General features: G+C 45.4%; 57 protein-coding genes (2 of these 57 only partly in view). 46 read left to right on the forward strand and 11 right to left on the reverse strand.

Going from position 1 to position 57671, the window contains the following annotated elements; translation table 11 throughout:
• The 5 genes from MHH92_RS04910 to MHH92_RS04930 form a co-directional block, all read left to right on the forward strand.
• Positions 1-752 carry the 3' portion of an HpcH/HpaI aldolase family protein gene (locus MHH92_RS04910; RefSeq protein ID WP_340902358.1) on the forward strand. Its footprint begins 25 nt before the window's first position, so 752 of the gene's 777 nt are visible here — the last part of the coding sequence; the start codon falls outside the window, past its left edge; the stop codon is at positions 750-752.
• Positions 749-2182, forward strand: coding sequence for a type III PLP-dependent enzyme (locus tag MHH92_RS04915; protein ID WP_340902359.1), 1434 nt, complete (start codon positions 749-751; stop codon positions 2180-2182). The genes MHH92_RS04910 and MHH92_RS04915 overlap by 4 nt, the downstream gene beginning before the upstream one ends.
• A complete protein-coding gene (locus tag MHH92_RS04920; RefSeq protein WP_340902361.1) occupies positions 2142-3989 on the forward strand; it encodes an IucA/IucC family protein in 1848 nt (615 codons plus the stop codon). The genes MHH92_RS04915 and MHH92_RS04920 overlap by 41 nt, the downstream gene beginning before the upstream one ends.
• A gap of 210 nt (positions 3990-4199) precedes the next feature.
• On the forward strand, positions 4200-5207 hold the full coding sequence (locus tag MHH92_RS04925) for a restriction endonuclease (protein ID WP_101314654.1): 1008 nt from the start codon (positions 4200-4202) through the stop codon (positions 5205-5207).
• Positions 5208-5464: 257 nt separating this feature from the next.
• Entirely contained in the window at positions 5465-8947 is a 3483-nt protein-coding gene (locus MHH92_RS04930) for a glycoside hydrolase family 2 TIM barrel-domain containing protein (RefSeq protein WP_340902363.1), read from the forward strand.
• 113 nt (positions 8948-9060) lie between these two features.
• Here the strand turns inward: MHH92_RS04930 and MHH92_RS04935 are convergent, their stop codons facing one another.
• Complete coding sequence (locus MHH92_RS04935) at positions 9061-9510, reverse strand: hypothetical protein (protein WP_253505861.1); 450 nt, start codon at positions 9508-9510, stop codon at positions 9061-9063.
• A gap of 169 nt (positions 9511-9679) precedes the next feature.
• On the opposite strand from MHH92_RS04935, the gene MHH92_RS04940 reads away from it, so the two are divergent.
• Positions 9680-10153, forward strand: coding sequence for a DUF4362 domain-containing protein (locus MHH92_RS04940; protein WP_253505863.1), 474 nt, complete (start codon positions 9680-9682; stop codon positions 10151-10153).
• A 170-nt stretch (positions 10154-10323) separates the two neighbouring features.
• Here MHH92_RS04940 and MHH92_RS04945 read toward each other — a convergent pair whose 3' ends face one another.
• Positions 10324-10500, reverse strand: coding sequence for a hypothetical protein (locus MHH92_RS04945; protein WP_253505865.1), 177 nt, complete (start codon positions 10498-10500; stop codon positions 10324-10326).
• Between the two features lie 116 nt (positions 10501-10616).
• Here MHH92_RS04945 and MHH92_RS04950 point away from each other — a divergent pair, with 116 nt between their 5' ends.
• The 7 genes from MHH92_RS04950 (at position 10617) to MHH92_RS04980 (ending at position 18925) form a co-directional block, all read left to right on the forward strand.
• A complete protein-coding gene (locus MHH92_RS04950) occupies positions 10617-10970 on the forward strand; it encodes a hypothetical protein (RefSeq protein ID WP_143781494.1) in 354 nt (117 codons plus the stop codon).
• Positions 10971-11378: 408 nt separating this feature from the next.
• Positions 11379-12317 carry a DUF4183 domain-containing protein gene (locus MHH92_RS04955; protein WP_340902365.1) on the forward strand — a complete coding sequence of 313 codons (939 nt, stop codon included), beginning with the start codon at positions 11379-11381 and terminating at the stop codon, positions 12315-12317.
• 82 nt (positions 12318-12399) lie between these two features.
• Positions 12400-12684, forward strand: a complete 285-nt coding sequence (locus MHH92_RS04960; protein WP_036606220.1) for a DUF4183 domain-containing protein — start codon at positions 12400-12402, stop codon at positions 12682-12684.
• Between the two features lie 229 nt (positions 12685-12913).
• Positions 12914-14092, forward strand: coding sequence for a CdiA C-terminal domain-containing protein (locus MHH92_RS04965; RefSeq protein WP_340902367.1), 1179 nt, complete (start codon positions 12914-12916; stop codon positions 14090-14092).
• Positions 14093-14095: 3 nt separating this feature from the next.
• Entirely contained in the window at positions 14096-14569 is a 474-nt protein-coding gene (locus tag MHH92_RS04970; protein ID WP_047841772.1) for a hypothetical protein, read from the forward strand.
• Between the two features lie 102 nt (positions 14570-14671).
• Positions 14672-15334: a hypothetical protein gene (locus MHH92_RS04975; RefSeq protein WP_340902369.1), complete on the forward strand. Its 663-nt coding sequence runs from the start codon at positions 14672-14674 to the stop codon at positions 15332-15334.
• Between the two features lie 453 nt (positions 15335-15787).
• Positions 15788-18925: a DUF3427 domain-containing protein gene (locus MHH92_RS04980; protein ID WP_340902370.1), complete on the forward strand. Its 3138-nt coding sequence runs from the start codon at positions 15788-15790 to the stop codon at positions 18923-18925.
• Positions 18926-19019: 94 nt separating this feature from the next.
• Here the strand turns inward: MHH92_RS04980 and MHH92_RS04985 are convergent, their stop codons facing one another.
• Entirely contained in the window at positions 19020-19868 is an 849-nt protein-coding gene (locus tag MHH92_RS04985) for a hypothetical protein (protein ID WP_100526534.1), read from the reverse strand.
• A 264-nt stretch (positions 19869-20132) separates the two neighbouring features.
• On the opposite strand from MHH92_RS04985, the gene MHH92_RS04990 reads away from it, so the two are divergent.
• Together MHH92_RS04990 and MHH92_RS04995 are read left to right on the forward strand one after the other, a co-directional pair.
• Positions 20133-20525, forward strand: coding sequence for a hypothetical protein (locus tag MHH92_RS04990; RefSeq protein ID WP_133120406.1), 393 nt, complete (start codon positions 20133-20135; stop codon positions 20523-20525).
• A gap of 24 nt (positions 20526-20549) precedes the next feature.
• Positions 20550-21284 (forward strand): restriction endonuclease, encoded by a 735-nt coding sequence (locus tag MHH92_RS04995; RefSeq protein WP_340902371.1) that lies wholly within the window; start codon positions 20550-20552, stop codon positions 21282-21284.
• 80 nt (positions 21285-21364) lie between these two features.
• Here MHH92_RS04995 and MHH92_RS05000 read toward each other — a convergent pair whose 3' ends face one another.
• Positions 21365-21706: a helix-turn-helix domain-containing protein gene (locus MHH92_RS05000; RefSeq protein ID WP_340902373.1), complete on the reverse strand. Its 342-nt coding sequence runs from the start codon at positions 21704-21706 to the stop codon at positions 21365-21367.
• A 141-nt stretch (positions 21707-21847) separates the two neighbouring features.
• Here MHH92_RS05000 and MHH92_RS05005 point away from each other — a divergent pair, with 141 nt between their 5' ends.
• The 8 genes from MHH92_RS05005 to MHH92_RS05040 all read left to right on the forward strand — a co-directional run bounded on the left by MHH92_RS05005 (position 21848) and on the right by MHH92_RS05040 (position 27376).
• On the forward strand, positions 21848-22363 hold the full coding sequence (locus tag MHH92_RS05005; RefSeq protein WP_340902375.1) for a HEPN domain-containing protein: 516 nt from the start codon (positions 21848-21850) through the stop codon (positions 22361-22363).
• Between the two features lie 581 nt (positions 22364-22944).
• Entirely contained in the window at positions 22945-24060 is a 1116-nt protein-coding gene (locus MHH92_RS05010) for a WXG100 family type VII secretion target (protein WP_340902376.1), read from the forward strand.
• Positions 24061-24072: 12 nt separating this feature from the next.
• Positions 24073-24384, forward strand: coding sequence for a hypothetical protein (locus MHH92_RS05015; RefSeq protein WP_340902378.1), 312 nt, complete (start codon positions 24073-24075; stop codon positions 24382-24384).
• A gap of 200 nt (positions 24385-24584) precedes the next feature.
• Positions 24585-25223, forward strand: a complete 639-nt coding sequence (locus tag MHH92_RS05020) for a hypothetical protein (RefSeq protein WP_161799418.1) — start codon at positions 24585-24587, stop codon at positions 25221-25223.
• Between the two features lie 228 nt (positions 25224-25451).
• Positions 25452-25922 carry a hypothetical protein gene (locus MHH92_RS05025; protein ID WP_340902380.1) on the forward strand — a complete coding sequence of 157 codons (471 nt, stop codon included), beginning with the start codon at positions 25452-25454 and terminating at the stop codon, positions 25920-25922.
• 49 nt (positions 25923-25971) lie between these two features.
• Positions 25972-26469, forward strand: coding sequence for a hypothetical protein (locus MHH92_RS05030; RefSeq protein WP_340902382.1), 498 nt, complete (start codon positions 25972-25974; stop codon positions 26467-26469).
• Between the two features lie 222 nt (positions 26470-26691).
• Positions 26692-27018 carry a nucleoside triphosphate pyrophosphohydrolase gene (locus tag MHH92_RS05035; protein ID WP_340902384.1) on the forward strand — a complete coding sequence of 109 codons (327 nt, stop codon included), beginning with the start codon at positions 26692-26694 and terminating at the stop codon, positions 27016-27018.
• Positions 27002-27376: a hypothetical protein gene (locus MHH92_RS05040; protein WP_340902386.1), complete on the forward strand. Its 375-nt coding sequence runs from the start codon at positions 27002-27004 to the stop codon at positions 27374-27376. The genes MHH92_RS05035 and MHH92_RS05040 overlap by 17 nt, the downstream gene beginning before the upstream one ends.
• Here the strand turns inward: MHH92_RS05040 and MHH92_RS05045 are convergent.
• The 3 genes from MHH92_RS05045 to MHH92_RS05055 are packed head-to-tail and all read right to left on the reverse strand — an operon-like array spanning position 27298 to position 30285.
• On the reverse strand, positions 27298-28068 hold the full coding sequence (locus MHH92_RS05045) for a MerR family transcriptional regulator (protein WP_340902388.1): 771 nt from the start codon (positions 28066-28068) through the stop codon (positions 27298-27300). The two genes, MHH92_RS05040 and MHH92_RS05045, sit on opposite strands and share 79 nt — an antisense overlap.
• Positions 28043-28969: a DUF2268 domain-containing protein gene (locus MHH92_RS05050; protein WP_340902390.1), complete on the reverse strand. Its 927-nt coding sequence runs from the start codon at positions 28967-28969 to the stop codon at positions 28043-28045. Before MHH92_RS05050 ends, MHH92_RS05045 begins: the two co-directional genes overlap by 26 nt.
• A gap of 59 nt (positions 28970-29028) precedes the next feature.
• Positions 29029-30285 (reverse strand): MFS transporter, encoded by a 1257-nt coding sequence (locus MHH92_RS05055; protein WP_340902392.1) that lies wholly within the window; start codon positions 30283-30285, stop codon positions 29029-29031.
• Between the two features lie 276 nt (positions 30286-30561).
• Here MHH92_RS05055 and MHH92_RS05060 point away from each other — a divergent pair, with 276 nt between their 5' ends.
• Entirely contained in the window at positions 30562-31860 is a 1299-nt protein-coding gene (locus tag MHH92_RS05060; protein WP_340902395.1) for a galactokinase, read from the forward strand.
• Positions 31861-32026: 166 nt separating this feature from the next.
• Positions 32027-32308: a hypothetical protein gene (locus MHH92_RS05065; protein WP_340902396.1), complete on the forward strand. Its 282-nt coding sequence runs from the start codon at positions 32027-32029 to the stop codon at positions 32306-32308.
• Positions 32309-32411: 103 nt separating this feature from the next.
• On the opposite strand, the gene MHH92_RS05070 is transcribed toward MHH92_RS05065, so the two are convergent.
• Positions 32412-32948: a hypothetical protein gene (locus MHH92_RS05070; RefSeq protein ID WP_340902398.1), complete on the reverse strand. Its 537-nt coding sequence runs from the start codon at positions 32946-32948 to the stop codon at positions 32412-32414.
• Between the two features lie 190 nt (positions 32949-33138).
• Here MHH92_RS05070 and MHH92_RS05075 point away from each other — a divergent pair, with 190 nt between their 5' ends.
• The 3 genes from MHH92_RS05075 (at position 33139) to MHH92_RS05085 (ending at position 34562) form a co-directional block, all read left to right on the forward strand.
• A complete protein-coding gene (locus MHH92_RS05075; RefSeq protein WP_340902400.1) occupies positions 33139-33501 on the forward strand; it encodes a hypothetical protein in 363 nt (120 codons plus the stop codon).
• A 73-nt stretch (positions 33502-33574) separates the two neighbouring features.
• Positions 33575-33928: a hypothetical protein gene (locus MHH92_RS05080; protein ID WP_340902401.1), complete on the forward strand. Its 354-nt coding sequence runs from the start codon at positions 33575-33577 to the stop codon at positions 33926-33928.
• A gap of 376 nt (positions 33929-34304) precedes the next feature.
• Positions 34305-34562 (forward strand): hypothetical protein, encoded by a 258-nt coding sequence (locus MHH92_RS05085; protein ID WP_340902403.1) that lies wholly within the window; start codon positions 34305-34307, stop codon positions 34560-34562.
• A 118-nt stretch (positions 34563-34680) separates the two neighbouring features.
• Here the strand turns inward: MHH92_RS05085 and MHH92_RS05090 are convergent, their stop codons facing one another.
• Genes MHH92_RS05090 through MHH92_RS05100 form a run of 3 tightly spaced genes read right to left on the reverse strand, consistent with a single transcriptional unit; the run spans position 34681 to position 38436 of the window.
• Entirely contained in the window at positions 34681-35844 is a 1164-nt protein-coding gene (locus tag MHH92_RS05090) for a Ger(x)C family spore germination protein (RefSeq protein WP_340902404.1), read from the reverse strand.
• Positions 35841-37343 carry a spore germination protein gene (locus MHH92_RS05095; RefSeq protein ID WP_340902406.1) on the reverse strand — a complete coding sequence of 501 codons (1503 nt, stop codon included), beginning with the start codon at positions 37341-37343 and terminating at the stop codon, positions 35841-35843. Before MHH92_RS05095 ends, MHH92_RS05090 begins: the two co-directional genes overlap by 4 nt.
• A complete protein-coding gene (locus MHH92_RS05100; RefSeq protein ID WP_076253397.1) occupies positions 37315-38436 on the reverse strand; it encodes a GerAB/ArcD/ProY family transporter in 1122 nt (373 codons plus the stop codon). The genes MHH92_RS05095 and MHH92_RS05100 overlap by 29 nt, the downstream gene beginning before the upstream one ends.
• 195 nt (positions 38437-38631) lie before the next feature.
• Between MHH92_RS05100 and MHH92_RS05105 the strand changes: the two genes are divergently transcribed.
• From MHH92_RS05105 to MHH92_RS05190, 18 genes are all read left to right on the forward strand, one after another.
• Positions 38632-39525: an NAD(P)-dependent oxidoreductase gene (locus MHH92_RS05105; RefSeq protein WP_036606250.1), complete on the forward strand. Its 894-nt coding sequence runs from the start codon at positions 38632-38634 to the stop codon at positions 39523-39525.
• 278 nt (positions 39526-39803) lie between these two features.
• Positions 39804-40535: a nuclease-related domain-containing protein gene (locus tag MHH92_RS05110; RefSeq protein WP_036606252.1), complete on the forward strand. Its 732-nt coding sequence runs from the start codon at positions 39804-39806 to the stop codon at positions 40533-40535.
• A 266-nt stretch (positions 40536-40801) separates the two neighbouring features.
• Complete coding sequence (locus MHH92_RS05115; RefSeq protein WP_340902410.1) at positions 40802-41692, forward strand: hypothetical protein; 891 nt, start codon at positions 40802-40804, stop codon at positions 41690-41692.
• Between the two features lie 227 nt (positions 41693-41919).
• The gene (locus MHH92_RS05120; RefSeq protein WP_340902411.1) at positions 41920-43695 is read left to right on the forward strand and encodes a cache domain-containing sensor histidine kinase; all 1776 of its coding nucleotides are present in this window, start codon (positions 41920-41922) and stop codon (positions 43693-43695) included.
• On the forward strand, positions 43692-44756 hold the full coding sequence (locus tag MHH92_RS05125; RefSeq protein ID WP_340902412.1) for a response regulator transcription factor: 1065 nt from the start codon (positions 43692-43694) through the stop codon (positions 44754-44756). The genes MHH92_RS05120 and MHH92_RS05125 overlap by 4 nt, the downstream gene beginning before the upstream one ends.
• A 270-nt stretch (positions 44757-45026) precedes the next feature.
• Positions 45027-45944 carry an ABC transporter permease gene (locus MHH92_RS05130; RefSeq protein ID WP_047844113.1) on the forward strand — a complete coding sequence of 306 codons (918 nt, stop codon included), beginning with the start codon at positions 45027-45029 and terminating at the stop codon, positions 45942-45944.
• A gap of 14 nt (positions 45945-45958) precedes the next feature.
• The gene (locus tag MHH92_RS05135; protein ID WP_036606256.1) at positions 45959-46828 is read left to right on the forward strand and encodes a carbohydrate ABC transporter permease; all 870 of its coding nucleotides are present in this window, start codon (positions 45959-45961) and stop codon (positions 46826-46828) included.
• A 60-nt stretch (positions 46829-46888) separates the two neighbouring features.
• The gene (locus MHH92_RS05140; protein WP_338707874.1) at positions 46889-48544 is read left to right on the forward strand and encodes an extracellular solute-binding protein; all 1656 of its coding nucleotides are present in this window, start codon (positions 46889-46891) and stop codon (positions 48542-48544) included.
• Between the two features lie 343 nt (positions 48545-48887).
• Positions 48888-49334 (forward strand): tellurite resistance TerB family protein, encoded by a 447-nt coding sequence (locus MHH92_RS05145; protein WP_036606259.1) that lies wholly within the window; start codon positions 48888-48890, stop codon positions 49332-49334.
• Positions 49335-49369: 35 nt separating this feature from the next.
• On the forward strand, positions 49370-49963 hold the full coding sequence (locus MHH92_RS05150; RefSeq protein WP_036672556.1) for a TerD family protein: 594 nt from the start codon (positions 49370-49372) through the stop codon (positions 49961-49963).
• A 90-nt stretch (positions 49964-50053) separates the two neighbouring features.
• Positions 50054-50629 (forward strand): TerD family protein, encoded by a 576-nt coding sequence (locus MHH92_RS05155; RefSeq protein WP_036606264.1) that lies wholly within the window; start codon positions 50054-50056, stop codon positions 50627-50629.
• 93 nt (positions 50630-50722) lie between these two features.
• The gene (locus MHH92_RS05160; protein ID WP_036606267.1) at positions 50723-51304 is read left to right on the forward strand and encodes a TerD family protein; all 582 of its coding nucleotides are present in this window, start codon (positions 50723-50725) and stop codon (positions 51302-51304) included.
• A 30-nt stretch (positions 51305-51334) separates the two neighbouring features.
• Positions 51335-52591 (forward strand): TerD family protein, encoded by a 1257-nt coding sequence (locus tag MHH92_RS05165; RefSeq protein ID WP_340902421.1) that lies wholly within the window; start codon positions 51335-51337, stop codon positions 52589-52591.
• 191 nt (positions 52592-52782) lie between these two features.
• Positions 52783-54003 (forward strand): HpcH/HpaI aldolase/citrate lyase family protein, encoded by a 1221-nt coding sequence (locus MHH92_RS05170; protein WP_340907625.1) that lies wholly within the window; start codon positions 52783-52785, stop codon positions 54001-54003.
• Positions 54004-54070: 67 nt separating this feature from the next.
• Positions 54071-55366 carry a phosphoribosyltransferase family protein gene (locus MHH92_RS05175; protein WP_445744700.1) on the forward strand — a complete coding sequence of 432 codons (1296 nt, stop codon included), beginning with the start codon at positions 54071-54073 and terminating at the stop codon, positions 55364-55366.
• On the forward strand, positions 55363-56514 hold the full coding sequence (locus tag MHH92_RS05180) for a cysteine protease StiP family protein (protein WP_340902425.1): 1152 nt from the start codon (positions 55363-55365) through the stop codon (positions 56512-56514). The genes MHH92_RS05175 and MHH92_RS05180 overlap by 4 nt, the downstream gene beginning before the upstream one ends.
• Entirely contained in the window at positions 56514-57362 is an 849-nt protein-coding gene (locus MHH92_RS05185) for a hydrolase (RefSeq protein ID WP_340907626.1), read from the forward strand. The genes MHH92_RS05180 and MHH92_RS05185 overlap by 1 nt, the downstream gene beginning before the upstream one ends.
• On the forward strand, positions 57363-57671 hold the start of the coding sequence (locus MHH92_RS05190) for an ATP-grasp domain-containing protein (protein ID WP_036606276.1). The gene runs 741 nt beyond the window's last position; the window shows 309 of its 1050 coding nt (coding positions 1-309); the start codon lies at positions 57363-57365; its stop codon lies beyond the right edge, outside the window. It abuts the gene before it with no gap.

The following is a 57671-nucleotide window of genomic DNA, read 5'->3' on the forward strand; positions in this document are numbered from 1 at the left end:
AAATTGCACGTAAACAGCCTGTCTACGGTCTTTTTGTATCTATACCACACCCGGTGATTATTGAGATGATCGGACATGCGGAATATGATTTTGTCATTATTGATCTGGAACATGCCGCAACATCCATGGAGCAGGTGGAAGAGTTGGTTCGTGCGGCGGAACTGGTGGGCCTAACCCCGTTGGTTCGGATTTCGAAAGTGGAGCGAGTGGAGATTCTGAAAGTGCTGGACTGTGGCGCACAAGGTATCGTCATTCCGCATGTCGAGCAACTGGAGCAGGTGGAGGAAGCGGTTCGTCACGCCTACTATCATCCGGTTGGCATGCGTAGCTTGAATAGCGGTCGTCCCGGTGTATTTGGGAAATATCCGCTCACGGGATACATTGGGGAAGCGAACGAACAAGTGATGGTTGTCCCCATGATTGAAAGTGCGGAGGGCGTTCGGCAAAGTGCACAGATTCTATCTCACCCACAGGTGAGTTTTGTATTGGAAGGGGCAGCTGATCTGTCGCAATCTCTCGGTGTGCCATGGCAGACAGAGCACCCGGATGTGAGACGTGCGCTGGATGAATTGCATGCTACTGCCCAGCAGTGCGAAGTACCTTATGCAACGGTCACTAGAGGTGTGGATGACATGTCGCTCTGGGCTGAGCGGGGAGTACATATATACGTGCTTGGTGATGATCGGAATACAGCGTTTCGGGCGTATGCTCAAAAACGGAATGACTACAGGAATGCGGGTGGGCAGATATGAAACCTAGTGTATGGCATACGATAGATGAACTGCAACGAGGGATGGAAGAACCGGTATGTGCGTATGTCTATGATCTGGCTGGCATTCAGGAACAGGTACGTCAGATGTTGGGCAGCATGCCTGGGAACACACAATTGTTCTACGCGATTAAGGCGAATCCTGATCCGCGAATCATTGAGGCATTGCTTCCATTGGTGAAGGGTTTTGAAGTGGCTTCGATTGGAGAGTTACTCAAGGTTAGAGCGGTAAGTCGCGAGGTTCCGATTCTGTTTGGAGGTCCGGGTAAAAAGGAGAGCGAACTGAGGCTAGCCATTGAGCATGGCGTGAGCTACATCCATGTAGAGAGTTTGCTGGAGTTGCGCCGCATCATTGCGATTGCGAAAGAGAGAGCGATGGATCAAGAGCATGATCAGGTGCAGGGGAGCAGGCAGAAGCAAGAGTGGGAACTGAAGCCGGGGCAGAGATATGCGGAAGAGTATGGCGAGGAACTAATTAAAGAGCAGAAGCAAAAACAGGATCAAGGACAGAAGCAGGAACATGAGCCGAAACACAAACTACAACAGGAGCAAGCGCAGGAGGTGCGCATTCTGCTCCGAATCAATCTGCGAAGCAGTACGTTACCCCGGACGAAGATTGTCATGGGCGGTGGGCCGAGTCCTTTTGGAATCGATGAAGAGGCAGTGGAAGAAGCCATTGAACTTATTCGTGTGGAAGGCGCGGGTGTGGTTCGATTATGTGGATTCCATTTTCATTCCTTGTCCAACAATATGGACGCCAGGCTGCACGCCGAGATGATCGAGCTGTATTTGCAAAAGGTGGAGCAGTGGCAGCAACAGTATGATCTTCCTGTGGAAGTGGTGAATGCAGGAGGCGGATTCGGCGTGACGTATGATGGGAGCCCCGGATTCGACTGGCCTTTATTCACTTCCCTGCTGGAACAAAGTGAAGCCAGACAGCGCCTTGCCTCATGTGGAGGCGAGTTGTATTTTGAATCGGGTCGGCTGCTGGTGGCAGACCACGGATATTACGCAGCAGAGGTTACGGATATCAAAACCTCTCATGATCAGTATTTTGCCGTGTTAAGAGGAGGTACGCACCACAATCGTCTGCCTGCTTCATGGGGGCATAACCACCCGTTCCAGATTATGGAGACGGACCGTTGGAAGCATTCATTTGCCCGTCCAGAGGTAAGAGATCGTCGAGTCCATATCGTAGGTGAGCTATGCACACCTAAGGATCGCATGCATTCTGATGCGGAGGTAGCACTGCTGCGCGTGGGAGATATTGTTTTGTTTGAAAAGTCTGGGGCTTATTGCTGGACCATCTCGCATCATGATTTTCTGGGGCATCCGCACCCGGCATTCCATTATCTAACGGAGGACAATAATCATGTCAACACTGATGAAGCGTTCCAGTCTGCAAGCCGCTGAACGCCGGATTATGGCGGATCTGATGAATTCATTTTTGTCGGAGCAATTGCTTCCAATGGAGGATCACCCATTCATTGATTTTGCCGAAGCACCTGCACCGTTCCGTCGATTGTACAAGGGATATGACAGCGAAGAGCATAATCATAATGTAGCGTCTCGCTATAGATTGCACACTCAAGGTATACTCTGTCTGGTTGAAACAGGAGTAAGACAGGGGACTCAGTGGGTTCAGGGTTCACCGATCTACGAGGAGAAAACTGATGGAAGCTGGGTTCTCCTTGATACTCCGGCAGAAGTTGGACGTGCGGTGTTACAGAGGGCTTTGTCGGATAAGGCCTATGCGCAGCCTGGGGTAGCGGAATTCCTGGTTAGTCTGGACATTGCTGTGGAGCAGTATGCTTTGGGCTGGGAACAAGTCCAGTATCTGTCCGCTAACGTCCCGGCTTCTGCGTATGAATGGTTTATCAAAGGCGAACGTGTTGCTGCATTGCGGGATCGTCCATTTCACCCATCGTCCAAAGCCAAGGTGGGATTCAACGCAGAAGATGTAACACGCTATGCAGCGGAATTCGGGAAGGCGATTTCGCTGCGATGGGTTGCTATACGACTGGATGCCGTGCAGCAAGGTTGTGAAGATGGGCTGTCCATTTTGGACGTGTTAGACGATGTTCAGCGCGGAATGGTGGAAGCCGAGTTTGCCCGAAAAGGAATCACGTTGGAACAATATCTGCCGATGCCTGTACATCCTTGGCAATTGCAGCATGTGATTCTGCCCCGTTTCACTGGGGAGATCGAAGAAGGCAGTATTGTCGTATTGGACATAGAAGTGGGCGACGTACAGGCAACATCCTCTCTGCGCTCGATGGCTCCATCAACCGAATCTAATCTGATGCTCAAGCTACCGGTTAGTGTGCTGTCACTGGGGGCTGCTCGTTATCTTCCGGTGGTCAAGCTGCTGAATGGTCTTGTTGGAGAACGGATGCTACGACAGGCCGTTGCTTGTGACGAGACGTTGAAGGAAAAGGTGTTCATGTGCGAAGAGCAGAACTGGTGGGGCTTCATGCCAGAATCCATGGGACTGTTCGATGATCATCCCCGGCATCTGGCTGCACAGATTCGTGTGTATCCCGCTGAGTTGCTGGGTGAAGCCTACAAAGTAATTCCAATGGCCGCACTGGGTGTTAACCTGGAAGGGCATCATCTATTAACGGAAATTCTGGGGGAAAACCTGAGCAGCACGGATGTTCTCGAGTTCTATACCAGCATAGCTACGACGTTCTATGATATCGTGATGCGTCTGTTCAAGGTGGGCGTCGTACCTGAGATTCATGGTCAGAACTGTTGTCTGGTGTTAAAGGATAATCAGGTAAAAGGCCTATTGTTCCGCGATCATGATTCCGTGCGTCTGCATCAGCCTTATCTGGACAAGCATGGTATTGCAGACCCTGCCTACCATATTCGCCCGGGTTACTCGAACAGCCTGTATAACGAGACGATTGAGAAGCTGATTTTCTATGTGCAGTCGCTGGGGACGCAGGTGAATCTGGCTGCGATCATGGAGGCACTGAGCGAAGTGTATCACATCCCGGAAACGAAGTTATGGGAGATCACGGAGCAGGCTTGGAAGGAAGCGCTGCAACATGTGCAGCTTCCCGAATCCGACCGGGCCGCGCTCGCTCATGCGATATTCGAGAGCAAGGAGTGGCCCGTGAAGTTAGTTGTCCGTCCGCTGCTTGAAGCGGATGGGGTGCCTGGCGCGATGCCGTCGGGCAAAGGCATAGGGTGGAACCCTTTTTACAAGGGATAGAGATTTAGGTGAGTTTAAAGGTGCATAAAACATATTCAAAGAAAAGGTGACTTGAGATAATTCAAGTCACCTTTTAGATTTGCTTAACAATAATCTTGCAGTTCGAAGTGTAATAAATTACTGAACTATATACAGTCTTCATGCAGGGAATGTCATTTCCATGCCGAAACTTTTAATTAAGTTAGAAATAAGCAAGTTATGGAGGAACTTATGAGTAAAAATAATTGGTTTATTAGAGCCGGAGAGAATGCATATCTCTTTGAAGAGTTCAAAGAAACACAGATGATAGCCATTGGTTGGAATGAAGTAGGTTCATTGGCACAAGTGAGACATATCGATGATGTGAAGAAGCGACTTCGTGACGAGTATCCCGACTATAAGGATGGCAAAGTAAATATAACAGCGGGTCAGTTAATCAGATTTGCTAATGAAATGAAAGTAGGAGATTTGGTTGTTACATATAATCCTCAAACACGCGAGTATCTGATTGGGGAAATTACTTCAGACTATGAATTTGGTGAAGGGGTTATTTCGGACAAAAATCACTATAGAAAGGTGTTGTGGAACGGGCTAGTTAATCGGGATGTTTTAACAGCGAACACACGTAATTCTCTAGGTTCGATAATGACTCTTTTTGCATTGCAAAATGAAACAGTGAAGGAACTGATCCATTTTTTGAAATCCAAAAGTGCTGAGTCTTTTGAATCACAACCGGAAGAAACTGAGAAAGAACAGGCAGAACTAGATACAATCAAGGAAGATGTAATTGAGAGAGCACATGAATTTATAAAGGACAAATTCAATCATTTAGATTGGGAAGAAATGCAGAGTCTGGTAGCTGGTGTCTTAAGAGGCATGGGATACAAAACAAGAATATCTGTAAAAGGACCTGATCGCGGAAGAGATATTATTGCATCTCCAGATGGTTTGGGGCTGCAACAGCCTAGAATTATGGTGGAAGTTAAACATAGGAAAAACGCGATGGGATCCAATGAGATTCGAAGTTTTATCGGAGGGTTAAGACCCGGTGATCAAGGAGTTTATGTTTCAACTGGGGGATTCACCAGAGAGGCTAAGTATGAAGCAGAACGTTCTAACATTCCAGTTTCTTTGGTAGATGCAGATCTTCTGGTAGAGCTGATTAATCAGCATTATGATGCATTTGATTCAGAGGCTAAATCATTAATGCCCCTAAAGAAGATATATTGGCCTTTATAGAACAGAGAAGGTGACTCGGCTGACGGGTTGCCTTTTTGGCTTGTTGTCATCGAAAGTTACAATGCTTGGAGGGAGTAAAACGTTCATCATTATGGCTAAAAAATCTTATGAAAAGGAGTTACAGGAAAGAGACTGATGGTATAATCGGGTTATGTGTTATAGTCATACTTGTGTATTACCGAAAAGGTTTTCGGAAAAAGAGACATCTACTGTTGTAACCGCAATCATAATTTACTTCAAGAAAGTGAGAAACTAACATGAATCAGAAGAGACTATTTAATGATGGATGGCAATTTGCGAAAAGTAAGCTGGATGTTACGGAACCTGAGGGTCTGGTGTATGAACCTGTGGAGCTTCCCCATGATTGGCTGATATATAATACGCTTGAACTGTATGAGGACAGCATTGGATGGTACCGCAAGACGTTCCATTACACGAAGGATGAGCAGCAACTTTTGCTTTGTTTTGATGGCGTATACATGGACTCTTCGGTGTATGTGAACGGGCAGCTGGTTGGGGAGTGGAAGTATGGATATTCTGCTTTTGAACATGAGATCACGAATGCACTGGTGGAAGGCGACAATGAGATTGTGGTCAAAGTAGTACATCAGAGCCCGAACAGCAGATGGTATTCCGGGGCCGGAATCTATCGCCATGTGTGGCTGAAAACTAGAGACCGCAACCATATTGTTACGGATGGAATCTATGTATCCATCAAGCAACAGACGGATGGCTGGCAGGTGGAAGTGGATACGGAGCTGAACCTGGAACAGAATCAGCAGGCAGAGCTGGTGCATACGATCCGGTATGAAGGTCAGATGGTGGCATCGACGAAGGCGAATGTTACGGCTTCTTTGGGTGAGAATGCGGTCGCATCGGCAGATAGCCAACAGATCATTGTGGAGAATCCAAACCTGTGGAGCCCGGATGCACCGCATCTGTATGAACTGGTGACAGAGCTGCGATTGATCTCGGATGATCAGGAAGATCGGACAGTTGAATCGGTATCACAGCGTATTGGATTCCGGGATATCAAGCTGGATGCCAATGAAGGGTTCCACCTGAACGGACTCAAGATGAAGCTGAACGGCGTGTGTGAACACCACGATCTCGGGGCGCTGGGAGCTGCTTTTAACCTAACGGCACTGCGCAGAAGATTTGTTTTGCTCAAAGAAATGGGCGTTAACGCTATCCGCACCGCGCATAATATGCCTGCCAAAGAGTTCATGGAACTCGCGGATGAGATGGGTATGCTGGTTGTGTCTGAAGCCTTTGATATGTGGGAACGTGCCAAAACGCCATACGACTATGCGAGATTTTTCCCGGAGTGGGTGCATACGGATGTGAAGAGTTGGGTGAAGCGTGACCGTAACCATGCCAGTCTGATCATGTGGAGTATCGGGAACGAAATCTATGATACTCATGCGGATGAGCGTGGACAAGAAGTAACTCGGATGCTGATGGATTATGTGCTGGAATTTGATCCAAAAGGTAATGCTGGCGTGACGATTGGTTCGAACTACATGCCTTGGGAAAATGCACAGAAATGCGCGAATATCGTGAAGCTGGCAGGCTACAACTACGCGGAAAAATATTACGACAAACATCATGAAGAGCATCCGGACTGGATCATCTATGGTAGTGAGACGTCTTCGGTGGTGCAGAGTCGTGGCATTTATCACTTCCCGTTCGAACAGCCGATTCTGGCAGATGATGACGAGCAGTGCTCGGCTTTGGGTAACAGTACAACGAGCTGGGGCGCGAAGTCGGCAGAATACTGCATCTTGGCAGAGCGGGATACGCCGTATTCACTGGGTCAATTCCTGTGGACTGGATTCGATTATATTGGAGAGCCGACACCGTATCATACGAAGAATTCGTATTTTGGACAGCTGGATACAGCAACGTTCCCAAAAGACTCCTACTACATCTACCAAGCGGCTTGGACGGATTATAAGAAAAGTCCGATGGTTCACCTGTTCCCGTATTGGGATTTCAGCCTGGGTCAGATTATTGATGTACGCGTGTGCAGCAACGCGCCGAAGATTGAGCTGCAACTCAACGGTAAAACCATTGGCACGTACGATATCGATCATGCCAATGGAACACAGCTGTCTGGCTGGTGGAAAGTGCCGTACGAAGAGGGCGAGCTGAAAGCGATCGCTTACGATGAGAACGGCCAGATCATTGCAACCGATGTGCAAAGATCCTATACGGATGCGAAGAAGATTCGTCTGCAAGCGGATCGGGCGCAGTTGCAAGCCAGTGGAACGGACCTTATTTTTGTAGAAATTGATGTGGAAGATGAAGCTGGTAATCCGGTTCACAATGCGAACAACCGCGTACAAGTTAAGGTAACTGGTGCAGGACGATTGCTGGGTCTGGATAATGGGGACAGCACGGACTATGATCCATACAAAGGATTAAGTAGAAGACTGTTCAGCGGCAAGCTGATGGCGATCATCGGAGCGACAAATGAAGCTGGAACGGTACGGATTGAAGTTTCTTCCGAAGGGTTGGAAGGAGCTACCGCTGAATTTGAATCTCTACTTGTGGCGGCTGAACTTAATGATGAGAAACAAGTACAACCTGTCTTCATGAACAATGAAGAACGTCCAGTGCTTACGGGAAATGCTCAGGAGATTCCTTTGCGGAAAATCGAGATCATCAGTACTGCAGGACAGTTGCTCGATCCGTCCAACCCAGAGCTTACTGTAACCGCCAAGCTGTATCCAGAGAACACCTCCTACCGCGACATAGAGTGGGCTGTTGTGAACGATGCAGGAATTGAATCCAACATTGCCAAAGTGGAAGCTGTTCAAGCAGAAACGGGCGATAACGGTGGGCATCAACATGCGGTGAAGGTATCGGCTATAGGTGACGGGGAGTTCCGGCTTCGCGCAACCAGTACCAACGGTACGGATAAAACGAAACTCATCTCCCAGCTGGAGTTCAAGGCGGACGGTCTCGGTACAGCCTACAAAGATCCATACGGCTTCATCACGGGTGGACTGTACGATTACACCAAAGGTGAGGTTGGTAACGGCAATGAGCGCGGGGTAGCGACAAGTCGGGATGGAGAGACGCATGTAGGTTTCCGTAATATTGACTTTGGACCGTACGGCTCCGATACCATAACGATTCCTATCTTTACGTTGTCCACGGAGGACTACTTCATTCAGATCTGGGAAGGTATGCCGGATGAAGAGGGAAGCACGATGATCGCAGATGTGGTGTATGACAAAGAGTCCATTTGGAATGTGTACCAGGAAGAGACCTACCAATTGTCCAAGCGCCTTAGTGGGATCACGTCGATCTGTTTTGTGCTGAAGCAGAAGATTCATATTAAAGGGTTCTCTTTCGAGCGCCAGAGTCGTGCCTTTGAACAAAATGCGGCTGCATCCTGTGATCATCTCTACGGAGATACGTTCAAAATGGAAGCTGACCGTGTTGAAGGTATCGGAAACAATGTGTCACTGGAGTTTGAAAATATGGACTTTACGGCAGAAGGCACGTCGAAGCTCGTGATCTATGGTCATTCACCGATTGATAAAAATACGATTCATATTCGCTTTGCAGGTGCGGACGGACAGAGCAACCAGTTGGTTGAGTTCACGCAGTCGGGTGGGTATGAAGAGCGGGTGTTTGAGCTTGAGCAAGTGACAGGTGAGCAGAAAGTAAGCTTTATCTTCCTGCCAGGCAGTCAGTTTGACTTTGGCTGGTTCCGATTCGAGAAATAAATGTGATGGAAATATAAAACCCTTCAAGCAGGCATCGGTTCATGGGAACGTGGATCTGAATCGCTTGCGTGAAGGGTTTTTCTTGTTCTTGTATGTAGGTGTGAGAGAAAACATCAATGAGACTGCTCTGCTTTAACTGAAAGATCTAAGTGATGACCTATTCTGCTATAAATGTACAACTTAATATCCTTGTCTTGTAATGCAAGCAGGTTGATCGTTTTATCACTATTTCTGTTGATAGATGTTTCCATAGGTTCACTTACTTCATCTACATACATTCTCACATATACCGTGTGGTTGCTGTTGTTTTCAATCGATATGTTGGCATGTGTCCCGTTCGAAGCAACCATTGTGAAGCTGCCGTTGTATGCGGAACGACCTTCATGTTGAGTTGGTGCAATGAGCAGAACAGATGTAGATGTTGGGAAGGAGCGCTCCATTTCAAGGGCAAAACCGGTTGACTGCCGTTCGTTAGTTGAAGCTAGAGTCGCTGTATTGGCCGAATGGGTGGGTATGAGTACAGATAGAGCCAGTGCTACACCGAGCATTGTTTTTAATGTCATTAAACTAACCCCCTACTGAATGATAAATCATTAAAATTTTCGTTCCTGTTTATACATTTCTATGATTCTAAACGTTTGGGACAACGAGGGAGTTACAGATAAATGACAAATTAAGCATAATCATGCAACAAAGGATAAGATTGAAGCGTTTCATACATGAGGTGATGGAATGAGAAAAGGTATGCTTATCCTATCGTTAGCTTTAATGCTGTTAACTGCCTGTCAGGCAAATGATCCAACAACGGATTCTCCAGTAATCACGAAATCATTCCCAGAAATTATTGAGCCTCATAATCCAGAGCAAGCGGAGCAAAGCGGCGATGTGGTTGTGCTTCATGGAGGCATACGGAACGAAGATAAGTGGGACACATTTATGAAAAATGTGAAGAAAAAACAGCAGGATCAGGTTCGTGTAACGATGTATACCATTGAAGGTGGGCCCATTATCCAGGAATTGATCTATGATGGTGCAGCTATTCAATCGACTTACGATAACTCAAGGGATGCCTACGGCTCCAAACAGGGAATGAAGACCGACACCTGCAAAGGGATCGGGACAATGAAGAGTGATCAGGGACGTATTTTTTACGTGTTAACTGGTTGTGAGAAGGAAGAGAATGCCTTTTCGATGCCTAAGCGTTAAATGAGATGTGTCCACATGCAAATTCTTAATAAAAACTGTGAAGCCGAGGCTGGTATGCAGGTTTTTGTTTCTATTTGAAAGGTGAAAAATCGAGATTTTATCTGTACAAAGCATTGACTGTCCACCACCCTGAATCTCATAACCCAAGTGCACTTCATGATCTGTATAGGTTAGGTTGCATGACGAAGTGTGATGGTAAGCTCATCTACTGTTTTGGTTTGAAATGGGATGTTTGAATCGGGAAGTGCGGATTCTTCTTTATTAGTTACAGAAAAATAAAGCACAAGTTGAAGTATCAATATGATAAGAGCAATAATGATAGCGATGATGATATTCCTTTTGTTCAATGTGCATCTTCCTTTCAGCGAATAGATTTTTAATGAAGTGAATTTAGTGGTTAATAACCAATTATATCATATTTTGGGTGATGATATAAATGAAGAGGCTTTGGGTGTTATGTATTTTGATACTTTTAGTGACAGGGTGTGGTCAGAACAATAGAGAGAAAGCCATTGATTATCTAACGCAAAATCAAAGAAATGATGCATCACTCATTGTATTTACCGACCGACCTTCGGAGCGACCATTTATTGTTGAGTTACAGACGCAATTAAATGAAGTGAATAACGAGAATTTGAGGGCAGAAGGCCCAATAACTAACGTAACCTTTTATAATGTCCGTGATGAAAATAAGTTTAATTATGAGAAGATTTTTGGTCTGAAATCATATCCGTACATGATCCTGTTCGAGAAAGGCGAGATTACACTGGAGACGCATGAACCGGAAGCGATCGTTCAACATTTTAAGAAGAGGTAAGAGTCTACTAAAAAGAAGTTTGATCCTGATGGATCGTCTGAGTTAAACATAAAATATGATCTGTGAGGTCCTACTGAGGAGACAATGAAGCCGTGCTAGCAAGGCAAAGGACAACTATAGCAGGACTCTTGTCTTTTTTTATTGGGCTTCCCTCATAGTTATTCGCACACTCTCCAAATGTGCTAAGGACATAGTATAGGGCATATATACTGTGTGCCTTGGCCTAAGGAGATGACCATTTTGAAATATCTGAACAAGAGGACAGCCACCCTCAACAAATTAAGGCCCAGTCGTTCTACGTCTAAATGCAGAAACAAACACTTGGGAAAGCGAAAGAAATGCCATATTATCCGTAGGTCTTATCGGAGAAAGCGCTGCTCACTGAAGCGTCCATTAAGATCACAGAAAATGGCCCGTGACAAAAAAGTCATTGCATTACCGAGAGGGGGAGGCAGCAACCCGGTATGTTGTGAGCCCGGCCCCCTGCTCGCTCCGTTGAGACAACATGAATTGGGGACTGTGAGTCTCCCTGGAACGCAAGGTGTGGCAGGTGCCCAAGGCCCCGCAGGCCCTCACGTCGGGCCGGGTCAACAAGGGGTTCCCGGAGCGCAGGGTCCCGCAGGCCCTCAAGGTGAACCAGGTCAAGTGGGGCTTCCCGGAGCGCAAGGCCCGGCTGGTCCTCAGGGTGAAACGGGTCAACGGGGAGTTCCCGGAGCGCAAGGCCCCGCAGGCCCTCAAGGTGAATCGGGTCAACGGGGAGTTCCCGGAGCGCAAGGCCCCGCAGGCCCTCAAGGTGAATCGGGTCAACCGGGAGTTCCGGGAGCGCAAGGCCCGGCAGGTCCTCAAGGTGAGCCGGGTCAACCGGGAATTCCGGGAGCGCAAGGTCCTGTTGGTCCTCAGGGTGAACCGGGTGAAGCAGGACTTCCCGGAGCGCAGGGTCCCGCAGGTCCTCAGGGTGAGCAAGGTCAACCGGGAACTCCCGGAGTCCAAGGACCAACGGGTCCCCCAGGTGAGCAAGGTCCGCCGGGCACGGTACCCGGAATTGAAATCATTCCTACGGCAAACCGTTACTTCTATTTTCCGGATACCGATCTGGATTTGTCGGCCTCGGTTATAATTCCTGCCACAGAATTCACGAATGACGATGGCGACAGCATAACCGAATTTGCCGGGGTTGGACTTACTAGTTTCAACAATCTATATATAAACGGGATCGTCCAACCAGGAAACTCATACAGTGTAAGTGCGGAGAGGTTGTTTTTTTCGTCACAAAACGGTGTGATCTTTGCAGGGACACCTATCACTATCGAGATAATTATAATAACAGCCAATATAATAAATGGTTAAAATTGGTTGTAGTTGCTGGTTCCTTTGCCTTCACTACTCCCAAACCTACCACATATACTATGTTAGGTAGGAGGTGAGAAACATGCCACTTGTGACACCATTTCAGAACAGTTTAAGATTTGTTGCAACCATTGGTGATGGGACCGGCACTGGGGCAACGTTTGCCATAGCTGCGACTGCTTTTACAAACGACGCTGGTGTAGCTGCAACCGCATTTCCAGGCACCTACAACTACTACAATCTTTATATTAACGGCCTTATGCAAACAGCAGATACGTCCTCGGCTACGACGACTACAATTACAATTCCAGGTGGAGATGCATTAAATGATGGGACTCCAATTGTCGTACAATTTGTAGTGTCTTAAAGAAGATTTAATCCTACTGTATCGTTATCTTTTGCGACTTCTATCTGTGATAGAAGTCGTTCTTTTTGTACAAGATACCCAGTCGACTCAACGGTATTCATTCGTGCATTAATATGCAAAAATGGTTACCCAAGGATGTTGCTCTACTACCGTATAACCTCTGAGGAAATGATCCTTCCGTTTGATTCCAATCCTCCTTCTCACTTGTTAAAATTTAGGGACATAAACTATGGTCAGGTTGGCGGGTGAGAAGGAAATGCAGCGAATCGAGGTACATCCCGATCTATTGGAGGAAAAGGCCCGGTTGGTCCAGCAGAAGAAACAGGAACTGGAGCGAATGGTCTGGGAACTGGAGAAATCGATCTATATGTTGCAATCCGATTGGTCGGGTGTGACAGGAGAGCGTTTCTTCTGGGATTTTATGCAGGTGAAAGAAGTGTTCCCGACTACACTCGGACTGTTGGACGAAATCCAGAAAGAGTTTACGTTTATAGCAATGAACTTCAGAACAACAGACGGCTCAGGTGAGGTTGCACTGTACATTCCAGAAGAACTAAAGCGAAATTTCGCTGTAGGGCTGCTTGATAAATCAGTAGGAGAAACAGTAACGGGAATGGGCCAGACGGCAGAAGCTCTCTTCGATAACCCGTTCAGTACATTAAGCAGTGTGGCATATGCCATGACAGTGGGCAAAGTTGTAGACGTTGGGCGTGGCATTCAGTTTGCATGGGATACCGCTTGGGGTACAGGAACAGCGAGGTCAGATATAGAGCAATTTGTAGAAGAGCAGAAGAAACAGATCGATGAGAGTGGTGCAGGGTATTACGGTGGAGCGATGACTGGGCAGGCTTTGGCGTATGTTTTGTTTGGCAAAGCTTTACGTTCGAAGGACGACATTGGGTCGGGCGGAGGAAAGCCGGAGTCGGAGAAGGGGAAAGGCGGGACAGGTAATAGAGATATGACTGAGCCTACCCTACCCTCGGGAAGCAAACCAACGGGAAATTATGGAGTAGGTGATTCTCATGGGATAAAGAAACAAAATGAAACTGCTGACTTCTTAGCTGAACAAGGTTATGAAATCAAAATGTTAGACGAAATAAATGGCGGAAATGGCTATGGAATCAAGGCAACTTCTAATCCTGACTTTTTAATTCACGGTAAGGTTTTTGACTGTTACTCGCCTAAGGAAGATGCAAACGTAGATAATATTCTTCGAAACATAGCAACGAAAACTAAAACGCAAGCGGAAAGAATCGTTGTTAACCTAGATGAATTTCCCACTGAAAAAGTTAGTGAACTTAGTCAAGGAATTATCAGAAAAGCAAATCCAACCGGAGATTTGAAAAATCTGAAAGAGATTTTATTCGTTAAGGATGGTAACATAACACGGGTGTTTGGGGAGGATTAATAGATGGACTATGAAATATTTTTACAAAGTAAGCTCGATCGTAATTCTTTGGGGAAACTAATCGAGCAATATGTCACTGAATCGGTTGTTGAGAAAGCTTCATTCCAAAGTAATGCAGAGGAAATAGTAATTGGCAGTAGATTTTTTACGTTGCATCTTGAAATTGAGGATATTTCTGATATCACTTTTGTTCGACAGCATTATAACTTAGATGTGAATGTATGCATTAGAACTCAATTGTTTGGCAGTACTTTTTCTGAAGGTATAGAGCATATTTTCAGCATTATTAGTAAGCTAATAAAACATACTGAGGGAAATCTTTTATTCCTAGAAGATGGTTCTACTCAACTACTTAGAATGGAGAATGGTCTGTTGGTGGTTAATAATCGGTTGGATGAATATCAAACTAAATACCTAACTCCAAGCCTTCTTCTTTTACTTGACCGTCCTTATATTGAAAAGGAATTATCAAGTTAAAAAAAGCAGCAGGTAATGAAATAATGATACTACTCAAAGGCACTTCTACCAGGCAAACGTAGAGGTGCTTCTTACTATAAAATCCTAGGAGAACGGTTCGCTATGATACTAAAAAAACGAACTTTAATAATCGGATGCTGCATTGGCTTTGTATTTTTACTTGTTCTAACCTATAGCTTTTATAAAGAAAAAAGAATGTATGAACAGTATCTAACGATGAATGTACGACAAGATATGGTTGATATGAAAAGTGCGATTATAAATAATGATATTTTATTTGACCAAATACTTAAGAATGAGAAAATAACAAACGAGATGGTTGAGGATGGAGAACAAGCAAGCCAGCTCTATTACAACTTTACAAATATGACGCAGATTATAGATAAGTATAACTTGATGAATCTAAATTTCAGTGAAGAAGCTAACTGGCTGGTAAAACCCGCATCTTTTTTCACAAACGATCTAGGTCAAGAGGATGTAATGCCACCTACACTTTACCGCATGCGAAAGACGTTCGAGAGACTGGACTTAACCAGTTATCCTGTAACAGCTGAACTTAAAGCCAGGGTCGAGGAGTATCAGCAGTTAAATCATCGATGGCTCAACATTGTTGGGGATTTTGAATCCAAGGAAACTAACGAGAAGGATTGGCCCCAAATCTTGAATGATTTGGAGTTAGAGACCCGAAATTATTTTCAAGAGATTAATGTGGATTTTGTTGGTGATGACGTTTGGAGAGACGCATTAAATCCAAGGTACCAATGATAATTATGAGTGTGATTGATGTCTAATAAATTTAAGAGGTTCTTTGGTATGAAAGGAGATGAGGAGCATAGCCATCCTAGAAATATTTAATGAATTAGCAGTGGTTCTTTTACTCATTGGTACCTTCTTTTACTTTCTAGAGTTACGTAAAATCAAAAGGCAAAGGAAACTAACGGTTATAGAATACATCATGTACGTCACGATTCAAGTTGGGTACTTACTTTGGGCAGGAAGCCGATTGATCATGTTAATTTCATAATAGCTCTATTAAAAGTGGAGTACTCCCGCCGTTCAGAGGCAATAGAGAGTGCTCCTTTCTCTTATATTCGAACAACTAATGAAAATATCCCCATACTGGACGATAATAGATTAGAGAACATTCTACCTATTCCAAATCATTAGCTGAATCCCTTACATATCCACAACCATCCTACACCCACAAGAGGTATATTCATGAAACAAGGTATATATGAACAGCTTATCAACACCATCACCAGACAGGAGATTTCGGCGCTGGACCCGGATGTGTATAACATTGGGACCGAGAAGTTGGATGCAGAGGAAGCGCGCAAGCTACTGTCCACGTATTTGGCTGCGGTAACCCGGCGAGCGCTCAAGATTGTACGGGAACAGACAGAAGATAAGACGGCAGTGTTGGCGCAGATTCGAACGTGTAATGAGATTATTGCTACCCTGAAAGGCACACTGGGGGAAGAAGAGTACAACGAATTGCAACTGGATGAGCAGGGGGAAGTGTTGACACATGTGTATTCCAAGTTGAACAGCATTCGTGCGGTCCGGGATACCAAAATCGTTCGTCCAGATACGCCTATCTCCCAAAGCTCTTTGTTCACAGGTGCGAAGTCCGAGCCGAGTATGTTACTGGAGCTGCAAAAGGAGATCGTGACCGCCGATCGGATCGATTGGCTGGTTTCGTTTATCAAATTCAGCGGGCTTCGCCTACTTCTGGAACAGCTCCAACAATTCACAGCGAGCGGTGGCAAGCTGCGGATCATCACAACTACATACATGGAAGCAACCGACCTGAAGGCCATCACTGAACTTAGTAAACTGCCCAACACGGAAATCCAGATTTCCTATGATACCAAAGTGACTCGGCTGCACGCCAAAACGTACATTTTCCATCGTGACACTGGATTCACTACAGCCTATGTCGGCTCCTCTAACCTGTCCAACCCGGCGCTGACCAGTGGTATGGAGTGGAACCTCAAGGTGACGGAGAAGGATTCACTCGACGTGCTGCGCAAGATTGAAGCGACCTTCGAGAGTTACTGGAATGACCGTGAATTTACGCGGTATCAGGCTGAGGATGAAGGGCATGAGGCACAGTTGAAGGCGGCTCTGAATCGTAAAAAAGATCAGTCCAACCACTTTCACCTCGACATCCAGCCTTACGATTATCAAAAAGAAGTGCTGGAACAGCTGGACGCCGAGCGTACGCTGTATGGACGAAACCGCAACCTGATCGTCGCCGCCACAGGCGTTGGCAAAACAGTCATCTCTGCCTTCGACTACAAGCGATTCCGGGCAAGCCATGCGGGAGCTAAGCTTCTTTTTGTCGCCCATCGGGAAGAAATCTTGAAGCAAAGTCGGGACACGTTCCGGTATATCCTGAAGGATATGAACTTTGGTGAGCTGCATGTCGGGAATTACCGAGCAGAGGCGCTGGATCACTTGTTTGTTAGTATTCAGAGTCTTAACTCCATGAAGCTGACGGAGATCACCAGCCCAGACTATTACGATTACATCATTGTGGATGAATTCCATCATGCGGCTGCACCTTCATACCAGAAGCTGTTGTCCCATTACGAACCGAAGATTTTGCTGGGACTCACCGCGACGCCTGAACGGATGGATGGCAAAGACATTACCGCCTACTTCGATCATACGATTGCCGCCGAGATCCGTCTAACCGATGCCATTGACCGGAAGCTGCTGAGTCCTTTTCAATATTTTGGCGTCACCGATACCGTCGATCTGTCCCAGGTGAAATGGTCGCGTAAAGGCTACGACCTGAACGAACTGGAGAAGCTCTATACCCATAACAAAATTCGTGCCAACCAGATCATCCAAAGTCTGAACAAATACGTAACAGATCTGGACGATGTGAAGGGGCTTGGTTTCTGCGTAGGGGTGGATCATGCGATGTATATGGCAAAAATATTTAACGATGCCGGCATTCCATCCATGGCCCTGCATGGTGGGTCGAGCGAACAGGAACGCCATTCTGCGAAAGGGCAGCTGGTGAATGGGGAACTGCGCATGATCTTTGTTGTTGATCTGTACAATGAGGGCGTGGATATCCCTGAAGTGAACACCATCCTGTTCCTGCGTCCTACCGAGAGTCTGACCGTATTCATGCAACAGTTGGGACGTGGACTACGGATGGCGGAGGGCAAAGAGTGTCTGACCGTGCTCGACTTCATCGGGCAAGCGCATCAGGAGTACAGGTTCCAGGATAAATTCCGCGCCCTGATTGGCGCTACCAAACATTCCATCTCGTACTACGTCGAGAACGGCTTCTCGAACCTGCCTCGCGGCACGTTCATTCAATTGGAAAAGCAAGCGAAGGAATACATTATGCGCAACTTGAAACAGATGAGTCGTAATCGCAGAGCGTTGATCCAGAAGCTGCATACGTTCCAGCAAGACACCGGACTGCCGCTGACACTGGCTCATTTTGTAGAGCATCACGGGATGACATTGGTTGAATTGTATGGTGGACGTACCGGGAAAAGGTATTTCCGTGGTATGTTGACTGAAGCTGGATTAACAGCACCCATCGAAGATGAACACGAGGAGTACATCCGCAGACTACCGTCTGTGCTGACGATTAACTCCCGAAGCTGGCTGACGTTCCTGATTGACTATATTGAAAAAGGTAAAGAAACCGCGACCGCCGATGAACGGCGCATGTTGATTATGTTCTATTACACCTTCCATCGAGCTGCGCCCGAGAAGCTAGGACTGAGCAGCATCGAAGAGGGTGTGCAGCGTGTGCTGTCTTGTGAAGCATTCCGAGCAGAACTTGTGGATATTTTCAAATATAATTTGGCTCATCTGCGATTTGTGGATAAAAGTAATTCGTTCCCGTACACTTGTCCACTGGATATCCACTGTATGTACTCCATCGACCAAGTGCTTGCCGCCTTCGGCTACTGGAACGCTGAGCAATCACCCGCCTTCCGTGAAGGCGTGAAGTATTTTGCCGATGAGCAGACGGATATTTTCTTCATTACATTGAACAAATCGGACAAAGATTTCTCACCATCTACGCTGTATGAGGATTATGCGATCAACGAGCGTCTCTTCCATTGGCAGACTCAAAGCAGGGTGTCGGAGCATACGGCTACAGCGCAGCGATATATTCATCATCGAGAGACGGGCAACCGGATCGTGCTGTTCGTGCGGGAGTATAAGGAGGAGCATGGCTATACGTCTCCGTTTGTGTTTCTGGGCGAAGCCGATTATGTGAGTCATGAGGGGAACAAACCGATGAGCTTCGTATGGCGACTGCGGGAAGAGATGCCTGCGAAGATGGTGACAGTGGCGAATAAGTGTATTGTGTGAGTTATATGTAATAACAAAAGACACAACAGAAACTCCTCAAATCCAGAGAGAGTGTTGTGTCTTTCAAACGAGAGTTAGATAAAAGCCGTTATTATTATTTGAATTGAGGCCCTTCATACCCATTGTTATCTGATCCAGAGGGCCCAGCATGTATGCCTTCTTCAATTGTCGCTGGAACCTTGTCTTTACTAGTAGCTGATTCTTGACTTTCTGGTTTGTTTTTTGTCCAAACTTCATCGCCTAGAGCAGGGGACTGCCACCAATAAAAATCACGGTACACTAGATCTGTTGTCAAATATAATAACGTTGAATGATTACTTTCATCATTAATGGTCAGTTCATATTGAGAAACTCCAATGCCATCAGAATCATTAAGCGCTGTGATCCATTGCTCAATTTTAGGAACAAGACTGTTTACCTCTGAGATTTCCGTTGTAAGCACAATCGAGGCGAACTTTCCACCTAGCTCGTTATCCGTAACTTTCGCCGATTCCACAGTTACACCGTTTGCCTTCAGTTCACTATATATAGCGTTCTGGACTGATTCAGAATCGAGCTTACCCACAATCTTAGATGAGAAGTCTGGTATTCGGGTAATGTCATTAGAAACACCATTGTATATATTCTGACCATTTTTGCCTGTGATCGTGAGATCAACATTTTGGATTTGTGAGGTTCCATTAACACCACTTCTTACTTCATTTCGGATTTTTCGGATGGCTTTAATATCCTCTATGGTTGCTTCTCCAGAAGTAGAAGTTGATTTTGTTTCCAATTTTAAATTTTTCTCTTGGGTGGTGATTTTAGAAATAACCACTCCTTCCTTAATAAGCTGATCTTGGATTAGTTGGGTAGGACTTTCAGCAGAAATAGAGTTCATGTAAAATGCTCCGCTTAGGACGATAACTGCTGCTGCGACAAGAAACCACTTTTTATTTCTCATTATCATTATCCTCCTTATAAAAGATTAAGTTTAAGGTCCATAGACTCGGAAATTTGCATTATTGGTCTTACTGACCGAATAAGGGCTACCAGCGGTTGGGGCTGTATCATTTACAGTCCAAACTCCACTTGAATTCTTATAAGATACACTTGTAAATCTAAACGGCCCCATCTGTGTATTTGTTGCATGACTTTCTGCGTTAGCTTGAACATTGTTATAGGTACCTAGGTTCCAACTACCCTTATCATAACCAGCAATATATCCGTGCCATTTACTATCGTAGAGTGGACCACATATCATAACAGCAGATTCGGCTTCAGTATTAGTTATCCTGGTGATTGGATAGCAGGAGAGGAATCAGATAATGGAGATGGTAAGCAGCTATATGTGGGCAACCCGGATATTGATATTCGAGTATATGGCAGTCATGTTTTCGAAGGTATAGAAGATTCAGTATCAGAATCGATGAAATATCAAAGTTTAAAACTCGATAGCGGAGTAAAGGCAGATATGTGGGTTGGTTATGAGGATGGAATGGTTTTACTGGAGTTATCCTGGATGTCTGATGATGAAATTGAATACACCTACTACGTTAAAGTATCAAAAGATTTTTTTAATGAAAATGAAAAACTATACTTCGTATTGCTAAAAGTATGAAAGCTATCTAAGGAGATTAAGTGAATGAATGAAATTATATGGCTCGTTATTGGTGTTGTTACATTATCAGTTGTTGCTGGACTGTTACAGCCTTCTAAAAAGAAAAAAAGAAGAAAGTCTCAACCACGGAAGAAACAGACTACCAAAAAATCTGCGAATACTGGATTTAATCGTTCCTCCTCTACGTGCAGATCTGACGAAATAATTCTAACTTTACCATTAGATAAAATGACGGGAGCAGAGTTCGAGCGGCTATTGACACTTTATTTTAGAGACAATGGCTATACGGTAAAAGAAGTTGGTGTTGGAGGTAGGGATGGTGGAGTAGATTTGGTTATCACTGATAAGCGTGGCGAAAAAACAGCGGTTCAGGCAAAATGCTATGCTGATCATAATAAGGTGCAAGTAATGACTGTTCGTGAGCTGGTAGGTGCGAAAAGGAATCATGACTGTATTTTGTCTCTAATCGTGACCACATCTGATCTTACGGGTCCAGCAAGAAAAGAAGCCGATCAATTCAAAGTGGATTATTGGCACGGTGGTTTAGTAGACAGCAAGCTACGCAGTTGGGGTAAATGGGTGCCATCCAATAGAAAAATGAAAATTGCACCGATTAAGAACGAGCAAGCGTCATCTAAGACATTATCTAATATCAAATGTAATTGTGGTTCTTTAATGGTTAAACGTAAGAATAAAGCTGGGGCGGAATTTTGGGGATGTAGTAGCTACCCTACTTGTAGAAAAACGAAAGCTATCTGAGTGACCTTAATAAAATGACGGAGAAACAAAGGCAAAGCAGCTTGTAAGCTGCCTTGCCTTTGTTATTTTTATGTTCAAGATCACTTTAAGATTTCACGTATCACATTTTTGGTTAGTTGAATACTGTCAGGGGAGGCATCTCTTAACATTTCTAAAATCTCCTGTATAACTACTTCTGTCTCTGTGAAATGAAAATCCTCGTCTACATAAGCGAAAAGCTGTATTAAGTTTACTTCAAGTGACTCAGCGATTTTAGCCAGATTCACCAAAGAAACATTCTTTTCTCCACGTTCAATCTGTCCTATGTATGAAAAATGAAATCCACCTTTTTCTCCGAGGGATTCCTGTGAATAGCCTCTTTCTTTGCGTAGTGCGCGAATTCTAGCTCCGACCAGCTTCAAAACTTCTCTGTCCTCGTTCATGGTATTCACCTCTCTATGTTCAAAAGTGTAGACAAGTTTCCTCAAGGTAAACACCAAACGAAGAATACAAATAATTTATTTGATTACTATATGTATCATTTTATTGTATAATACTGGTATTAACTCTTTGGAGGGATGACAATGGCAAGAAATTGGTCCATAACCGGAGCACATTGTAATCACCAAGTAGATTTTACCCCACGTTTGCAAGACCATGATATCTCCACACAACCTAGATCCAAACATATTCCTGCTTACCATATGCTACGTACCACAATAATGGCCTATCACCAACATGCTAAGTATCATTTGAAACTTGCCGTCATCATGTGTAATCACAATCAGTTTAAAGCCTGCCTAATTCTATGTGATTGGGCTCTAGCCTCCATGATTAAGGCGCTTTATATCCATAAGTATCATTCAACACATGCACCCAAGGAACTCACGATGAACGAAATTTTGCCTCTAGTGCATAGGGACACTGAACCCGGATTGGATATCGCTTTGTTCATCGGTACGATGCAACATATGTCATCCCTAGCGGATTACCCACATGACCAGCCAATAGAACTGGACAACATTGAAAAGCTTCTTCAACGAACAGAAGAGATATTGGACGAGTTAGCCACTCGATTGGAGGATGATTCAACAGAGTAAGATTTATTTTTTTAAGTGGCTTCTCAGGGTTAAATGCTTGATTAATCTATGTTACGCTTACAAGATGACATCATCCAAATAAAGGATATATGATGCAGAGAAAACAAAGGAAGCTCTTTGCTTTGCATCTGGAAAGTAGGTGTACATTTTGAAAAGAGTGATTGCTATCGCGTTTTTTATATTATCTATATTGGAATTGGTCACTTTAATCCTAATTGGTAAAAGTATGATGAATGGGTATATGGAACCGAGTACGTTTAGAGAGATGATTACATTCCCGCTATTCGCTGCGTACCTCTCGATCTGGATGTTCTTTTCACGGCAAGAGTTTACCGGAGGACGAGTCGCGGGACAGATCAGTTTGACAGCGGCATTGTTGACTTTGTGCCCATTGGTGTGTTTATGGATTGTTTTCTATTAAATAAAGAGATTAAGAAGATTTCCTTTGAATTAGGACCTATGAAGTACGTTGTTGGAAATATTGTTATGGTGAGAAAGGAAAAATCAGGATGTTAGAAGGATGTATATACATCAAGCTTCTGCTAACATGGTAAAATCCTATTTCAAACGCGGAGAATGATATGAGTACAATTAAAGTAACACCGGAGGAGCTGCTTCATGTATCTAAACAGATTGAGCAGGGCAGGCAGCAGTTGGAAGGTATACGTAATGACCTGACTGCAAGGATCGGATTCATCCAGTCTCAGTGGGCGGGAGCAACGCAGGAACGGTTTTTCTATGATTTTCAGCAATCACGTTCTGTTCTGGATCGAGCACTGGAAAGTATGGTTAAGTCATCCCAAGATCTGTTCGCGATCGCCGAGAGATTCGACCAAGCAGATCAGGAACAGGTGAGCTTGGGAGCTGTTGCTGGACAGATTGCTGCCCATACAATGATGAACCATAGTACAGATAACCCAGAAGACCAAAGACGAATGGTATATAATCCTTTGTTTGCAGTTAACATGCCTGCGAGTGAAGCGGAGGATGGGATGCCAGGACAAAAGGAGTTTGTTAAGTACTGGGAACAGGGCGGCACCTATGAAGAAATGAGAGCTGGACCGAAGCAACCGCTGTCTAGTGGTGGGGATATATATGATGAACAGATCAGTGCATTTAAGGAAGGTCATCATCCCATAACTGGAGAATCCATACCTGCATGGCAGGCAGCAGTTTCTATAGGAGGTTTACAGACTGCTAAGCTCGTATTGGCTTTTACTGGAACGTATAATAGAGGTTATAAAGTTCCGAAAGAAGGATTAGGATTCCCAAAAGGTATGATTGGTGGAAGAATTACAGTAAGTAATGAAAGAATTCACCATGCTTCACTTGGAGATTTCAATTCTAAAAATAGATTAATCAATGGTGGTCACGGTCAAGATAATATTAATTACTTACTTAAAAATAAGATCGCATTTAACATTACTAAAGAATATGAAAACGGTGTACGGGTTGGTAATATACCTAATCACAAAAATAAAGCAAAGAGAAGTGGAGAGGGCCAAGCATGGTTCCCTAAGGAGTGGACATCGGAAGATATCAAAAAGTCAGGTGAGCATGTAGCAAATCTGCCTGAGAATAGAGTTAAGGGTGACGGTGAATGGATGTTTGGAAACTATAATAACGTTAGAGTAGGAGTGATCAAGAACGATGGTCAGATCGGAACGGTTACTCCAGATAACTCAAGACAACCGTAAGGAGAGCAAACCATGGTAGACTACAGTGAAAAAGTGATCTCATTAATAAAGAAGAGAAAAGATTTACACCCCGACGATCCAGCTATTCAAACGATATGGAATGAGATGGTAGACATTCTAAAAGAGAATGAGCAGAGTGCCATATCATTTCTAAATCAATGCGGAGAAGAAGATTTATATTGGCTCAGTGAAATATATGAAGATCTATCTTCTGAATTCCAAAGTCGAGCATTTATAGATTGTCTTCTTCAATTGCAAAAGAAGTATCCTGATCTGGATATGGAGCAGGATATAGAATATGCGATTCAATCCATTGAAGAATAATGTTAAAAACATAAGCCTATTTCAACTCCTATACGGAGTAGTCATGGGCTATTTTTATCTCCTCAATCCAATCGACTACTTTACAAAATCACCCCATCCCTTCAATTGAAAGTATCCAAGCCCAAGAAGCTTAGGGCAGACGAAGATGATTTGTATTGGATCATAGATATAGATGGTGACTTTAACATAATTGGAGTGAGATGATGAGAGTTCAGCTTAAAGATACATTAGCATTACAAACCAATTTATCATTTGATCAAAAATATATCGTATTTGAAATAGAGTCTGCTCCTTCAGGAGATACGTATTACAGGATTGAAAATGATGCTATGCGGGTTGTTCCTTATGATTCGTCACTATTTAATGTAGTTTCAGATAAGTTAAATGGTGACTGGACTATCTTAGATAAGCCTAATCAATCATCAGCCAGATTGCCAAGAGAGATTGCATACATGACATTTTGGGAAGAGTTTTACAATGATGAACCCAAGGCTCTACGGGCGTTTAATCAATCTAAGGCTAGATTATATCTTGAAGAGTTAGATGATACCGAAATCAAAGATATTCTGGAGAGTAACAAAGAGGAAGAGATTTACTTTGTCTTAAATACGTTAATCAGGACGAAGTGTGACACGTTTACGAACGACATGATCCAGGTTGCCAAAAAGAGGCTGGAAGAAAATCGTTACTCACAGGACGACATGTTATTGGCTGCATTTCAATATTTGAGTTTGTTTCAAGAAGAACATATCAATGAATTCTTTATATACTACTTGACCAACATCGAGCTTGGAAATGATGAATTAACAGAGATCGTGAGTAATTACTTTGCCTCATAACAGATATGGTGAGTGGATATGGGGCAGACCTTAAAGAATATCATCTTTGTTTTTAAGAAGAAACTTTTTGAGATGGTTACTTTTTCAGATGTAACAGGAATTTTTTTTATTGTTAATCATGATGGAGAATAAAAATGTGCTGGCAGGTAAGCAAGAATAAGATCATTGAAAGTAATCAGGAAAACATAGTTTTCAACAAATGAATAAATGGACTCTCAAGTGGGTGGCATGATGTCAAAAAGTATTTATATGAAGAACAAAGAAGAGGTGCTTGCACCGGAACTTATGGCTTATACCTTGGCCAAATTAGGTTCGTATGAATGGAATAGAACAGAGATGTATAATCCGAATAGGATCTATGAGAATCCTGCAGGTTTTTATTTTAGATTCCACAACTCTGATCAGCTTTACGAACAATTAAAGCCTTGTATTCAGCACTTTAAGGGCAACCTTGAGTGGATGATCCATGTTAGTCCGTTAACCAATAACCAAAATTACGTTATTGAGCCGGCGGATGTACACTATGCTAAACAAACTGAGGCATATCAGGTGAATTTGGAACTTGAAGAAGTGCTTCAAGATTCATATAAAGAAATCTGTGAGCAAGCCATCCAGGACATTCCATTGTTATATAATCATATTGAGCAATGGTTCGACTTGAAACATAAACAACAATATCAACCTACAATACCGAATTAAAAACATTAGGATAGAATGAAAGAATTATATGATGTAAGAAGGTTTGGCTATGGAAAGTTTAGAAATTATTTTAATTGATTTTAACAAAAACAATCTAGATCGATTCATTAAAAATGATTTGAACATTCAGGTGGATCGGATCAAAAGTTCTCACTTTTATGATAACCGTAGTGAAAACGATATTGAATTTCAGCAAATAGAGAGCCTTGAAGAGGTTCTTTCTCCTAAGGGAACGGGGAATATATTATTGTCTCATCTTAATCTGGGTCATACCTTTAACGACGTGATGATTGTATTTTCATTTGATGAGGAATCTGGAGATATTGTAATTAATTTTCCTGAAGAGGAATTGTTCAGCGGAGAAAATTCAGAGACAACGTTAAAAGCTCAGAAGTTAATAGAGTATATTCTTGATATTAAGAACAAGTATGCAATTAAGAAGGTTAGAATCGGTTATGAACCAGCTATGGATGATGACACTTGCTTGGTCGAGATTGATAAAGAAATGATGGATACGAATGTTATTGTCTCAAAACTGTTGGCTTAGAATCCTTCTGAACCAGAGTTTGATGCAGAACAATTAGACATTAATAATGGCAGAAAGCCCATTTCAACTCGAATACGAGTAGTCATGGGTTATTTTTATATCCTAATTCCAATCTACTACTTTACATATCACCCCATCTTCAATGGCAACTTGTATAATGGCAACAAGGGAGATTCTGATCGAGGCTCGAAAACTTCAACAGCAGAAGGGATGTTATACCACATGCCTACATACAACAAATTGGTGCGGGACAAGATTCCGCATATTATCACATCCAGCGGTAAGGAATGCCGGACCCGCATTCTAGACTCGGAGGAGTATAAGCAAGAGTTAAGAACGAAGCTGCAAGAAGAATCGGATGAGTATGTAAAAGCAGCAAGCGATCAGGAAGCGCTGGAAGAATTGGCAGACATGCTGGAGGTGATCCGAGCGCTGGCGGAGGTACACGGGGCGAATGCGGCGCAGCTGGATAAGCTTCGGGCAGACAAAGCGGAAGCGCGCGGTGCATTCCAGGAACGGGTGTACCTGATTGATGTCGACGAAGCTTAACGTTAAACTCATTACAGATAACCTGGTCGATGAACTGATTACCCGGATGCACCATGCGTCCGGGATTTATATTATGACGTCCTTTATCATGCAGTCCGGGGTGAAACTACTGGCCCCGCACTTAAAGCGGGCGGCGGAGCGTGGGGACGAGGTGCGGATGCTCGCGGGAGACTATCTGTATATCACACAGCCGGAAGGCTTGCGGGCGCTCTGTGAGGTTAATCCACGAATTGAGACACGTTTGTGGCGAAGTATGGGTACTTCTTTTCACCCGAAAGCTTATCTGTTCGATGCCGATTGTATAGAAACCATAATCGCTTCATACAAAAACCTCAAAAAATCCTCATCGCCAAACTGATCAAAATAACCCGCATAGCGACGATCCGTCGTATAGGTCTCCGTGATACACCTCAAAATCTCATCATCACAGACCATAAACTGTTCCAAACAATTCTTCCATTCACGCACTAACGCTTGCACCTCACCAGAAGCAGGAGACAACTCCTGATGCTTCGACAATTCCCGAAATACCTGCTCCATGTTGACCGAGAACTGCTGGTAGGCTTTTTCTTGCTCTTCCGCAGACAGTTGATTCACATTGGCTTCGAACTCCTGATATTTCTCGGTATCTCCATATATAAACTTCGCCTCGGATTCATATTGTTCTTGGATGGGCAGAATGGAAGAGTCGTCAAACAGATTAAGATGAGAGATATCCGTCCCATCTACATACTCATCCAATTGATGGATGATGGTTTCGAGCTTTTGTTTGCGTTGAACGAGTGTGCTGCGGTGCTCTCTCAGGATATCTTTTTGTTCTTCTTTGGAAAGTTGCATCATGGCCACAATGTCTTTTAATGAGAAATTCATTTCTTTGAACAACAGAATCATTTGCAGATTCCCGAGTGCCTCTTGATCGTAATACCGATAGCCATTGTCTTCGACTTTACTCGGTTTTAATAGATCTGTTTTATCATAATAATGTAATGCACGTTTGGTGATGCCAGTAATTTGAATAATATTTTTAACGGTGAAATAGGGTGTCTTCATTCCAAAAGTCCTTTGTTTCAGCAAGGATGACACTTGCCGGAGTGATGGTTGCTTGGGTAATCGGTGTACCTGTTTTGTTCAGATAATATTGGATTAAGTGATAACCGCAAGAATAGCCAGCCGCATAGGGCATACCTACGGGCGTGAAGTTTTGCATGATGGCAAGTTCATCGCCGTATAGATACGGATTAATTTGGTCAAAACCGGTGACATACAGCTGATCTTTTATCTTTGGTTTAATTACTTTATTCAAAGTCTCCATATCCGTTTTAGCTACCCAGGGGCCTAACAACTCTTCTCCATACAGGGATGTCGCAAAGCTCTCGGCCAACCCCTCACTAACAACCATTTCCCCAAGCGTAATCTGTGGATTCCACTGGATATATTGATACCTTACGTTATGATTGCATTCATGGGCTAACACGGATTGCATACGAGGTAGAGTATACCTATTGGGGATCAGGTTCGCAATAATATAACCCGGGATTCCACCATCTCCGCTGATACCTTCGTTCATCATGAGTGAGGGGCTATTTTTATCGCCTAATAAAATCGTATATAGATACTCGGAGACCGATAGCTCAATCCCGTGATCTGTAAAGGTGGATAGACTCCTATGGACAGCTTCATGACACTGTTGCCAAAATGCTTCGGACGAAATCGCTGCTAACGATTCGTTAATTTCAGGTGTAATATCTGCTGGAGCGATATTCATAAAGTTATTCATCATGATCACGTCGAAGCCGTGAGGCTCTTGAGAGCGAAACGGGATCTGTTGAATGTTCCATTTGTTCATGAATGGACTCATCATTCGCTCGCGGTATAACTCCAATTTCTCATCGGGTGCAGCCTGAATGATTTCCTCATAGATTTGATCTGAACGTAACGCGGTAATCTTCATCCTTAATCTCTCCTTTATGTAAGCTTGAGATCATTATCAAGTATGACCTAACGTAACAGTCAAGCGTTGATATTACGCTGCTGGCTCTCAGAATGATTCTGCATCTTCATTGCGAATATCAGAGCAGACAGGATATAGATCAGGCTTAACAAGAGATAAGGGAGTTGCAGCGAGAATACGCGATCAAAAGTCGTTTCACTAACCCGCACCAATAATCCGCCGAGAAGCGTACCAATGGCACTGATCCCAAAGGACAAAAAGCGAAACACACTTCCGACCCTGCCAAGCATTTCTTTAGGAACGGAACGTTGCAGGATGGACGAACGGGTAACATTGTAGACAATGATGAAAAATGCAGCACAGAAGTACAGACTACCTACCATATACGCATTGGTAGTTAGACCCACCACACCGTAGATAATTCCCATGCACAAAATGGAGGAGATAATCAATTGTTTAGTACTCCATTTCTTGCGCATATAAGCAACAGCCTGGCTCCCCACAATGCTGCCGATCGTTGCAATGGAGATGAGGATACCGAATGCAAAAGCATCCAACTGAAGCACATCTCGTACAAAAAAGATCTGAGTAGCCAGAATGATCGAATACATCAGCGTAATGGTGACAGACAGAATCGCTAGTCCGCGGAGAAAACGATCACGATAGACATATTGAATACCGGACCACATCTCTCGTTTCCAATTCTTCATCTGGCGAGTTTCCTTCTTGGTTGTTTCCGTATCCCCTGGGTAGAAGTTTCCCTTCAAACTGATCAAAAAGAGCAGAGCAATAACAGCCGTTACAGCGTCTATGGCAAAAGGAAAAACAATATGCAGGGTTATAATGAACCCTCCCAGAGCAACGCCCAGAATATCACTTGTGATTAACTGTCCCGCGGTGAATTGCCCATTGGCTTTTTCCAACTTACTCTCATCTACCAGTTGTGGGATGACCGTCTGCACTGTGCTGTCGAATACAACTCGGCTCAGGCCAATCCCAAACATGAACAGAGCCAGAATCGGAATGCTCACCCATCCACCCCAGATACATAACGTTAGGACAAGCAGAAGGATCATTCGAGTAAAGCCTGCGCCAACAAGCATATGTTTGCGTGAGTATCGGTCGATGAGAACACCCACGGGCAGACTGAATAGCAGCCAGGGTAAACGAAGTGCCGTCATAGTGACAGAGGCATACAGCGTATCGCTTGTAAGGGTTGATATAAGCCAAGGAACCGCAGCCAGTGTAAGTCCATCACCCAAAAATGTAAGCGAAAATGCACCGAATAACTTGGTATAATTCGACTTGATTTTCATCGTTCCCTCCACCAATAAGATGTTAAGCATAGCAACTTTGAGGTTGGAAAATAATGTGTTTTCACTTAAACCAAATTTAAGTTATTCTAAAATGGTTTTCAATCCTATTTTTACATTAAATAACTTCACAAAACGCTTACAAACTTTCAATTCTACCCTACCTTTTCCGCTACGAAGCTGAGATAATGGGAGAGGAATAAGGCATGAAACAGATGCGTCAACCATGTTCACCAACAGTCTAAAAATAACAGCTGTATATCCATAGGAGGATTATTAATGACGACACAACCATTGAATCTGATCCAATCCACGGAGGGCCAAGCGTTGCTTGCCCAAATGTATGGACAATCACAAGTAGTGGAACAGACTGCACGTTACACAAAGCTGAACGCAACGTTTGAAGAGTACTTTGGCGCGCAAGAGGGAAGCAAGTTGTTCAGCGCAGCAGGACGCAGCGAGATTGGCGGCAACCACACGGATCATAACCATGGTAAAGTGCTGGCGGGCAGCATTACGCTGGATACACTTGCGGTGGCTGCGCCAACGGCAGAATCGGTTATTACTTTTTATTCGGAAGGTTACGACAAGAAATATGTAATCGATCTCACAGATCTCACGCCAAATGCGGAAGACGATGGCACAACAGCATTGATTCGCGGTATGGCTGCGGGATTCGGAGAATTTGGACACCAGGTTGGCGGCTTCCAAGCGTACATCTCCAGTAACGTATTCTCGGCATCAGGACTCAGTTCATCGGCGTCATTTGAGATGCTGATCTGTACGATTTTGAATCACTTCTATAATGATGGAGCACTGGATGTTGTAACCTTGGCCAAAATTGGTCAGTATGCGGAGAATCACTATTGGAACAAACCTTCCGGTCTGCTGGATCAGATGGCTTGTGCGTACGGTGGACTCATTGCTATTGATTTTGAAAATCCTGCACAGCCGGTCATCGAGCCTGTTCAATGGGATTTCCAACAAAACGGATACTCATTGGTCATTGTGAATACAGGCGGTAACCACGCCGATCTGACGGAAGATTACGCTGCTGTGCCATATGAGATGAGAGCGGTTGCTCAGGCGCTGGGCAGTGAGTATGTTCGGGAAATTACAGCTGAAGCAATCTACGCCAACCTCAAGAAGGTTCGTGAAGCTGCTGGGGATCGTGCCGTGCTGCGTGCGCTTCATTTCCTGGAGGAAAATAATCGTGTCGATGGTCAGGTTCAGGCGTTGCGTGATGGACGTTTTGCTGATTTCTTGAAACTGATTACGGCGTCCGGTAACTCATCATGGAAGTGGCTGCAGAATGTATATCAGAGTGGTGCTGTGAAGGAACAGGAGATTGGCATCGCGCTGGCACTGACCGAGAATTATCTGCAAAACCTGGGTGATGGCGCTTGTCGTATTCATGGTGGTGGATTCGCAGGGGTTATTCTGACGATCCTTCCAAACGAAAAAGTAGAAGAGTATATGTCTTGGATGCATGACATGTTGGACACACCGATTATTGTTGTTAATGTGCGTGCACAGGGTGCAGTATGCCTGAATGCATTGATTGCTAACGCGAGCTAAATAGCACTCAGTTAAATAGTTCTAGCATGATTCTACGAAGTCTGGGCTATGCCCGGGCTTTTTGGATTGTCCATTTTTTTTAAAAAATTCAAACTTTGAAGGTCTGTAATGTGTTATTTAAGTAGAGGCTATATCTCAATATTCTTCATATGGGAGGAAGGGTCAGATGATTACACCTACAGTGGCTGGTCAGGAAGAGGCTCAATTATTCGAGGAGTTGCGGTGTGCGATCGATGAATTCGAAGATGGCGAGCAGCGGCAAATAGTTCTGAGTCGGATGGTCAGACAGCTCAGGTTCGCCAAGTGGCGCAAAGACCGGATGCGCAAAGTCGATGCATACTGCCAAAGGATCAAACCCGCGACACTTTGGATCATCTTAGCCACAGGCGCACTTGCACCAGTCTTGCTGTTTAGCATGTTCATCTGGGTATCATTGTGGGTGGAATGAAGCTGTAGAGAAGAGGGATAACAATATGAAGTTAATAAAAAGAACCGTTAACCATCGGATTATCGTATTCCGACTGTAACGATTCTCTGAGCTATCTTTAGGGTTAGTGGGACATTTGCGTAGATTTACCGTCTAAGGATTGCACTTGTCCCTGAATGTACTGGTGGTAATCACGGAAGCTGCTGATGTGATGCAAGGAATCAGAATTCTCGGACTGAATCTTAATTTTGCCGTCCTGAGGCAATTTTTTCATCTCAGCAATGACGGATTTGGAACCTTGGATATCACCGGACATGTCCTGGATTCGCTGTAATAATGCCGGATGTCCCTCATGCTGGAGCATTTCGGCGAGCGGTCTCATTTCCTCCAACTTTTGACTCGACCGTTCAAGTGTGGTCATCACTTTGTCTCCATCTGTACTTGCGCTAAGCGAAACCATTCGGTGAATATGGTCTTTCTCCATTCGCTCAAGCGCCTCAAGATGAGAAGCTTCCAGTCGTTTGGGATCGCTCCAACTCTCCGATCGAACGGTGTCATTCTGTTGCTGGGATGCATTATTCGCAGTGCCATTACCACAGCCCCATAACAGAGATGAGCAGGTTAACACGGCTCCAACGGCGATGATACTTTTTAACCTCATGCTGTCACTCCTTCGATAATTTCCTGAAGGTAGTATGAGCAATAATATCCAAAATCATGCTTCTTCTTTTCATTTCATTCCCAGTATGTAGTTGAATAACCTTTTAAAATCGAGAGTACATATCTTCGCAAATTTTTGTAGCCTGTATTTTCACGTGAAATTGCAACGGTACGTAGCGAGGTGGAAAATAATGAATCTGTATACTAATAACATATGGCGCTGGACCATCAATCTTCTGTATCCTGCCATTATCTTTGTCTTCCAGAGCTGGGGCCCGATATTGGATTCTTGGACAGGTCCTATTTTGTTCGTCGCGGTGTTCTGCTTTCTGTGGAGCGATGTGAAAGACTTGTTCCTCTCGACAGGATTGACATGGTTTATTGCCATCCCGTGTTGGTGGTATTGGATTGAACGTCCGAAACCATCGTTCGGTGCAGAACATTTTGTGGCACATCTATGGTTAATTGTACTTATGTATATTGTCTTTGTGCTCATTCCTCAGACCTTAATCCTGACTACTCGGTTGCGGGTGATGCATTATTATAAGAAGTGAAAGTTAGTAGAGAATAGGCGGCCGTTGGCCGTTTTTTTAAAATAAAATGAACGCATGGGAGAGAGTTCAATTGTTGAGCAAAGATATAACAAGAAGTAAAGAAAGAAGTTTTTTGTATATCATGATTTTCACCTTAATATATGGTCTGACATTACTGATCTGGCCGTTGATCGCATTTGCCATGGGAATGTCGCTCGCTGCACCCACTCCTTCTGAGTATCAGGTGGCAAGTCGTTTGGAGGGCAATATACTGATGTCATACCCAATCTGTGTTATTGTGGCCTTGGTTTCGGGTTGGGTTTCTTATCATGAGAAAAGATACATCTTTCCTTACTGGATCATGCAGTTGCCATTGTTATGGATTGCTGCATGGATGCTGGTAGATTACTTCGGGGCAGCACTATCTGACATACCATTTCTACGATAATTAATTGTTTATAGAGATTCAATTTTAAGGAGAGGTTAATCTATGCCCAAGACAAGCAACCGTCGACGGGTAGCGTACGTGTTGTTCTTTGTATTGGGTGGCTCTGTTTTTGATACGCTCTTGTGGTCCGCAGGACATCGACACAATCTTAAGCGAAGAAGGTATTCCCCCAGAACAGGTAAAGCTAGTTACAACTATTGAAACGCGAACACAAATGGTATTATATCAAGATCTCACTACGAATAACCTGACTCCTGCTTTGATTCAGCAAAAGATGTGGTTCTCCGAACTGGCCAGAATAGGCGGTGGTCTGCAGGATAATCCGGTCGAGCCGCTTTCTTCTCATATATCATGATACGAGGAGTCTAAAGGCAAAATGATCTATATTATATACGGGTATCTCCACGATGCTGACATTACCCAGGTGCATATTCACTACGAACCAAATCTGGCCTCTTCACGGTTGGAAGCGGAAATCGTGGAATCATCTTCCGATCAATCCAACGGGAGGTTGTGGTATGCGGTAATCCAGCAGCCGATTCACGAGATGATATGGGACATAAAAGGGTTGAATGACGAAGGTCACGTCATCTACTCATCTCTCGATAGTGAGGTTAGGAAGCAGGCTGGCTGATGGAATGGAAACTTCGCTGTCATAGATCTGCATGACCCGAACTACAAACGAACTACCTCCATCTACACAAACACCCCTTATCCGGCTCCAGACGGACAAGGGGTGTTTCGCGTTCTGGCTACACTTTCCGTTTATATTTCCCTGTATACGGGATCGTGAGGTGGATTTTCAGATCCTTAATCGAGTCTTCCGTAAGCATCATCTTGCTCCCGTTGTTGGATAACTTACGCCAGAGTTTCGGATTTTTGCGATACAGCTTCTCCTGAAGACCGTAAATATCCACACCACGCTCAAGGCCGTGACGATAGGTCTGCATGATCTGCTCCCGCAACTTCACTTCACTAATCTGGATCATCTCCTCATAAGAGGTGGGCACCAGGTATTCGTACAGGGCGGTGAGGTAGTGGGCATCAATGTTGAACGTAACGTCTTCACCCTGAATGACAGGTTTAATTTTGATCTTTGGTAATCCTACACTGAGCGCCCCGTAGATCGTTCCATCCTTCTGCACAAGCAAGGGAGCACGCCGCATGTCCTTGATTAGCCAGTGATAACCGGGAAGCTGACTGCGTGGAAAGTATTCAAAGTCATAACCAGTCTTTTCGAAAAAGGCCCCTTCCACCAGAAACAAATCATGTTTCTTCTCATTCTCAGCCCACTGAGTATCGTTCAATGCAATACTTGGCAGATACGTCGTGGTAGCGGGATCATTATGTGTTGCAATGAGCTTAAAGCTAAGCACAGGCGGGTACAACGATTCTTCCATGTACGTGGGAAGTGGATTGTGAAGAATGCTGTCCAGTGGCGACATATTATAGATGGACGTTGCACTAAGAATTTTCTCCAGAGGCGCTCGTGTTCCATACACCCAGGTTGTATAACGGGATTCTGGAAACCGTCCCAGCATGTCGAACACTTCTTTGATATGTTTGCTGGTCAGCACACCTTCCGCCATAACAATGGCTGTCACATGCCCCCAAGCCATGTGTAATTGAGCCGTACGGAACAGCTCGTTCAGCGCCAGACTCATGGTTTTCCCTTCGGCATGTCCGACCCATACAGGCGGTGTATCTGCACTTTTGGTTGAACTTTCACTTTTGGCGACACTTGCAAAATCCAGCGTTTGTACATACAGATGATACATGCCGTCCTTATAATCAATCCCAAAGGCTTTGGCGTAGTCTACCTGTTGAATCTCAAAGGCACTCCAGCACCCACTCGTCATCACGCACATCGATAGGCTTAACAGACCTAGCATATATCGCTGTAACAAGTGTTTCATCGTTCGTTCCCTTTCTTGCGGGGCTCCTGGGTCTCGAGATAGACGGGTCTTCGTTTACCTAACCCCTTTGGCAGTTTGAATAATGAAGCTATCGCTTGTTTGAAATGAAGCGGTGTTAACGGCGTGAGATATGGAATGCCAAATGATTTGAGATCGGTCAGGTAGATGAGGAACATAATCAACGATAGGATGAACCCATAGATGCCGAGGGATGCCCCCAGGACAAAACAAAGGAACCGCAGGATCAGCACAGAACTGGTCATGACCTGATTCACAATGGTTGCTCCAGCTACGACGGTAACTGCGATGATGACAATCATGAGGGGAGAGACCATGCCGGCTCGAATGGCGGAATCTCCGATAATCAGACCTCCAACGACAGTTAATGTCTGGCCGATGGCACTTGGCAAACGTACCCCTGCCTCACGGAACAGCTCCATCAGCAGCATAATGAGAAACATCTCCATTCCCGATTCCATCGGAAGTCCCATGCGTCCAACTGAGATCGTTGCGACTAGAGGAAAGGGGATCTGATCCATATGAAAGGATGTCAGCGCAATATAGAATCCGGGCAGGAACACGGTGATCATCAGGCCAAGAAAGCGCAGCATCCGTCCTACGTTCACAGGCAAGAAGGGAAAGCTGGCATCCTCCGGGGATTTGAGCAGAAGAAACAGATTGACTGGCCCAATGATGGCGCTGGGATTGCCGTCTACAATGAGGATAAAACGTCCATTCAGGAGACATTCTGCAGCAAAGTCAGGCCTGCCCGTATAATGGGTGACGGGAAACAAAGTAATCTTCGAAGGCGACAGCAATTCTTCCAGTTCATTGGCGGTCAAGATGCGTTCGGTCTCAATCTTACGCAACCGATCCTGGACGTCTTCGATTAGCTCCGGATTGGCGATATTCTTGATATACATCAATGCCACCTTGGTTGCAGAACGTGTACCGATCAGTTCGATATTACAGGCCAGTTGGTTCGTACGCAGACGGGTGCGTATCAAGGCAACATTAACGGCAAGTGGTTCAATGAACCCATCTCTTGCCCCGCGGATCGAAACTTCGGTGGTCGATTCCTCCGGTGTCCGAGTAGGGATGTTAGATATATCAATACTCCACATGGTTTGCAGGGATGGTATACAGACTAACATATGACCTTCAAAAACACGGAGAGACATCAGTTCAGTTCCAAATGCCGGATCTTGCAGATCCATTCGGGTCCAATCCAGGCTGATGCACTTTTCAATGTCGGATGTACGGATAAAGTGTGTATTTTCATATGTTCGTCTGAGTTCAGGGAGAATAATATCGTAGATCGCTTCACTATCTACCATACCGCTGCAATAGGTCATAATGAGTTGCATCGGAGGTTCTCCGATCATATGACTATTGATGATGACATCATCAGATCCGGCAAAAAAGGTATTCAGGTTATGCTCGTTCATTCGGAACGGTTCAACGTCAGGATTATTCTTGGGTTGGGTTGAGATCGGCACGTTTGGGAGCCTCCTTGTCCTTTTTGTGGATTAATGCGGCAATGGTCAATATTACGGTAACGATGGATACATAAGCGAGCATGACCGGGAACTGAATATGGTCCACATAATAATCCACGTAATCAATGCGCCACCATTGCATCGCCATGAAGCTCATGATGACGGTAATGGTGAGAATCGCGATATATCGTTTCTTCGGTCTGCGGAAATTCAGCAGATCCACGATGAGATACATGGATATGGCGACCCTTGCGAAGGAACCACTGAGCCACTGATAGATGGACAGAAAATCAACGTGTTGCAAAAGTTTGCCGATATTCACAAGTTTCCATTGCTCATAGGGACTGTTTCGTTGTTTGGCTGCTTCTTCGGGACCAAATTCCACGATGGCTCCGATGGTTGGTCCGATCGCCATACTGAGCATAAACACGCCAAGGATCAGAACGTGCCACCAACGAATTTTGCCTTTGACTTCATGTTGGAATAACATAAGAATCCAGATTTCCATAAGCCCGGCAAGAGAGTAGATCATGCCCCGCCACACGGGACCCATGCCGTTCTCCATAATCGGGAACAATAGACTGTAGTCTTTGTATTTCATATTGGCGGACATTACAAAATAACCTAGCAAAATTACAAAGGGCAGTAGCAGACTGGAAGTCATCGCAATGGAGCGTATGCCTTTAGCCGCTGCCCACGCAGCAACCAGTGCTCCGCCACCTGCCAGAACATAGGGAGGTGTGAATTGAAGATACGTGGATACGGTCCAGTTGGTTGTCTCATACAACGTATGTGTGCCAAGCGTGAACAGCAGAATGGAAGCGGAGATTCGGAAGATCCAGGAAGGGACCGCCCCGAATTCTCGCGTAATCCAATCTGTTAATCGCTGTCCACGTACTCGCCGAATGATGATATACATCATACATAGAAACAACATGAAAAAAGGGCCAGCCGCCACGACAGACAACCATCCATCCCTGCCTGCTGCTTCGAGAATTCCTGGAATGGACAAGACATGGCAGACCAGTCCGGCACTTAATAAAATGATGGAAAAGGACAACCAAATGGTAATTTGACCTTTTTCACGACTCATGCGAATCCTCCTTTCCAATGAAGGAAGTTTCCGTTAGGTTGTACAGCATACAGGAAGTTGATTCCTTTTTCAGATTTTTTCACAGAAAGCTGCAAGCGATATGGACGGACTACGCAGAAAGCTTTAACATACAGATATAGCAATGTCGAAGACAAGCACCGAGCGAAGCATAGAGAAATAGGGAGGAAACCTGCGATGACAAATACAACGAAGGCACCTGGAGAGACAAAAGTTGGCTTTATTGGTACAGGCGTGATGGGTAAAAGCATGGCTGGGCACATCCAGCAAGCGGGATATCCGCTGCATGTGTACACGCGAACTGCTGCCAAAGCGGAAGCGTTGGTGAAGGAAGGTGCCGTATGGCATGACACACCAGGCAAACTGGCTGCTGCGTGTGATGTCATCATAACGATGGTGGGGTATCCGAAAGATGTAGAGGAGATTTATCTCGGTGAGGATGGTCTCGTAGCCAATGCCAAACCGGGTTCATATCTGATTGATATGACAACATCCAGTCCGCTACTGGCTGCACGAATCTTTGAAGCTGCGGAAGCCAAAGGACTGCATGCACTGGACGCGCCTGTGTCGGGCGGTGATATCGGAGCGCAGAACGCGAAGTTGTCCATTATGGTTGGTGGTAGTTCGGAGGCCTTTGAAGCCGTGCGTCCGCTGTTTGAGCAGATGGGCACCAACATTGTGCTGCAAGGCAAGGCGGGAGCCGGGCAGCATACCAAAATGTGCAACCAGATTGCCATTGCCTCTGGCATGATGGGTGTATGCGAAGCACTTGCCTATGCCAAGACGTCTGGTCTGGACGCGGAGACCGTGTTGAAGAGCATTGCTACCGGTGCAGCCGGAAGCTGGTCGCTCAGCAATCTCGGTCCGCGCATGATCGCAGGCGATTATGAGCCTGGATTCTATGTGAAACATTTTATCAAAGACATGGGAATTGCACTGGAGTCTGCAAAAGCGATGGGCATGAAAACGCCTGGGTTGGCCCTGGCCGAATCCCTGTATCAGGAAATAGCGAATAATGGGCTGGAAGAGAAAGGTACTCAGGTGCTCTACACCTATTATCTTCAGGCTTAACAACCAAGAGAACAGCAGCGTATTCTTTTTCTATTCAGGAAAGGGTTGCGCTGTTTTTTTTCAATTTTGCGGCTTGTTTATGCGTCTAAAGTCACGAAATTGGTTAAATGTTCATATGTACTTTGCGTATTGGAGAGATTTTGATCGTTTTCCCTTTATTTTTACCCCGCTTTATCCGACATAAGTAATAGAAGTTTACATAATGAATGTGTCAAAGGATGTTATTCCTCCTGTAATGGTCACCCGTAACCCACACTATAATAGAACGGAGCTTGCCCATGTTCAAGAAAATCCTGTCTCTGTTCAAGACACAACCAGAGCTTGCGAACCAGATTACAGCCTCCGCTTCAGCGTTACCATCAACGACAACCATTCCCCCGCGTATGGTCCGTAGTAAGCGCAAGAAAAAGGCGGAAGGGGATTGGACACGCCAGCCGGAGGAGCCTAGCACAGCAGATCAGCTGATAGGTCTTCCAAGTCAATATAAAGTGCTGAACGATCTGCTCGTTACCAATCCGAAGTCACGCTCCGGTTATTCGCAGATTGATCATGTCGTGATCGGTCCTCGGGCAATCTTTGTGATCGAAACCCGAAATCTGACGACAGGTGAGATTCGCGGCGGAAGAAGAGAGGCCAATTGGTCGGTCAGCAGCAGCCGGGTCAAAATGTACAATCCACTCATGCAGCATCGTGCACATGTGGAAGCCATCCATGCACACCTCGGAGACTACAAAAGAGTACGCCTTGTCTCCATGGTGACCTTCACCAACCGTTGCCGCATCAGTGTTGATCCTGCTGTGAGGTATGTGAACTCGGATGAACTGATCATCTACGATCATGAGTTGGTGGAAACGATTCAGCGGAAGACGGAACGACTTGAGAGTGAGGTTCCCGAAACCGTATTTCAAGAGAAAGATATTCAGGCGATCTACGCTCTGTTATCATCGGTTAATTCCACGGATCCTCAGATTCGGTCAGAGCATATGGAGAAGGCCAAAGGGATCAAATAATTACGCTTCACAAACACTGTTGTCCATACGGGCGGCAGTGTTTTTGCGTTGCGGTGGTAGTTAATGCACGCCTAGTAAAAGGCTTTAGACACAGGTATATCGTCGTATACAACCGGTTTTTAACTTATGATAGAATGTAGACCATGTCCAATTGTGTGAATCAAGCATGTTATATGAAAGGATATTTTTGTAAGTAGGTGTTCAAGTCTTGGAGCCAGAGGTTAATGGTTCTCAGGAATATACATACGATAGGGGAAGATTATACGATGAAATGGAATTATACGATAAAGACGTTCACAGTTATGCTTGGTTTGGCAACGATTCTGACAGCTTGTGGTGGCGGAGCTAAAGAGACGTCATTGCCGGAGTCTGCTTCCGGTACAGAAGTTGCTTCATCAGAAACAAGCAGCCCAAATGCTGCTGTAACAGAAACCGCAGCAACCGGTTCGAAGGGGAGTGAGGAGACAGGTTCAACTACAGAAGAATCTTCTTCAACTGACGACGGCAAGATTGGAAAGGACACCACACTGGAAGAGTTGAAGCAGCAGTATGCCGATAAACTTGGTTATATCCGTATCCCGCTTACGGATCATCCGGTGCGTCGAGTCAGTGAGGAACGTTCCAAAAATATTAATGTGGCCAACTATAGTGATGCCGTTGTGGACATGAATGCAGAGGTTCCAATTCATTCCGATTCGCAGCGGTTAATTGATGATGCCTTTCCATTTTTCACAACCGTACAAGCACCTGATGAATCTTATATAAATTGGGAAGAAGCAACCAATCTGGAGCGTGCCATGGTGAAAACACTGTTTATCGCCCGTGAAGGTCTGCTAATTACTGAGGATGCGATGAAAAATAAGGATTATAGCAGTACATCATTCCAGGATTCGATGGATTTCTTCAGGGTCACAGCGAAATTTGAATCCATGGCACCTGTTGCACAGCATCCGCGTGACATTACGTTGAGTACGCTATACGACAAAGCACGCACGTCATGGGGCAAGCTTGCTGCGATGGACCCGGAGCAGGATGAAGCGGCGTTTGCCGAGATGTACAAGACGACGAGAACCGATGCCAATAATGCCATGGGGTTGCTTAATGTTCTGTTGTCTACGAATGAGGAAGAACGGATCAAAGAAGTTTACGGGGAATAAAAATGCCGTGATCCAGAGTTAATCTGAATCATCCTGGTAACATGTCTGGATCACATGCCTACAAACTCTGACTACCGCTTGAAGCGGGGTCAGGGTTTTTCTGGTTTTTTCCAAGAGGTGTATGATATGTTTTTAGGAGTAAGACATGTACGGAATATAGGTGAGGTGTGTGAAAGATGTGGTGGATGAACTTTTGTAAACGCTTTAAATTTAAAACGAAGCTAATCTTGTTTTTATCTACCGCAACGGTCTTAATCTCCGGAATCACAGGGTTGATCACCTATCGCATCCATATCGACCTGTTCAATGAAGAGGTCAGTCGCCAGTATAGTCTTACCGCAGAGCAGATTCTTGCACGTCTGGATTCCAGGGTACACGACATGTATAAAGTCACCGATTATATCACACTGAATCCCTCCGTAAAAAATGCCATCAAAGCACAGACCTCTGGCATCTCGTCCTACGATCAGATGAAGCTGGAAGATGAACTGGATGATCAGTTGTATCAGGTAAGGCTGGATGCACCGGAGATCATGGGGCTCCGCATATATGACCTGAAGGATAACATATTTAATCTCGGCGCCTTTGCTGGCTCATTTCAACAGATGGATCCTTCCTATCTGGCAGAGATGGTTCATAGACTGGAAGGAACGGGCGGCGAATATGGTTGGAATCGTTTGGGGCCGGATGCTTTCTTGCAGGAGGAACAATCCAATTGGATTCTGGCGGGACGATTAATGCGGTCTGTTGATCTGGAGACCTATGGCGTCATGCTAATTCTGTTTAACACCTCGTTGTTCGAATCGTATCTCAAAGATCTGCGACTGAATGAGGAAGTTGCTGTCTACTTGTTTGACGCAGATGGTGAGCTTCTATATGCCTTTCATAATCAGGATGCGGATCCACCCCCACTTACCGAGCTAAGCCTAGGGGCGACGGAGATCAGGGACGAGCAGGGAACAACCCAATTGTATACGAAGCAAACGTCAGACAAAGCGGGCTTCACCCTGGTCAGCAAGGTCTCACTGGCTCAGATTCAGAACAAGGGAAAGATTATTGTAAAAGTTGCTGTGTTCTCTGCGGTAGCCAGCATATTTTGCTCCTGGTTCATCATTACCGTAATTAGCGGCAGACTGTTGCGTCCACTTGCGAGTCTAGTCAACGCGATGAAAAGAGTGCGTGATGGACAGTTCGATACACGGGTACGGATCGAGACACGGGATGAGCTCGGTTTCATCGGTGAACGATTCAATGCAATGGCTTCCCGGATTGATACGCTTATACATGAAGTGTATGAGCGCGAACTCAGTGAAAAAGAAGCTGAACTCAAAGCTATTCAGGCCCAGCTGAATCCCCATTTTCTGTATAACACGCTGAGCATGTTTTTCTGGAAGTTCTATATGCTTGGTGATGAGAAATCGGCTCGCCTGGTCACTGCCTTGTCCGAGATGTTGCAGTATACGCTGGAACCCGTGCAGCAACTAACGACCGTACAGGATGAGATGAAGCAAATAGATCACTACCTGCAGATTCAGCAGGCCCGGTATCAGGAAGCCTTGTCGATTGAAATTGCCGTTCCTGCTGAATTGTTTCGCTGTCAGGTGATCCGACTGTTGCTTCAGCCCATCGTGGAGAATGTTTTTGTTCATGCCTTCTCGGACAAAAGGAACAACCGCCATCTGGAGATTCGTGGCTCGCGGCAAAACGGGCATGAAGGAGAGCCGGATCTGCTCATCATTGAAATTTCAGATAACGGCTGCGGCATGCACGCATCGGTCATTGAACGCATTATGAAGCCAGTGGCACATGCCGATGAGGAACGTCAGCACATTGGCATGCGGAGTGTACTTCGAAGAATTGAGTTGATTCACGGTGAACCCTACGGTGTACAGATCGAGTCGACTGTGGGAGAGGGTACGCTAGTACGTCTTCGTTTGCCTTATCAGATCGGTGAGGACTCATGCCGGGAAATTCAGGTGACTGAAAGGAGTAGGTTCTGTTGAATGGACGTATGCTTGTAGTGGATGATGAAGCATTATTTCGTCAGGGTCTGATTCATCTGGTTCGCAATAACCCCCTCGGGTGGGAGGTCGTTGGGGAAGCGGCCGATGGAGAAGAAGCGATACAGGCTGTACACAGCTACACACCTGATCTGATCATTACGGACATCAACATGCCTGTGATGGATGGTCTAGATTTGGCCGAACGTATACACGAGAGTGGACTGGACATTATGATTATCATTTTGACAGGTTATCGTGAGTTCGAATATGCACAGCGTGCCATCCGATATGGGGCAATTGAATTTTTGTTAAAGCCTTTCTCTCTCGATGAAGCATGTCAGGTGTTACAAAAAGCACATGAACGATATCGCCGAAAACAGTCTGACATTCGGATCAGGGAACAATACAGCCAGGTGGACCGTACCGAGAGACTGCGAGAGGAACTGACTTTGTTGCTGCTCCACCATCAATTCGGATCGATAATGAATCGGATCGAGATGTTGCTAGAAGAAGCGTCCGGGATGAGCTTGTCACAAGGCAAAGCGGAGATTCATATGCTTATGAAGGTCATGACGGACTTACTGGTACAACAGCTTCAGCCTCAGGAATCCAGTGGTATGGACTCAACTGCCCCAGATCCACTGCTCTGGATTCATACCATACCTGAAGTCATCGCTTGGGCGAGATGCAAGAGCGAAGAGTGGGTGGATATGCTGATGCGGCTAACTCAGGAACAGCAGGATCATGTCGTTACACGTGTTATACAGTATATTGAAATGAACTATTCCAGCACATGCACGTTGCAGGCCGTGGCTGCCCATGTTCATGTGACTCCCAACTACTTGAGCCATTTGTTCAAAAAAGAGACAGGACAAGGCTTCAGCCAATATGTCAGCAAGCGTCGAATTGATAAGGCGAAGCTACTGCTGCACAGCACTCGGCAGAGCATGGCAGATATAGCGGAACTGACCGGGTTCGATAACTCCAGTTATTTTACAACCGTATTCAAACAGATGACGGGGGTATCGCCCCGTGAATATCGCAAGCAAGTAGCCAAGTGAAGTGCCCGGTAGAAATCCCCCTCGAATGCTGCAGGGTCACAATTAAAGAGAAGCCTCCTCTTAATATCTGTTTGTTTCCAAGGGCAACCCCACCATGTGGGGTTATTTTTGCGTAGAAAATTATAAAAGGATCGTTAAATAACAAATGTTTACGCTTACATTTTTATCTAAAATACAACTATAGTACATCAACAGCAGAGAGGAGTGATGGATGTGAAGGGGGAACTGACCGCAGGTCCGCCGTCTGGATTACAACCGCCGGACAGTGAAATGAAGCATCGGATTCGGCAGCAGCGGCTTCGACGATTCAAGATGAATATACCGTTAATCTTGATGTTTGTTCCGGTGATTATGTTCTACCTTACCTTTCGTTATGCACCCATCGGAGGGCTGGTCATGGCCTTTAAGGATTACAACTTCTATGATGGGCTGTGGAACAGTCCATGGGTGGGCTTTCAGCATTTTCAGACGCTGTTCAGTGATCCGCGCACGGTGGAGATTATTCGCAACACCTTGTTCCTCAGTCTGTTAAGCATCATTATCGGGTTTCCCATTCCGATCATTCTGGCCATTATGCTAAATGAAGTGCGAAACATGGCCTTTAAGCGAACGGTGCAGACGGTGGTCTATATGCCACACTTCTTTTCCTGGGTCATCATTGCGATGATGATCATGACGGTTTTCTCTTTGGAAAATGGGATCGTCAACCGCTGGGTCGAGGCCTGGACGGGAGCGCCTTATCCGTTCATGTACAACAAGGGTTCGTGGGTAGCGGTGTTTGTTGGCTCAGGGATCTGGAAGGACATGGGCTTTAATGCCATCATTTTTCTCGCGGCACTAACGACCATTGATCCGAGTCAATACGAGGCTGCACAGATGGATGGGGCCAGCAAAATGCGCCAGATCTGGCATGTCACCCTTCCGGGTATACGCTCTACCATTATTCTCCTGCTGATTTTGTCGATGGGGCGGGTGATGGAGGTCGGATTCGACCAGGTGTATATGCTTCAGAATTCCAATGTCAATGAGATAGCAGATGTAATCAGTACCTATATCTACCGCACCGGTCTACAGGGAGCACAGTTCAGCCTGACAACAGCGATGGGATTGTTCGAATCACTGGTTGCATTTATCCTCATTTTCAGTGCAAATTATATCGCGCGTCGATTTAACGAAGGTTTGTGGTAGGGAGGGAGAACAGCATGAGAAAAACCAAAGGAGAAAAAGTCTTTTATCTAATCAATTATGTATTGTTGTCATTGGTTGCCGTCAGCTGTATCCTGCCCTTACTGAACATTGTTGCTTTGTCATTTAGTGATGCGAGAGCGGTTGTTTCAGGTCAAGTGGGGTTATGGCCCGTCGATTTCACCTGGTTCTCCTATCACAGCCTAATTACGGGAACGCCGATTCTGAATGCATTCTGGAACAGTGTGGAGATCACATTGATCGGTACAGGGCTCAGCATGGCGGTGACGATTATGGCGGCATATCCGCTGTCACGTAGACATTTTTACCACCGGCGCTTCTTTACGATGGCGATGGTGTTCACGATGATTTTTAACGGTGGACTCATCCCGACTTATTTGGTCGTGCAAAATCTCGGTCTTGTGAACAGTTACGGCGCGCTTTGGCTACCGGGTCTGGTGAGCACGTACAACATGCTGATTATGCGATCTTATTTTGAAAATCTGCCGGGGGAAGTGGACGAGGCTGCGCGCATCGATGGTTGTGGTGAACTGGGGCTTTTGTTCCGAATCGTGTTGCCATTATCCAAACCTTTGCTGGCGACTATTGCTCTCTTTTACGGCGTGGGTTACTGGAATTCGTTCATGAGTGTGATGATTTATATCAATGATACGTCCAAATACAACATGACCGTGCTCGTCCAAAATATGATTATGTCCAATCTGAATGTACAGGATTTTACCGATCCAACGATGATATCTAATCTGACCCCGGAAGGCATCCGGGCAGCAGCTGTCATTGTGATGGTTATACCCATTTTGGCAGTGTATCCGTTCTTGCAGAAGTACTTCGTTAAAGGGGTCATGCTTGGATCAATTAAAGGTTAAAGCAGGCTGTGGGTTAACCCGCATGGGTTCATAATACAGGAGAGAAAGAGGGTCTTATCTATGGCGTTAACGATGAAGGCATGGATGAAGTCGGGTCTCGTTCTGGGCTTGATCGGTGGTTTGCTGGCGGGATGTACAGGAGGTAACGGTAGCGAACAGGCGGAAGGCGAAGGCAACAGGGGGAACATTACGTCAACGATCTATGATCGGGGCGCGGTCCCAAGCGGCATGGGTACGATCGAAGATAATATGTGGTCCAAGTGGATTAACGAGAATGGCCCGGCAAATGTAAAATATACAGCAGTTCCCCGCTGGGAGTCCCAGTCGAAACTTAACGTATTATTCGCTTCTGGCAGTGCACCGGATATTATTTTTGAATTCGGTACGCCCATCCGTAACACACTGTTTAATCAGAAACAGCTGATGCCGCTGGATGAGTTGATCGAGAACTCGAGTGTGGAATACAAAGCCTTGATGGAGAAATATCCCCAACTCAAGAAGGCTGGCATCAAAAGCGATGGTAAGCTCTATGAAGTGGGACGTATGAACGAGGTGTTTCCACTAACGAGCTTTTTCATTCGGGAAGACTGGCTGGAAAAGTTGAATCTGGAGGTACCGACTAATGAGGAAGAGATGCTGGCGGTAGCCAAGGCCTTCACGGAGAATGATCCCGATGGAAACGGAGCTAAGGATACATACGGCATCGGTGGATTCCAGTTCGGTGATACAGCGGGTCTATTCCGCTATATGTACAACGCCAACTGGGTGAATGTGAAGGACGGAGAGATGGTGGTTGGTCCCAACAACATGAAAGAAGCCACGGCATTCAAACGTGCATTATATGAAGCAGGAGTAGTGGATAAGGACTTATTGACTGACAAGGACGGGGCCAAGGCGAAGCAGGATTTCCTGAATGGCAAAATCGGTATGTACGCGGCCATGACTTCGGATTATACCGGGTTTGCGGCGAAGGAACTGGATACGCTGATGCAGAATGTTCCTGAGGCCAAATTAAAGGTCATCGCTCTGCCAACCACGTCCGTAGGACAGCACACGATGGTGTGGAATAACCCGGTTCAGATGACTGCAGCTGTGAATGCACGAGCCAAAAATCCGGAAGCAGTTATGCAATATATCGATTTTCTGACCAAAATAGAGTCAGGCCGAACCTTCAAAAATGGATTTGAAAACACGCATTATACGCTGAACGATCAAGGCTGTCCGCGGATCTCGGATCAGGAGAAATACAAGCAGGAGATCAGCTGGGCAGGCGATTACGCCATGTTGTACAGCCGTCTGGAGGAAGGCAAATGCGGGTACACAGAAATGCTGTTCAGCGAAGAGATCCCATCGCAGAAGGAAGGACTTCGACTATTCAAGGAAGCGCGTGAGGTATACATGACGGATCTTCCGGTAGGAGAGGGTGTTACCCATTCGGAACATATGCCGCAGCTACCCAAGGATCTTCAGGTGAAGTTGACCAATGTGACAACAGCGATCAATGATATCTTTACCCGTTCCATCATTGGCGGAAGCAAATATACAGTCGAACAGGCTGCAACGGAAGCACAGCAGAAGTGGGAGCAAGGCGGGGGCCCGGAGATTGAAGCATGGTACAAAGACTGGTGGAGCAAGGAAAAGGATAATGTACTAGTCTGGGACGACTTCTATGAAATCTATGAACAACAACAGGCTGATTTTGAAAAATCGGAATAAATTCACGGATTCAAATCATTCATGAAATTTATAATTTTGGTGTTGGTAGAAATAAGCGCTCTGATCCCCTGATCAGAGCCTTTTTATGTTGGGGCTTCAAATAGGGGAATATTTGACTGAAAAATGAAGTGAATAGAAAGTTCTCGCATCTCGCTTGAAACTATATCCAGAACGATGCGTATCATAAGGTATTAATTGTTTTTTAATGTAGAAAATTGCCGTATTTCAGAGTATAGTTAAGGAATAATTTAACTTATATTCAACATGATGTAGATATGAAAGTTACTGAAAAATCTTGAAAAGAATGTACGGAACACCAGGTTGAAACTATTGGAGGTTGAGTATGAGTTCATTTAAAAGCTGGTTAAATTCAACAAAACAAGGACTTGAAGAGCAAGTCAAAAAGTTTAAAAATAAAGATTTTATGGATGCCGTGGTTGCAGGTTGTGCACTGGTTGCTTTTGCAGATGGTTCCATTGACGAAGCGGAAAAGAACAAGATGGCCGGTTATATCAACCTGAGTCAGGAATTGAAAGTATTTGATATGGCTGAAGTGATTACACGCTTTAATCATTATGTCGCGAACTTTGAGTTCTCTCCAGAGATCGGGAAGCAGGAAGCGCTGAAAGCTATTGGGAAATTCAAAGCCAAGCCGGATGTAGGACGCGTTATTGTGGGTGTATGCAGTGCGATTGGTTCAGCTGACGGCAACTTTGATGATCAGGAGAAAAGAGTCGTTGCTGAGATATGCATCGTACTTGGACTGAACCCGAGTGAATTCAATCTCTAAGTAGCTATTTTACATATGAAGGGAGGTGAAAATCAGTGGCAAGCATTAATTTGGTCAAAGGACAGAAGATTGATTTAACCAAAGGCAATGCAGGACTTACTGAGGTGATTGCTGGTCTCGGTTGGGACCCGGTAACTGCCAAAGGTTTCTTTGGAAGAAAAAAACAAGCGGATATCGATTGTGATGCATCGGCGATCATGTTGAATGAGGAAGGCAAGTTGGTCAAGGACTCCAACCTGGTTTGCTTCCACAACAAGCAAAGTGCATGTCGTTCGGTTATCCATTCAGGTGACAATCTAACAGGACAGGGAGACGGTGACGACGAACAGATCAAAATGGATCTGTCCCGTATTCCTGCTGATGTTCATAAAGTATTAATCGTTGTTAATATCTACGATTGTGTCAATCGCAAGCAAGATTTTGGCATGATTGAGAAGGCTTATATTCGTATTCTGGATGGTAAAAATTCCAGTGAGCTCGTGAAGTTCAATCTATCCGAAAACTACACAGGTTCAACGGCGTTGATCTGTGGTGAATTGTATCGTCATGGAGGCGAATGGAAATTCTCGGCAATTGGAGAGGGTTCCCATGCGGTACATATCAACGAACTCGCTCGCAGGTACTCCTAAGGACAAGATTTAACCTAAATCGACAATAATCCTGATATTCATATGTCACGATAACTACAATACACTTAAATAAGCGAGGATGATCATACGATGGCAATTAATCTCTCTAAAGGTCAAAAAATCGATCTGACTAAAACGAACCCAGGTTTGACAAAAATCACAGTAGGCTTGGGCTGGGATACCAATAAGTATGATGGCGGAAAAGACTTTGACCTGGATGTATCGGTATTCTGTGCCAATGCAAACGGTAAAGTAGAAGGCGAGAAAAACTTCATCTTCTTCAACAATCCACAAAATGAAAATGGTTCTGTTGTTCACACCGGTGACAACCGTACAGGAGATGGCGATGGTGATGATGAGCAGATCAATATCGACCTGCCTAACGTACCCGCGAATGTAGAGAAAATTGCATTCTCCATTACAATCTACGAAGCTACAGAACGTAGCCAGAACTTCGGACAAGTCTCCCGTGCTTATGTGCGAATCGTCAACGAAGCAAACAGCGAAGAACTGATTCGTTTCGACCTGGGAGAAGACTTCTCCATCGAAACAGGTGTAGTTGTTGGTGAATTGTATCGTCATAGCGGCGAGTGGAAGTTCAGTGCCATTGGTAGTGGTTACCAAGATGGATTGGTTGGATTGACACGCGACTACGGTTTGCAATAGGACGTACAGTACGACTTACAGGATGGGAAGAACCGTCTCCTGGACGGTTCTCCTTTTCATTTAATCACATATTTTGGAAAGGTGGAAAAACAAATGACGATCAGTCTTGCCAAAGGACAACGTATTGACCTGACTAAGACGAATCCGGGCCTTACCCGTGTGGTGGTTGGTTTGGGTTGGGATACAAACAAATATAGTGGTGGAGTCGACTTTGACCTGGACGCTTCGGCTTTTTTGTTGTACGAAGATGGAAAAGCCAAAGGTACGGATGACTTTGTTTTTTACAACAATCCAAGCGGCGGTGCGGGTTCAGTAACACATACTGGTGATAACCGTACAGGTGAAGGTGATGGCGATGATGAGCAAGTTGTTGTTGATTTCAGTAAAATCCCTGCGCACATTCACCGGATCGGTATTACCGTAACCATCTATGATGGAGATGGACGAGGGCAGAATTTTGGACAAGTCTCCAATGCTTTTGTTCGTGTTGTAGATGCTGCAAGTGATCGGGAAGTGCTTCGTTTCGACCTCGGAGAGGACTATTCCACAGAAACAGCTGTGGTGTTCTGTGAGTTCTACCGTGCAGGTGCAGACTGGAAATTCCAGGCGGTAGGCAGTGGCTTCACAGGTGGACTATCTGCTTTATGCAAAAATTACGGGCTGGATGCACAATAACATAACTTGGCATAGAAAGGTGAATCTGCTATGGCGATTTCTGTCGTGAAAGGCCAGAAGAGTGATCTGACCAAAACCAATCCGGGCTTGTCCCGTCTAACGGTAGGCATTGGTTGGGAGGCAGCCTCGGGTGTAGAGCTGGACACATCAGCATTCCTTCTGGGTTCAGACAATAAAGTGGCTGGAGATGAGGATTTTATCTTTTATAACCAGCCCTCTACCGCGTTTATCACGTATATGGATGGTGGACAGGTTGGTGGCGAGAAGAAACAATTCGCTATTGATCTTGGCAAAATCCCTGCCCGAATTGAGAAAATCGCCTTCAGCTTGACGATTCATGACGGTGAAGCACGACGCCATCATTTTGGACAGGTTCAGCATGGTTTTCTACGGTTTGCCAATGCAGCTACAGGTCAGGAAGTGATGAGATATGATCTGGGAAGCGGTTTTACAGTGGAGACCGCGATTGTCATCGGTGAATTGTATCGTCATAACGGAGAATGGAAGTTCAATGCAATAGGGTCGGGTTTTGCAGGTGGTTTGAATGCACTCTGCGCTAACTTTGGTGTGGATGTGGACGGTGGATCAGACGCTGCGCCAACCACATCAACCGTTCCCCCGACAGCTGTACCGACTCCACCACCCCCGGCACCCGCACCAGAACCGACGCCTGCTCCTGTGAATTCGATCAATTTCAGCAAAATTGAATTGAAGAAGAAGGGAGACACCATTAACCTCAAGAAAAATGCGGGGGGACTTGGTGAAATCCTGATTAACCTGAACTGGAATCAACAGGGTAGCAAAGGGTTATTTGGTCGCAGCAAGAGTGTGGATCTGGACTTGGGCTGCCTGTTCGAGATGAAGGATGGTACACGAGATGTGATTCAGGCATTGGGACAGACGTTTGGTTCACTGAATCGTTTCCCTTATATTGCACTGGATGGGGATGACCGGACGGGATCGGTTAAGACGGGAGAGAATCTGCGGATTAATGGTGCCCGTATCTCGGAAATTGAGCGCATCTTGGTATTCACCTATATTTATGGTGGTGTGGCCAACTGGTCTCAAGTAGACGGTGTGGTAACCATTCAGCAGAAGGATGGTCCCGATATCATTGTTCGAATGAATGAATACGGGAGCCCGCTTGGCATGTGTGGCATCGCGATGTTACGCAATGTGAACAATGAGACATTCAGTATTGAACGAATCGTGCAGTTCTATAATGGGCATCAGGCGTTGGACGAGGCTCATGATTGGGGAATGCAGTGGGTTGCGGGAAGAAAGTAATCATTTGTATTTATTCAATATATAAACGCTGTATCGGTCAGCGCCATTGCAAGGATACTGTTGACCAACGTTATCCTCGATAATAGACCATCAATCCCTCCAGACTAAGGAGGGATTGGTTTTTATGCCCCGACAGCTGGAATCAACTATTGCAGATTGGCTATTGCCAAAGGTGCGAGGAGGAGACACCCCTGAAATATTTTAACTTTTTGAGTCTGGAAGAAGAAGATACTTTATTTTTCTCTTCACCCGTCTCGTTCAATCACCGGACTTCCAAAGATCTACTGGCATATGCTGTTGGGGCTGCTCTATATATGCCCGCGACGCGCGCACATATCGCGGACGACATTATGAATGGTAAACATGAAGGTCTGACGACCATTATAATTGATCTGGAGGACGCTGTGGGTGACGACCAAGTAGAGTTTGCCGAGCAGTGTCTGGTACAGCATCTAACTCAACTGATGACTTATATGGAGACAGGCATGCTGAGTCAGGATCAAATGCCTCTTCTGTTTGCTCGTGTACGTTCACCACAACAGTTGGAACGTCTCATTGATACGTTGGGAGAATTGGTGTCCATGCTGACAGGCGTGGCATTGCCAAAGTTTTGTGTGGGCAATGGAAGAGCCTATTTCGACCAGATCCGCAGTTATAATCAACGGAAACCGGATCATTATCCCGTTCTCTATGGAATGCCTATTTTGGAAACAGCTTCAATTATATATCGGGAGACACGTTGGGAGACCTTACTGGGCCTTCGTAACATCCTCGATGATAATGTTGAATATGTGCTCAATGTACGCATTGGTGCGACCGATTTCTCCAGCCTGTTTGGACTACGCCGAAGCCCGGAATTGACCATATACGATATCGCCACGATCCGTGACTGCATCTCGGATATTATCAATCTGTTTGGACGAATGGACAAGCCGTATGTGATCTCAGGTCCTGTCTGGGAATATTTCAGTCAGCGGGAGCGCGTGTTCAAACCTCAATTACGACAGACTCCATTCGAAGAAACCCTGGGCAAATCAGGGCTGCATCTGAGAATGAAATATATTACGAACACAATGGATGGATTGATGCGTGAAGTCATGATGGACAAGGAAAATGGAATTGTAGGCAAAACGATCATTCATCCTTCTCATATTAAACCCGTACAAGCGATGTACGTTGTTACACATGAGGAATATTCCGATGCCCAAGACATCATCGCCCGTAATGACGGTAGCCTGGGTGTGTTCAAAAGTAATTACTATAACAAAATGAATGAGATTAAACCACACTTGAGCTGGGCGAATCGAATTCTAATCCGATCACAAATATATGGGGTGTTACATGAACAGCAGCATTTTGTCGGGCTCTTGCCCAAGCACGAACAACAACATAACTACGTTCCCAATTCTTGATCAATTCAGTCTGAACGTTCAGGTTACACATAACCCGCTGCAACTTCCACTAGAATCTCTATTTTCCATGGCTGCACGCATCAATAAGAAACGTTCATTTCTGTTTGTAAGCAAACTGCTGGGCAAGCACATCCCGGTTAACCCGTATACCTCGCTTCTGAGTGGCGCGGCATTGGCTGTTCTGTTATATGAGCACCTGACTGAAAAGACGGAAGAGACGAAAGTTCAGGTAGCCGAGTGGAAACGGGGAATGGTCGAGGGACTGATTGATCCCCAACAAGCCCGGCAAGTGTACAACATGCTGTTGCAAGAAAGCTTGAGTTTACCGGAAACGATTCGTTTTGTTGGTTTTGCCGAGACAGCGACAGCGCTGGGTCACAGCATGTACGAGATGTTTGCTGATCAAGCTTCCTATATTCACACCACTCGCGAATATGTTCCAGCGATGCATCCAGATATTCAATTTGAAGAAGAACATTCCCATGCGATGGCTCATCGTTGTTATGCGTTGGATCATGAAGCCTTTGCAGGAGAGGGCCCGATTGTTCTGGTGGACGACGAGATTACGACGGGCAAAACGACGTTGAATATCATTCGGGATATTCAGGCCAGATATCCTAGGAAGCAATATGTGATTGCTTCGCTGTTAGACTGGCGTACGGAAGCGGACGAGAATCGATTTGCCGAACTGGAAGCTGAACTTGGAATTACTATTACACCGTTAAGCCTGTTGAAGGGCCGTATTGAAGTGGTGGGTACTCCACAGTTGGAACCAACACTGCAAGATGAGCAGCTATCCCATCCTGCCGTAACGCTTCAGACCACTACCGTTGCCGATGCCTTCGATCAGCTGCACGCTACTTCGGAGGATGGGGAAGGTAAACGTAGCACAGCGAGCTACGTCCAGCATACGGGAAGGTTTGGTATGCAATCCCGTCATAATGGCGAATTGCGCCAGGAGATTAGTCGGATTGCAGAACGGCTTCGGACGCAGCGTACGGGAGAACGGACTTTGGTGATGGGAACAGGGGAGTTCATGTACATTCCGATGCGTATTGCTGCCGAGATGGGAGAAGGCGTGTTGTATCAATCCACTACCCGCAGTCCAATCCATACACATCCGGCTCCAGGATATGCTGTTCGTAGTGGTGCCGGATATGCCTCACCGGAAGACGCATCTGTTCGTAACTTTATCTATAACATCGCTCCGGGACAATATGATGAGATTTTTGTTCTGCTGGAGAGACAGATGTCCAAAGAACGAATGGAACCGATGTTGAAGGTACTGGGGCAGTTGGGGTGTGGACACATTCATATTGTATATTGCGGCTTGCCAGAGAAGACAGGGGACAAAGAGCAATGAACTTAACTACACTGGAGCTAATCAGACAACGTGAGATTCCGTCTCCCGAACCGATGGGCAGTTATGCTGCATCGGACGTTGTTTTCCTACTGAAGGATATCAGCCATGTGGATCTGGAAAAGGGAACGGGTGAACGGGAGCAGGCGATCCAATCCGGGGTTCATTATTCGGAGATGTTGCCCGTGGAATACCAGCCCACAGCAGAATACATCGAGCTGTTCCATCAGACGCTGGAACAATCCGCTGCAAGAATCGCGCGTCATACCGCCATTGTGGCTGAGAAGATTGTAGAGCGTAGGGGACTGAATCTGGTGCTGGTATCTCTGGCTCGAGCCGGAACACCTGTGGGCATCCTGATCAAACGTTATATTGAATTGAAATACAAAGTGACGATTCCGCATTATAGCATTTCTATTATCCGTGGCAAGGGTATGGACGAGAACGCAATTTTATATATTTTACAGCAGCATGGTCTGGAAACAGCTATTCAGTTTGTAGACGGTTGGACAGGCAAAGGGGCTATTCGCAAAGTGCTGAAAGAGTCCTGTGACCAAATGGAACGGACTTATGGCGTAAGTCTTGATGATGATCTTGCTGTATTGGCTGATCCGGGGCAATGTTCAGGAACTTTTGGGACAAGGGAAGATTATCTTATTCCTAGCGCTTGTCTGAATTCAACGGTATCGGGACTCGTGAGCCGTACAGTACTTCGCGATGATCTGATTGGGCCGGCAGATTTTCACGGAGCCAAATGGTATCGTGAATGGTCCTCTGCGGATGTGTCGACCCACTACGTGGATACCATCGCTCAGCATTTTCCGCAGATGATGAACCAAGCGGAGATTCGCTCGGATGACAATGCTACTGGTACTTCGGAAATCACCTGGAAAGGTTGGCAGGATATCGAGTCCATCCAGCAATCCTTTGGCATTGCGAACATTAATCTGATCAAACCTGGAATCGGAGAAACAACCCGGGTGTTATTGCGTCGGGTCCCCTGGAAAATTCTTGTCGATCGACTTGATAATCCGGATTTGCAACATATCATGATGCTCGCCAGAGACAGAAATGTGCCGGTTGAGGTATATCCGGGACTAACCTATTCCTGTTGCGGCATTATTCAATCCCTGGGAGGTGGAGGAGAATGATGATCTACGCAAGTGATCTGGACCAGACGCTGGTGTACTCCCGTCGTGCGCTCCGTATTCCCGAAGATACACCGGGACTTGTTCCCGCAGAGTGGATTAACGGCAAGTTGTCCGCTTTTATGTCAGCATATGCACTGGAGCGGTTGCAGTCTTTGCCACAAGACATTGTATTCATGCCTGTGACTACACGTACAGTTGAGCAGTATCGGCGCATTCACATTTTTCAGAGCGAATGTATTCCGAAATATGCGGTGACGAGTAATGGTGGCAACATCATTGTTGACGGTCAGGTAGACGATGAATGGAATCTGCATATTCGTTCTTTGCTTCGTCAGCAGGCAGCTACTCCCGAAGAGATCCTGAATTTATTTGACGATGTGCTGAGCCCGGAGTGGGTAATTAATCAGCGATTGTGTGATGAGCTGTTCTTTGCATTGCTAATCGAACGTGACAAGCTTCCAATGGAGCACATTGCGGAAAAGATTCGGGTGTTAGAGACGCTGGGATGGGAGAGTTCGATTCAGGGGCGGAAGCTCTATCTGGTGCCTTCGGCCGTGAACAAACGAGCTGCAGTGGAGCATGTTAGGCAACGCATTGGCGATGTGCCTGTGATTGCTTCGGGTGATTCCTTGCTGGATCGTTGTTTGCTGGACTTTGCGCACTACGCCATTGCTCCGTCTCACGGAGAGTTACATGTGGAGAGACAGCGTGTACCTGAGCAGGTACCGTATCAATTTACGGAACAATTCGGTGCTTTTGCAGCAGATGAGATTCTCGATTACGTTCACCGTATTCATAACGATCAACAGACCCAGATAGACCATGCCGAGATAAGGGAGACCGTATAAATGAAAAAAATGAAGATTTACTTCAACCGTTGGTTCTCTGTAACGTATCATTATATGAATGCGATTCGGGACAATGAGGACGGTATGGAATTTGAGATCTACGGTACTCATCCTGATCCTGGACATATGGCATTACAGGGCTGTGATGTTGCAGAAGTTGAACCGCGTCTAACGGGCCGGGAGTATGTTGATTTTTGCCTCGACTTTTGCCGTCGTCATCAGATTGATGTGTTTATTCCACGCTGGAACATGCTGGACATCAGCAGACATATCTCCCTGTTCGAAGAGATCGGTACACGGGTTATCGTA

Origin of the sequence: Paenibacillus sp. FSL M7-1414, from assembly GCF_038003195.1 — a bacterium.
In the GTDB taxonomy this organism is placed as follows: domain Bacteria; phylum Bacillota; class Bacilli; order Paenibacillales; family Paenibacillaceae; genus Paenibacillus; species Paenibacillus amylolyticus.

Excerpts from the sequence above, each read along its gene's own strand:
- MHH92_RS04915 (WP_340902359.1), top strand. The coding sequence starts at position 749 with ATGAAACCTAGTGTATGGCATACGATAGATGAACTGCAACGAGGGATG.
- MHH92_RS04920 (WP_340902361.1), top strand. The coding sequence starts at position 2,142 with ATGTCAACACTGATGAAGCGTTCCAGTCTGCAAGCCGCTGAACGCCGG.
- MHH92_RS04925 (WP_101314654.1), top strand. The coding sequence starts at position 4,200 with ATGAGTAAAAATAATTGGTTTATTAGAGCCGGAGAGAATGCATATCTC.
- MHH92_RS04930 (WP_340902363.1), top strand. The coding sequence starts at position 5,465 with ATGAATCAGAAGAGACTATTTAATGATGGATGGCAATTTGCGAAAAGT.
- MHH92_RS04935 (WP_253505861.1), bottom strand. The coding sequence starts at position 9,510 with ATGACATTAAAAACAATGCTCGGTGTAGCACTGGCTCTATCTGTACTC.
- MHH92_RS04940 (WP_253505863.1), top strand. The coding sequence starts at position 9,680 with ATGAGAAAAGGTATGCTTATCCTATCGTTAGCTTTAATGCTGTTAACT.
- MHH92_RS04955 (WP_340902365.1), top strand. The coding sequence starts at position 11,379 with ATGGCCCGTGACAAAAAAGTCATTGCATTACCGAGAGGGGGAGGCAGC.
- MHH92_RS04960 (WP_036606220.1), top strand. The coding sequence starts at position 12,400 with ATGCCACTTGTGACACCATTTCAGAACAGTTTAAGATTTGTTGCAACC.
- MHH92_RS04965 (WP_340902367.1), top strand. The coding sequence starts at position 12,914 with ATGGTCAGGTTGGCGGGTGAGAAGGAAATGCAGCGAATCGAGGTACAT.
- MHH92_RS04970 (WP_047841772.1), top strand. The coding sequence starts at position 14,096 with ATGGACTATGAAATATTTTTACAAAGTAAGCTCGATCGTAATTCTTTG.
- MHH92_RS04975 (WP_340902369.1), top strand. The coding sequence starts at position 14,672 with ATGATACTAAAAAAACGAACTTTAATAATCGGATGCTGCATTGGCTTT.
- MHH92_RS04980 (WP_340902370.1), top strand. The coding sequence starts at position 15,788 with ATGAAACAAGGTATATATGAACAGCTTATCAACACCATCACCAGACAG.
- MHH92_RS04985 (WP_100526534.1), bottom strand. The coding sequence starts at position 19,868 with ATGAGAAATAAAAAGTGGTTTCTTGTCGCAGCAGCAGTTATCGTCCTA.
- MHH92_RS04995 (WP_340902371.1), top strand. The coding sequence starts at position 20,550 with ATGAATGAAATTATATGGCTCGTTATTGGTGTTGTTACATTATCAGTT.
- MHH92_RS05000 (WP_340902373.1), bottom strand. The coding sequence starts at position 21,706 with ATGAACGAGGACAGAGAAGTTTTGAAGCTGGTCGGAGCTAGAATTCGC.
- MHH92_RS05005 (WP_340902375.1), top strand. The coding sequence starts at position 21,848 with ATGGCAAGAAATTGGTCCATAACCGGAGCACATTGTAATCACCAAGTA.
- MHH92_RS05010 (WP_340902376.1), top strand. The coding sequence starts at position 22,945 with ATGAGTACAATTAAAGTAACACCGGAGGAGCTGCTTCATGTATCTAAA.
- MHH92_RS05015 (WP_340902378.1), top strand. The coding sequence starts at position 24,073 with ATGGTAGACTACAGTGAAAAAGTGATCTCATTAATAAAGAAGAGAAAA.
- MHH92_RS05020 (WP_161799418.1), top strand. The coding sequence starts at position 24,585 with ATGATGAGAGTTCAGCTTAAAGATACATTAGCATTACAAACCAATTTA.
- MHH92_RS05025 (WP_340902380.1), top strand. The coding sequence starts at position 25,452 with ATGATGTCAAAAAGTATTTATATGAAGAACAAAGAAGAGGTGCTTGCA.
- MHH92_RS05030 (WP_340902382.1), top strand. The coding sequence starts at position 25,972 with ATGGAAAGTTTAGAAATTATTTTAATTGATTTTAACAAAAACAATCTA.
- MHH92_RS05035 (WP_340902384.1), top strand. The coding sequence starts at position 26,692 with ATGCCTACATACAACAAATTGGTGCGGGACAAGATTCCGCATATTATC.
- MHH92_RS05040 (WP_340902386.1), top strand. The coding sequence starts at position 27,002 with ATGTCGACGAAGCTTAACGTTAAACTCATTACAGATAACCTGGTCGAT.
- MHH92_RS05045 (WP_340902388.1), bottom strand. The coding sequence starts at position 28,068 with ATGAAGACACCCTATTTCACCGTTAAAAATATTATTCAAATTACTGGC.
- MHH92_RS05050 (WP_340902390.1), bottom strand. The coding sequence starts at position 28,969 with ATGAAGATTACCGCGTTACGTTCAGATCAAATCTATGAGGAAATCATT.
- MHH92_RS05055 (WP_340902392.1), bottom strand. The coding sequence starts at position 30,285 with ATGAAAATCAAGTCGAATTATACCAAGTTATTCGGTGCATTTTCGCTT.
- MHH92_RS05060 (WP_340902395.1), top strand. The coding sequence starts at position 30,562 with ATGACGACACAACCATTGAATCTGATCCAATCCACGGAGGGCCAAGCG.
- MHH92_RS05065 (WP_340902396.1), top strand. The coding sequence starts at position 32,027 with ATGATTACACCTACAGTGGCTGGTCAGGAAGAGGCTCAATTATTCGAG.
- MHH92_RS05070 (WP_340902398.1), bottom strand. The coding sequence starts at position 32,948 with ATGAGGTTAAAAAGTATCATCGCCGTTGGAGCCGTGTTAACCTGCTCA.
- MHH92_RS05075 (WP_340902400.1), top strand. The coding sequence starts at position 33,139 with ATGAATCTGTATACTAATAACATATGGCGCTGGACCATCAATCTTCTG.
- MHH92_RS05085 (WP_340902403.1), top strand. The coding sequence starts at position 34,305 with ATGATCTATATTATATACGGGTATCTCCACGATGCTGACATTACCCAG.
- MHH92_RS05090 (WP_340902404.1), bottom strand. The coding sequence starts at position 35,844 with ATGAAACACTTGTTACAGCGATATATGCTAGGTCTGTTAAGCCTATCG.
- MHH92_RS05100 (WP_076253397.1), bottom strand. The coding sequence starts at position 38,436 with ATGAGTCGTGAAAAAGGTCAAATTACCATTTGGTTGTCCTTTTCCATC.
- MHH92_RS05105 (WP_036606250.1), top strand. The coding sequence starts at position 38,632 with ATGACAAATACAACGAAGGCACCTGGAGAGACAAAAGTTGGCTTTATT.
- MHH92_RS05110 (WP_036606252.1), top strand. The coding sequence starts at position 39,804 with ATGTTCAAGAAAATCCTGTCTCTGTTCAAGACACAACCAGAGCTTGCG.
- MHH92_RS05115 (WP_340902410.1), top strand. The coding sequence starts at position 40,802 with ATGAAATGGAATTATACGATAAAGACGTTCACAGTTATGCTTGGTTTG.
- MHH92_RS05130 (WP_047844113.1), top strand. The coding sequence starts at position 45,027 with ATGAAGCATCGGATTCGGCAGCAGCGGCTTCGACGATTCAAGATGAAT.
- MHH92_RS05135 (WP_036606256.1), top strand. The coding sequence starts at position 45,959 with ATGAGAAAAACCAAAGGAGAAAAAGTCTTTTATCTAATCAATTATGTA.
- MHH92_RS05140 (WP_338707874.1), top strand. The coding sequence starts at position 46,889 with ATGGCGTTAACGATGAAGGCATGGATGAAGTCGGGTCTCGTTCTGGGC.
- MHH92_RS05145 (WP_036606259.1), top strand. The coding sequence starts at position 48,888 with ATGAGTTCATTTAAAAGCTGGTTAAATTCAACAAAACAAGGACTTGAA.
- MHH92_RS05155 (WP_036606264.1), top strand. The coding sequence starts at position 50,054 with ATGGCAATTAATCTCTCTAAAGGTCAAAAAATCGATCTGACTAAAACG.
- MHH92_RS05160 (WP_036606267.1), top strand. The coding sequence starts at position 50,723 with ATGACGATCAGTCTTGCCAAAGGACAACGTATTGACCTGACTAAGACG.
- MHH92_RS05165 (WP_340902421.1), top strand. The coding sequence starts at position 51,335 with ATGGCGATTTCTGTCGTGAAAGGCCAGAAGAGTGATCTGACCAAAACC.
- MHH92_RS05175 (WP_445744700.1), top strand. The coding sequence starts at position 54,071 with ATGGCTGCACGCATCAATAAGAAACGTTCATTTCTGTTTGTAAGCAAA.
- MHH92_RS05180 (WP_340902425.1), top strand. The coding sequence starts at position 55,363 with ATGAACTTAACTACACTGGAGCTAATCAGACAACGTGAGATTCCGTCT.
- MHH92_RS05185 (WP_340907626.1), top strand. The coding sequence starts at position 56,514 with ATGATCTACGCAAGTGATCTGGACCAGACGCTGGTGTACTCCCGTCGT.